General features: G+C 43.9%; 58 protein-coding genes (2 of these 58 only partly in view). 34 read left to right on the forward strand and 24 right to left on the reverse strand.

Annotated features, from left to right (window positions below):
• From moeA to ATG66_RS04640, 5 genes are all read left to right on the forward strand, one after another.
• Positions 1-415, forward strand: the end of a protein-coding gene (moeA, locus tag ATG66_RS04620) for a molybdopterin molybdotransferase MoeA (protein ID WP_098414180.1). It extends 821 nt beyond the left edge of the window; only the last 415 of its 1236 coding nucleotides appear in the window; its start codon lies off the left edge, out of view; it ends in the stop codon at positions 413-415.
• Between the two features lie 9 nt (positions 416-424).
• Positions 425-1174 carry a molybdopterin-synthase adenylyltransferase MoeB gene (moeB, locus tag ATG66_RS04625; RefSeq protein WP_098414181.1) on the forward strand — a complete coding sequence of 250 codons (750 nt, stop codon included), beginning with the start codon at positions 425-427 and terminating at the stop codon, positions 1172-1174.
• 292 nt (positions 1175-1466) lie between these two features.
• Positions 1467-2081, forward strand: a complete 615-nt coding sequence (locus ATG66_RS04630) for a glutaredoxin (protein ID WP_098414182.1) — start codon at positions 1467-1469, stop codon at positions 2079-2081.
• Between the two features lie 88 nt (positions 2082-2169).
• Positions 2170-2676, forward strand: coding sequence for a helix-turn-helix domain-containing protein (locus tag ATG66_RS04635; protein ID WP_098414183.1), 507 nt, complete (start codon positions 2170-2172; stop codon positions 2674-2676).
• Positions 2673-3515, forward strand: coding sequence for an IS3 family transposase (locus ATG66_RS04640; RefSeq protein ID WP_143699671.1), 843 nt, complete (start codon positions 2673-2675; stop codon positions 3513-3515). Before ATG66_RS04635 ends, ATG66_RS04640 begins: the two co-directional genes overlap by 4 nt.
• A gap of 47 nt (positions 3516-3562) precedes the next feature.
• Here ATG66_RS04640 and ATG66_RS04645 read toward each other — a convergent pair whose 3' ends face one another.
• Together ATG66_RS04645 and ATG66_RS04650 are read right to left on the reverse strand one after the other, a co-directional pair.
• A complete protein-coding gene (locus ATG66_RS04645) occupies positions 3563-3703 on the reverse strand; it encodes a hypothetical protein (protein ID WP_098414185.1) in 141 nt (46 codons plus the stop codon).
• 123 nt (positions 3704-3826) lie between these two features.
• Positions 3827-4174 (reverse strand): hypothetical protein, encoded by a 348-nt coding sequence (locus ATG66_RS04650; protein WP_098414186.1) that lies wholly within the window; start codon positions 4172-4174, stop codon positions 3827-3829.
• Between the two features lie 166 nt (positions 4175-4340).
• Between ATG66_RS04650 and ATG66_RS04655 the strand changes: the two genes are divergently transcribed.
• Positions 4341-4568, forward strand: coding sequence for a hypothetical protein (locus ATG66_RS04655; RefSeq protein ID WP_098414187.1), 228 nt, complete (start codon positions 4341-4343; stop codon positions 4566-4568).
• Positions 4569-4589: 21 nt separating this feature from the next.
• Here the strand turns inward: ATG66_RS04655 and ATG66_RS04660 are convergent, their stop codons facing one another.
• Together ATG66_RS04660 and ATG66_RS04665 are read right to left on the reverse strand one after the other, a co-directional pair.
• Positions 4590-5873 (reverse strand): peptidoglycan DD-metalloendopeptidase family protein, encoded by a 1284-nt coding sequence (locus ATG66_RS04660; RefSeq protein ID WP_098414188.1) that lies wholly within the window; start codon positions 5871-5873, stop codon positions 4590-4592.
• Positions 5874-5997: 124 nt separating this feature from the next.
• Complete coding sequence (locus tag ATG66_RS04665; RefSeq protein ID WP_098414189.1) at positions 5998-6627, reverse strand: hypothetical protein; 630 nt, start codon at positions 6625-6627, stop codon at positions 5998-6000.
• Between the two features lie 292 nt (positions 6628-6919).
• Between ATG66_RS04665 and ATG66_RS04670 the strand changes: the two genes are divergently transcribed.
• The 4 genes from ATG66_RS04670 (at position 6920) to ATG66_RS04685 (ending at position 10665) form a co-directional block, all read left to right on the forward strand.
• A complete protein-coding gene (locus ATG66_RS04670; RefSeq protein WP_098414190.1) occupies positions 6920-7321 on the forward strand; it encodes a GFA family protein in 402 nt (133 codons plus the stop codon).
• A gap of 157 nt (positions 7322-7478) precedes the next feature.
• Positions 7479-8150, forward strand: coding sequence for a YoaK family protein (locus tag ATG66_RS04675; protein ID WP_098414191.1), 672 nt, complete (start codon positions 7479-7481; stop codon positions 8148-8150).
• A 455-nt stretch (positions 8151-8605) separates the two neighbouring features.
• Positions 8606-9970, forward strand: coding sequence for a YjiH family protein (locus tag ATG66_RS04680; protein WP_098414192.1), 1365 nt, complete (start codon positions 8606-8608; stop codon positions 9968-9970).
• Positions 9971-10365: 395 nt separating this feature from the next.
• Positions 10366-10665: a hypothetical protein gene (locus ATG66_RS04685; protein WP_098414193.1), complete on the forward strand. Its 300-nt coding sequence runs from the start codon at positions 10366-10368 to the stop codon at positions 10663-10665.
• A gap of 306 nt (positions 10666-10971) precedes the next feature.
• On the opposite strand, the gene ATG66_RS04690 is transcribed toward ATG66_RS04685, so the two are convergent.
• Together ATG66_RS04690 and ATG66_RS04695 are read right to left on the reverse strand one after the other, a co-directional pair.
• Positions 10972-12264, reverse strand: coding sequence for a glycoside hydrolase family 18 protein (locus tag ATG66_RS04690; protein WP_098414194.1), 1293 nt, complete (start codon positions 12262-12264; stop codon positions 10972-10974).
• Between the two features lie 123 nt (positions 12265-12387).
• Positions 12388-13398 (reverse strand): sugar-binding transcriptional regulator, encoded by a 1011-nt coding sequence (locus ATG66_RS04695; protein ID WP_098414195.1) that lies wholly within the window; start codon positions 13396-13398, stop codon positions 12388-12390.
• A gap of 466 nt (positions 13399-13864) precedes the next feature.
• Here ATG66_RS04695 and tal point away from each other — a divergent pair, with 466 nt between their 5' ends.
• From tal to ATG66_RS04735, 6 genes are all read left to right on the forward strand, one after another.
• Positions 13865-14815, forward strand: a complete 951-nt coding sequence (gene tal, locus ATG66_RS04710) for a transaldolase (protein ID WP_098414196.1) — start codon at positions 13865-13867, stop codon at positions 14813-14815.
• Between the two features lie 80 nt (positions 14816-14895).
• Entirely contained in the window at positions 14896-16887 is a 1992-nt protein-coding gene (gene tkt / locus ATG66_RS04715) for a transketolase (RefSeq protein ID WP_098414197.1), read from the forward strand.
• 378 nt (positions 16888-17265) lie between these two features.
• On the forward strand, positions 17266-17475 hold the full coding sequence (locus tag ATG66_RS04720; RefSeq protein ID WP_005375625.1) for a cold-shock protein: 210 nt from the start codon (positions 17266-17268) through the stop codon (positions 17473-17475).
• Between the two features lie 79 nt (positions 17476-17554).
• A complete protein-coding gene (locus ATG66_RS04725) occupies positions 17555-18100 on the forward strand; it encodes a YaeQ family protein (RefSeq protein ID WP_098414198.1) in 546 nt (181 codons plus the stop codon).
• Entirely contained in the window at positions 18087-18629 is a 543-nt protein-coding gene (locus tag ATG66_RS04730) for a hypothetical protein (protein ID WP_098414199.1), read from the forward strand. The genes ATG66_RS04725 and ATG66_RS04730 overlap by 14 nt, the downstream gene beginning before the upstream one ends.
• Positions 18630-18739: 110 nt before the next feature.
• Complete coding sequence (locus ATG66_RS04735) at positions 18740-19099, forward strand: glutaredoxin family protein (RefSeq protein ID WP_098414200.1); 360 nt, start codon at positions 18740-18742, stop codon at positions 19097-19099.
• A gap of 75 nt (positions 19100-19174) precedes the next feature.
• Here ATG66_RS04735 and ATG66_RS04740 read toward each other — a convergent pair whose 3' ends face one another.
• Complete coding sequence (locus ATG66_RS04740) at positions 19175-19801, reverse strand: OmpA family protein (protein ID WP_098414521.1); 627 nt, start codon at positions 19799-19801, stop codon at positions 19175-19177.
• Between the two features lie 277 nt (positions 19802-20078).
• Here ATG66_RS04740 and ATG66_RS04745 point away from each other — a divergent pair, with 277 nt between their 5' ends.
• Both ATG66_RS04745 and ATG66_RS04750 read left to right on the forward strand, forming a co-directional pair.
• Positions 20079-20711 (forward strand): thiol:disulfide interchange protein DsbA/DsbL, encoded by a 633-nt coding sequence (locus ATG66_RS04745; protein WP_098414201.1) that lies wholly within the window; start codon positions 20079-20081, stop codon positions 20709-20711.
• A gap of 13 nt (positions 20712-20724) precedes the next feature.
• Positions 20725-21198, forward strand: coding sequence for an FKBP-type peptidyl-prolyl cis-trans isomerase (locus ATG66_RS04750; RefSeq protein WP_098414202.1), 474 nt, complete (start codon positions 20725-20727; stop codon positions 21196-21198).
• 311 nt (positions 21199-21509) lie between these two features.
• On the opposite strand, the gene ATG66_RS04755 is transcribed toward ATG66_RS04750, so the two are convergent.
• Positions 21510-22085: a class I SAM-dependent DNA methyltransferase gene (locus ATG66_RS04755; protein WP_179885591.1), complete on the reverse strand. Its 576-nt coding sequence runs from the start codon at positions 22083-22085 to the stop codon at positions 21510-21512.
• A 171-nt stretch (positions 22086-22256) separates the two neighbouring features.
• Between ATG66_RS04755 and ATG66_RS04760 the strand changes: the two genes are divergently transcribed.
• Both ATG66_RS04760 and ATG66_RS04765 read left to right on the forward strand, forming a co-directional pair.
• The gene (locus ATG66_RS04760) at positions 22257-23135 is read left to right on the forward strand and encodes a LysR family transcriptional regulator (protein ID WP_098414204.1); all 879 of its coding nucleotides are present in this window, start codon (positions 22257-22259) and stop codon (positions 23133-23135) included.
• 176 nt (positions 23136-23311) lie between these two features.
• Positions 23312-24208 (forward strand): cation diffusion facilitator family transporter, encoded by an 897-nt coding sequence (locus ATG66_RS04765; RefSeq protein WP_098414205.1) that lies wholly within the window; start codon positions 23312-23314, stop codon positions 24206-24208.
• 77 nt (positions 24209-24285) lie between these two features.
• Here ATG66_RS04765 and yddG read toward each other — a convergent pair whose 3' ends face one another.
• On the reverse strand, positions 24286-25188 hold the full coding sequence (gene yddG, locus ATG66_RS04770) for an aromatic amino acid DMT transporter YddG (protein ID WP_098414206.1): 903 nt from the start codon (positions 25186-25188) through the stop codon (positions 24286-24288).
• Between the two features lie 281 nt (positions 25189-25469).
• Here yddG and elbB point away from each other — a divergent pair, with 281 nt between their 5' ends.
• From elbB to ATG66_RS04785, 3 genes are all read left to right on the forward strand, one after another.
• A complete protein-coding gene (gene elbB / locus ATG66_RS04775; RefSeq protein ID WP_098414207.1) occupies positions 25470-26120 on the forward strand; it encodes an isoprenoid biosynthesis glyoxalase ElbB in 651 nt (216 codons plus the stop codon).
• A gap of 153 nt (positions 26121-26273) precedes the next feature.
• Entirely contained in the window at positions 26274-27350 is a 1077-nt protein-coding gene (locus ATG66_RS04780) for a PQQ-dependent sugar dehydrogenase (protein ID WP_098414208.1), read from the forward strand.
• 147 nt (positions 27351-27497) lie between these two features.
• Positions 27498-28118, forward strand: coding sequence for an HAD family hydrolase (locus ATG66_RS04785; protein WP_098414209.1), 621 nt, complete (start codon positions 27498-27500; stop codon positions 28116-28118).
• Positions 28119-28198: 80 nt separating this feature from the next.
• On the opposite strand, the gene ATG66_RS04790 is transcribed toward ATG66_RS04785, so the two are convergent.
• The 8 genes from ATG66_RS04790 to aroG form a co-directional block, all read right to left on the reverse strand.
• Positions 28199-28678 carry a Dps family protein gene (locus ATG66_RS04790; protein ID WP_098414210.1) on the reverse strand — a complete coding sequence of 160 codons (480 nt, stop codon included), beginning with the start codon at positions 28676-28678 and terminating at the stop codon, positions 28199-28201.
• 312 nt (positions 28679-28990) lie between these two features.
• The gene (locus ATG66_RS04795) at positions 28991-30199 is read right to left on the reverse strand and encodes a hypothetical protein (RefSeq protein ID WP_098414211.1); all 1209 of its coding nucleotides are present in this window, start codon (positions 30197-30199) and stop codon (positions 28991-28993) included.
• Entirely contained in the window at positions 30189-30905 is a 717-nt protein-coding gene (locus ATG66_RS04800) for an ABC transporter ATP-binding protein (protein ID WP_098414212.1), read from the reverse strand. Before ATG66_RS04800 ends, ATG66_RS04795 begins: the two co-directional genes overlap by 11 nt.
• On the reverse strand, positions 30905-32140 hold the full coding sequence (locus ATG66_RS04805; RefSeq protein ID WP_098414213.1) for an ABC transporter permease: 1236 nt from the start codon (positions 32138-32140) through the stop codon (positions 30905-30907). The genes ATG66_RS04800 and ATG66_RS04805 overlap by 1 nt, the downstream gene beginning before the upstream one ends.
• Positions 32130-33359: an ABC transporter permease gene (locus ATG66_RS04810; RefSeq protein ID WP_098414214.1), complete on the reverse strand. Its 1230-nt coding sequence runs from the start codon at positions 33357-33359 to the stop codon at positions 32130-32132. The genes ATG66_RS04805 and ATG66_RS04810 overlap by 11 nt, the downstream gene beginning before the upstream one ends.
• Positions 33360-33393: 34 nt before the next feature.
• Positions 33394-34140 (reverse strand): outer membrane lipoprotein-sorting protein, encoded by a 747-nt coding sequence (locus tag ATG66_RS04815; protein ID WP_098414215.1) that lies wholly within the window; start codon positions 34138-34140, stop codon positions 33394-33396.
• 381 nt (positions 34141-34521) lie between these two features.
• Positions 34522-36090, reverse strand: a complete 1569-nt coding sequence (locus ATG66_RS04820) for a methyl-accepting chemotaxis protein (protein WP_098414216.1) — start codon at positions 36088-36090, stop codon at positions 34522-34524.
• Between the two features lie 224 nt (positions 36091-36314).
• On the reverse strand, positions 36315-37367 hold the full coding sequence (gene aroG / locus ATG66_RS04825; protein ID WP_098414217.1) for a 3-deoxy-7-phosphoheptulonate synthase AroG: 1053 nt from the start codon (positions 37365-37367) through the stop codon (positions 36315-36317).
• A 467-nt stretch (positions 37368-37834) separates the two neighbouring features.
• Here aroG and ATG66_RS04835 point away from each other — a divergent pair, with 467 nt between their 5' ends.
• A complete protein-coding gene (locus ATG66_RS04835) occupies positions 37835-38824 on the forward strand; it encodes an OmpA family protein (RefSeq protein WP_098414218.1) in 990 nt (329 codons plus the stop codon).
• Positions 38825-39018: 194 nt separating this feature from the next.
• On the opposite strand, the gene ATG66_RS04840 is transcribed toward ATG66_RS04835, so the two are convergent.
• Positions 39019-39621, reverse strand: coding sequence for a beta-phosphoglucomutase family hydrolase (locus ATG66_RS04840; protein ID WP_098414219.1), 603 nt, complete (start codon positions 39619-39621; stop codon positions 39019-39021).
• A 76-nt stretch (positions 39622-39697) separates the two neighbouring features.
• Here ATG66_RS04840 and arfB point away from each other — a divergent pair, with 76 nt between their 5' ends.
• Both arfB and ATG66_RS04850 read left to right on the forward strand, forming a co-directional pair.
• Positions 39698-40111 carry an alternative ribosome rescue aminoacyl-tRNA hydrolase ArfB gene (arfB, locus tag ATG66_RS04845; RefSeq protein ID WP_098414220.1) on the forward strand — a complete coding sequence of 138 codons (414 nt, stop codon included), beginning with the start codon at positions 39698-39700 and terminating at the stop codon, positions 40109-40111.
• Between the two features lie 103 nt (positions 40112-40214).
• Entirely contained in the window at positions 40215-41984 is a 1770-nt protein-coding gene (locus ATG66_RS04850) for a methyl-accepting chemotaxis protein (protein ID WP_098414221.1), read from the forward strand.
• Positions 41985-42087: 103 nt separating this feature from the next.
• Here the strand turns inward: ATG66_RS04850 and vmeZ are convergent, their stop codons facing one another.
• The gene (gene vmeZ, locus ATG66_RS04855; RefSeq protein WP_098414222.1) at positions 42088-45240 is read right to left on the reverse strand and encodes a multidrug efflux RND transporter permease subunit VmeZ; all 3153 of its coding nucleotides are present in this window, start codon (positions 45238-45240) and stop codon (positions 42088-42090) included.
• Positions 45241-45248: 8 nt separating this feature from the next.
• The gene (gene vmeY, locus ATG66_RS04860; RefSeq protein ID WP_098414223.1) at positions 45249-46376 is read right to left on the reverse strand and encodes a multidrug efflux RND transporter periplasmic adaptor subunit VmeY; all 1128 of its coding nucleotides are present in this window, start codon (positions 46374-46376) and stop codon (positions 45249-45251) included.
• 378 nt (positions 46377-46754) lie between these two features.
• Between vmeY and ATG66_RS04865 the strand changes: the two genes are divergently transcribed.
• The gene (locus ATG66_RS04865) at positions 46755-47219 is read left to right on the forward strand and encodes a dCMP deaminase family protein (protein WP_098414224.1); all 465 of its coding nucleotides are present in this window, start codon (positions 46755-46757) and stop codon (positions 47217-47219) included.
• Positions 47220-47603: 384 nt separating this feature from the next.
• On the opposite strand, the gene ATG66_RS04870 is transcribed toward ATG66_RS04865, so the two are convergent.
• Positions 47604-48464: a DUF6279 family lipoprotein gene (locus tag ATG66_RS04870; RefSeq protein ID WP_373560823.1), complete on the reverse strand. Its 861-nt coding sequence runs from the start codon at positions 48462-48464 to the stop codon at positions 47604-47606.
• A gap of 261 nt (positions 48465-48725) precedes the next feature.
• On the opposite strand from ATG66_RS04870, the gene ATG66_RS04875 reads away from it, so the two are divergent.
• Positions 48726-48899, forward strand: coding sequence for an RNA helicase (locus ATG66_RS04875; protein ID WP_098414226.1), 174 nt, complete (start codon positions 48726-48728; stop codon positions 48897-48899).
• Positions 48900-48987: 88 nt separating this feature from the next.
• Here ATG66_RS04875 and ATG66_RS04880 read toward each other — a convergent pair whose 3' ends face one another.
• Together ATG66_RS04880 and narQ are read right to left on the reverse strand one after the other, a co-directional pair.
• The gene (locus ATG66_RS04880) at positions 48988-49620 is read right to left on the reverse strand and encodes a response regulator (protein ID WP_257145716.1); all 633 of its coding nucleotides are present in this window, start codon (positions 49618-49620) and stop codon (positions 48988-48990) included.
• Positions 49607-51343 (reverse strand): nitrate/nitrite two-component system sensor histidine kinase NarQ, encoded by a 1737-nt coding sequence (narQ, locus tag ATG66_RS04885; RefSeq protein ID WP_098414227.1) that lies wholly within the window; start codon positions 51341-51343, stop codon positions 49607-49609. The genes ATG66_RS04880 and narQ overlap by 14 nt, the downstream gene beginning before the upstream one ends.
• A gap of 245 nt (positions 51344-51588) precedes the next feature.
• Here narQ and napF point away from each other — a divergent pair, with 245 nt between their 5' ends.
• The 6 genes from napF (at position 51589) to ATG66_RS04915 (ending at position 56202) form a co-directional block, all read left to right on the forward strand.
• The gene (napF, locus tag ATG66_RS04890; protein WP_098414228.1) at positions 51589-52074 is read left to right on the forward strand and encodes a ferredoxin-type protein NapF; all 486 of its coding nucleotides are present in this window, start codon (positions 51589-51591) and stop codon (positions 52072-52074) included.
• Between the two features lie 41 nt (positions 52075-52115).
• Positions 52116-52424: a chaperone NapD gene (locus ATG66_RS04895; protein WP_098414229.1), complete on the forward strand. Its 309-nt coding sequence runs from the start codon at positions 52116-52118 to the stop codon at positions 52422-52424.
• Positions 52421-54910, forward strand: coding sequence for a periplasmic nitrate reductase subunit alpha (gene napA / locus ATG66_RS04900; RefSeq protein WP_098414230.1), 2490 nt, complete (start codon positions 52421-52423; stop codon positions 54908-54910). Before ATG66_RS04895 ends, napA begins: the two co-directional genes overlap by 4 nt.
• 80 nt (positions 54911-54990) lie before the next feature.
• Positions 54991-55446 (forward strand): nitrate reductase cytochrome c-type subunit, encoded by a 456-nt coding sequence (locus tag ATG66_RS04905; protein ID WP_098414523.1) that lies wholly within the window; start codon positions 54991-54993, stop codon positions 55444-55446.
• A 28-nt stretch (positions 55447-55474) separates the two neighbouring features.
• On the forward strand, positions 55475-56053 hold the full coding sequence (locus ATG66_RS04910; protein WP_098414231.1) for a NapC/NirT family cytochrome c: 579 nt from the start codon (positions 55475-55477) through the stop codon (positions 56051-56053).
• Positions 56054-56067: 14 nt separating this feature from the next.
• Positions 56068-56202 (forward strand): TIGR02808 family protein, encoded by a 135-nt coding sequence (locus tag ATG66_RS04915; RefSeq protein WP_098414232.1) that lies wholly within the window; start codon positions 56068-56070, stop codon positions 56200-56202.
• A 245-nt stretch (positions 56203-56447) separates the two neighbouring features.
• Here the strand turns inward: ATG66_RS04915 and phaC are convergent, their stop codons facing one another.
• Positions 56448-57671 carry the 3' portion of a class I poly(R)-hydroxyalkanoic acid synthase gene (phaC, locus tag ATG66_RS04920; RefSeq protein WP_098414233.1) on the reverse strand. The gene runs 552 nt beyond the window's last position, so 1224 of the gene's 1776 nt are visible here — the last part of the coding sequence; its start codon lies beyond the right edge, outside the window; its stop codon occupies positions 56448-56450.

Genomic DNA, 57671 nt, shown 5'->3' on the forward strand with positions numbered 1-57671 from the left:
TGGCTTTTGGAAGCTGGCGATTAAACCAGGCAAACCCTTTGCGTTTGGTAAGTTGAGTACAGCGTGGTTCTGTGGTCTACCAGGCAATCCGGTTTCTGCCGTATTGACCATGTATGTGCTTGTGCAGCCGATGCTGGCGAAACTGGCAGGACATACTGGCTGGAAAGCACCAGAATCTATCCCTGCAATCACTAAAACCGCATTTAAGAAAGCGCCTGGTCGTACGGATTACCAGCGCGGTATCTACACCTTTAAAGACGGTAAGTTTGTCGTTGAAACCACTGGCAACCAAAGCTCTGGCGCGTTCCGCTCAATGAGCTTGGCCAACTGTTTTGTTGTGTTGGAACGTGAACGTGGCCGTGTAGAAGTTGGCGAAACGGTTCAAATCCAGCTGTTTAACTCAACATTATACTAGGAACGCACCGTGGATATTCTTTCCGATCAAGAGATGCTGCGCTACAACCGCCAGATCATTCTTCGCCAATTCGATTTTGAAGGGCAAGAAGCCCTCAAACAAGCCTCTGTACTTATTTTGGGGGCAGGTGGTTTAGGCTGTGCTTCTAGCCAATATCTTGCAACCGCAGGTGTCGGTACTATCACGCTGATTGATGATGACATCGTAGAGCTGTCTAATTTACAGCGCCAAGTGTTGCACCACGATGCGGATATTGGCCGTAAAAAAGTGGACTCAGCCGCCGAAGCTTTGCGGGAACTAAATCCTCATATCGAGGTAAACACCATTGCTAAACGCCTCGACGATGCTCAGCTTCAAGCCTTAATCGAGCAACATACTGTGGTGGTCGATGCTTCTGATAATGTCGATGCGCGCAACCAGTTGAATCGACTTTGTTTCGCGACAAAAACGCCACTCGTGTCTGGCGCAGCCATTCGCATGGAAGGCCAAGTCAGTGTGTTTACCTACGATGATCCAGCCCAGCCTTGTTACCAATGTTTGAGCGCCCTATTTGGCAGTGGTACATTAAGCTGTGTTGAAGCTGGCGTGATGGCCCCAGTGATAGGCATTATCGGCGCGATGCAAGCGATGGAAACCATCAAAGTGATCGCGCATTATGGTGAGCCTAAGAAAGGCAAAATTCTCATGCTCGACGCGCTTAATATGTCTTGGCGAGAAATGAATTTGATGAAAATGCCTGCCTGCCCTGTGTGTAGTTGAACTGCATTTTCATTTAATAAGTAAATGATTTACAACAAGCTCAACGTAACGTTGGGCTTTTCTTAACTCATCCTCGCCGCTCACCATTGACCTAGCATGTGCTATAATCGAAACCCTCACCCAAATTGCCAACATCAACTTTGGCGTGTCTTCTTCCACCACATTATTTATGTTTATACCAACAAGCACTCGCGTTTATCACGCATTGGGAAGCAAAAAAGGCGAAGTTAGTTGAAAGAAAAGTCTAACTTCTGAGTTCTATATTTTCAGAAGAGATAATAAGGAACACCGTATGACACAACCGATCAAAATTACGCTTTACCGCTGGGCTGGTAGCTGGGGTCCATTTAAAGTAAGTATCCCATGTGGTGAATGTACATTAACCAAAGATATTTTGACTGATACTTTTAAAAACGAACTCGCTGATGTACCAGTAGAGCTTGAAGTTAAAGATTGGTTGTCATGTTGGTGGGAGCCACTAAAAGCAGGCGCATGGCATGCTCCGATTCTTCTTGTAGAAGGAAAGGTGATCAGTCAAGGGGAAGCGCTGAATCGAGGCGTGCTAGTACAGTCTGTCATCACAGAGTGGGTGAAACGTGACAAAGTAAAAGGTAGTGTGGTTTATGGTAAAGCCACCTGTCCGTACTGTGTAAAAGCCAAACAATTACTTGATGATGCTGGAGTTCAGTACGAATATCATGATGTTGTCAAAAACAGTGCAGCTTTATACCGAATGATCCCAGAAGTAAAAGCCATCATCGGTGAGAAGACACCAGTGACGGTTCCGCAAGTGTGGTTGGATGGACAATACATTGGCGGTGCTGAAAGCTTGGAAAAGTGGCTAACAGCAAAGGGGTTAGATAAAGTACCGAATAATGTGGTAGAGATACCGAACCAATCGGCGTAGCGATATATGCTCAACAAACAGTAAAAAGCCCTGATTTGTAATTGAACTGACCCCCAATAGTTGGACACCAATTATTGGGGGTCTTTTTATGTCCAAATATAGCCGCGAGCTAAAATGTATCATTGCTAAACAATGCTTAGATGGTGCGTCATCTCGCTATTTAGCAAAACAATATTCAATGTCTTCAAGACAGATACGGTATTGGGTTCAAGTCTTTGTCATCCATGGTGCTGATTCATTTTTACCAACTAAGCATGCTACTGCTCAGGAAAAACGAAAAGCATTGAATTTAATGTGGACGAATGATTGGTCTCTCACGCACACTAGCGCAGTATTAAACCTCTCATCCCCGGGGATACTCTCTGTCTGGCTCAAAAGATTTAATGAGCTCGGTATCAAAGGGCTCAAAATGCGCCAGAAAGGAAGACCCTCAATGAAACAGCAACCTCAACGTACCACTAAACCTGATAATGAAATGACACTTGAGGAGCTAAAAGAGGAGTTGGTCTACTTACGAACTGAGAATGCCGTTCTAAAAAAGTTGGAAGAGTTGGAGCAGGAAAAAAACCGTCGAACAAAGAAAAAGCGGTCATAGCTCTAACTCTTAAAGGCAAGTACCCGTTGAAGCACTTACTGCACACTCTACAGTTGGCAAAAAGTGTCTTCTATTATCAGGCCCAAACGAGTAAGCGCCCAAATAGCTACGAACGTGAGCTGCGTTTGATAAAGTCAATTTATCATGAACATAAGGGTCGATACGGCTACCGCCGTATTCACTTGGAACTAAAAAATCAGGGGGTTATGCTTAATCACAAAACGGTTCAAAGACTTATGGCTCAGCTCAACCTTAAATCGACGGTCAGGGTTAAAAAGTATCGTTCATACCGAGGAGAATCTGGAACAGCAGCTCCCAACATGCTTGAAAGAGATTTTAGTGCGACTCAACCCGATGAAAAATGGGTAACAGATGTCACGGAGTTCAAAATCAAAGAGCAGAAAGTATACTTGTCTCCCGTTGTCGACTTGTTTACTCAGGAAGTGGTTGCTTATAGAGTGGCCAAAAATGCCTGCTTGCCGCTTGTCACGGATATGCTGACGGAAGCTATATCAACGCTTAAACCCAACTCAAAACCAATTATACATAGCGATCAAGGTTGGCAATATCGCCATCGACAGTATCAGAAAAAGGTAGCGGAGAATGGGTTAACGCAAAGCATGTCGAGAAAAGGTAACTGCTTGGATAATGCTGTTGCTGAAAACTTTTTTGCTTTACTCAAAACAGAGATGTATCACAACCAAAGTTTTGAAGATGCAGATGCTCTGATAGAACAAATTAAAGAATACATCGAGTACTACAATACCAAGCGTATAAAAGTGAAACTAAAAGGCCTGACTCCGATAGAATATCGAACTCAGGCCTTGAAAGCCGCTTAACAGAAATGTCCAACTTTACGGGGTCACTTCAAATCAGGGCTTTTACATTAATTCGCCAGTTTTTTCATCATACGAGCAAAAAATGAGGCTTTTTTCTTCTTCGTTTTACCTTTACCGTAAAGCGCTTTGTGCATCGCGTCTCGTGCAATCATCTGGCCAATATAAGCACCACCAAGTTCATTACCCATGACCTTCTCCTGAATGTATTGACTTAACTATGTTGTAATATTACACCACAAACAAGCAAAAACAAGACTCAAATCACATTTTATGTGTAATTAACTTTCAAAATACGGTGCTAGCGCTATGTATTACCGCTTTGGTTGCTGATAGGTTTTGCCCGCCGCTGAGTAAGTGTCTTTCTGCTTGATTTCGAAGAACGTTTCGAAGAACCATGCAGTAAACTTAATCAAGTGATCGCCTTCATTCATGACATGCTCAACATACTCTTGGTCCTCTCCAGACTCATCCTCTTGGTGCGTTATGTGATAAATACGTTTTTCACCTGCAACGTCGGCAAGACCAAACTGTCCGGTTAGAGATTCCGCCGCTTGTGCAACTTCTTCTTCCTCACACGCTTTCAATAATTCAAGCGCCTTAGCGAGGCTTTCTTGCTGGATAATTTCTTTTACCAGTGTTTCAAATTCGTTCTGTTGCATTTTTTCACCTAACGGTTAACGGACAGTCTGTCTGCATATATTATGTTGTTGTGCATTTTAGGAAGGCCCACCTTTCCTTGCAAGCATATTCAACTGGAAGTTTCAGCTTGAATTGATCCAGAAGCTCTACGCACTTAGTTTCTGGTAAGTGCCAATATAAAACGCTATGCAAACCGCCACTAAAAAGATTACACATCAAAGGTATCAGCTAAAACGACAGGCAGTAGTGCAACAATGGCAAAGGTCTTTAACAAAAGTTGAAAAATCCGTTTTAGTAGCCGATGGAGCATTGCAAAAACTGATGGAAATGGGGTGCGATTACATTCAAGGCTATTTCTATTCACGCCGCACAATCAAAGAGGCCAAGCAATGCTTGACCTCTTGGCGCGACTAAATTCGAGTAAGACCGCGTTATTTATAACACTGTTTTTTCTTCATCGTGTAATAGCTTTTCCAGTTCATCTCTATTCGCAACAAATGTCGCCATCTCTTTTTTAGCAACAGAGCTCGCCATTGGGATATTGGCACGCATTGCGTCAACCGGACGACCATACTCAATCAATTCGTAGTGAAGGTGCGGACCAGTCACTCGACCCGTTTTCCCAGATAGACCGATCCGTTGACCACGAGAGACTTTTTGACCTTTCTTCACCAAAATCTTACTTAGGTGTAGGTAACGAGTTTTGTACTTGCTGCCATGCTCTACAACCACATAGTTACCCGCATAAGGGTGTTTACGCGTCATGACCACTGTCCCATCACCTGTTGAGACAACTGGCGTCCCTGTCGGTACTGCGAAATCGGTACCATTGTGCGGCGCGACTCGTCCTGTGACAGGATGTAAACGGTTAGGATTAAAACTGGAACTCATACGCCAACTGCGGCTGACAGGATAACGTTGAAATGCACGTTGTAAGCTCTCGCCTTTCGCATTGTAGAATTGCCCATCGGTGTGAAGGTAAGCCGTGATTTCACGACCACGATTATAAATTTTAATCGCTTCAATTTCATTCTTACCTGTTGGTACACCGTTAATATTCTGCACACGTCGAACGACTTCAAATCGGTCACCAGCACGAAGGTCGCGACCGAAGTTTAACTGTTCTTTCAGCAAGCCGACGACTTGGCTAATTTCCGCAGAAGTGAGTCCTAAACGGCTAGCAGAAGAAGAGAAACTTCCTTGGATAACACCAACTAAAGGTTCTTGGCTCCAAACACCCGGGATTGAGATATCGGTAAAGTCATAGCTACCATCACTATTAAGTTGGTAAACCACTTTATCTGCAATAGAGAATTGCAGCTCCATTTTCTTTAAGTCACCGGTTACGTCATCACGCCAAAAGCGCAGCGTGTTGCCTGGTTTTAGCGTATCAAGCGCAAGGTAGTTTAAATCCGTTTCCATCACTTTCATTAATGAACTGTAACCAAAACCGAGCTGACTGAAAATGCTGCTCAGGTTATCACCTGATTGGATCTGATATTCAAAGTTCGGAGGGATGGCAACGTCAGCAGTCGTCGCATCAAGAATGTTTTCAACGACTTGAGATTCAGGCAAGTTCAACGCGATGGTTTTGGTTAAAGATGACTCTTTGAGAGAGTGAGAAATACCAATAGCGACTAGAACAGGCAAGGAGTATACCAGAAGTGCTCTACGACTTTTTAGATTCGTCAACCGTCTTGTAATTTCATTTGTAGACACGGGAATTACTATCTCCTTTCAAACAAGAGGCATAGCTTATGCATTCCCGCATAAGAAATCACTATCAAATTTCGAGATCTGGCACAGAAAACACTGAATTTTTACAGAAGTCAAAAAACAACCATCACTGTTGCATATTCAGATTGTTCTCTGCTCGCTTTAATATGGCCGATTTTAATTGATTTGGCACCTCTGCCATTGCTTGTTCTTCACCGTGAGCTAAGTAAGAAAAAGTGATTGTCACGTCATCGCGCCACGCTAACTGGTTAAGTTTAATACGATCGCCAACAAAAATACTATCGACTAAAACAACTCGGCTGGGTACTGGGTCAAATTTGAATAATCCCACATAGTAAAATGCACCACTCCCTTGAGTACTGACAATCATCGGAGCCGTTATCCAATGTATATCGCTGATTTCACGTTGAGCAATAAACGCTGTCGGAACGATAACCTGCCCTTGAGTTGCACCTGCGTCATACTGACCAATCAGATAACCGTTGTCTTTGTCCCACTCTTCAAGAAACGTCACGGCTCCTTGTTCAGGCACTTGGAGTGTCCAAGGGTTTCGTGACGAAATCCCTAACACCTCTTGTACAATCGCGTTAGTGTGAATCTCCACTTGCGGAAACTTAGCCATAATCTCTTCATCGGACAAATTAAAACGATAAACGCCTGCGACCACAACTACGACTAATAGTACGATAGGAATGAGAAGAATAAGTGGAACTGGCAGGATTCTTTTACGAGTCATGAAGACTTCCTTGTTTCTACGGTAGAAATAACAGATAAGTATATCACTACAAATAAACAGATCACTTTAAGATGTAAGCTCCAGAGCACTAAACCAAGCATCAAGTAGTGATTTAGGTATGACTGACGAAAACCAAAAATGTCACCCTCTTATTCCCGTCAAGGGTTTCAAAATTAAACTAAGCTGACTATAACCAAACGACTTGTAGACGCCTCATTCAGAACTGGTGACTGACACTTCTTCAAGCGTCTCGCGATGATTGGGTATATTGGAGAAACGATAGGTAATAACGATGACAACAACTATCCATACTTGTGAATGTGCCTGTGGCTTAGTCGAGATACGCTGTAAAGGAGAACCTATCCATACATCGGTCTGCTATTGTTTTGAATGCCAAAAGCGCACCGGTAGTGTGTTTGGTGTTCAAGCACGGTTTGAAAAAGAACGCGTGTCGCTAAATGGTGACGTGACTCGCTACATCAGAGTTGGAGACGATGGTAGCGAGGCTCAGTACGAGTTCTGCCCATCCTGTGGAACAACCATGCGCGTGTTACTGTCTGCACTACCAAATATTAGTGTCATTCCTATTGGGCTCTTTACCGATAAGGAGTTTCATGAACCAATAATCTCTATCTATGAGCAACGAACTCATGGCTGGGTAAGCTTCGAATGTACGATGGAGCACATCGAATAAGTTTTCTACACCCACAACCTCAGACACAGGGGCAGAGCCTAAATGGTTTATTAAAATTGAGTTTTTTGAGGGGGATCAACCAAGTTACACTGTAAGGGGGTTTCGTAACTCTGTGTGAGCGCTATAATCGGCGCCTAACATTTGGTGGGGTTTTATTGTGATTTCCAGACTTCCTCGTTGGGTGGAATATGGCGCCTTTCTACTCGCCCTTCTCGCGGGCTGCGTCAATGCCGTTGGTCTCCTCGGCTTTCAACACCAAGCGATAACACATCTTTCGGGAACCGTAACTCAGCTAGGGAACAACTTACTGACCGGTGCAGATAGCTCCATTCACCTGCTCTTCATCGTGTTCAGTTTCCTGATCGGTGCGGCATTCAGCGGCTTTTTTATTGAAAGTAGTGCTCTAAAACTAGGACGCCGATATGGTGTCGCACTTTGCATCGAAGGTAGCTTACTTCTGCTCAGTTTAGGTTTCCTGATTGAAGGAAATATGTATGGTCAATACTTAGCTTCTGCCGCATGTGGTTTGCAAAACGCAATGATTACGACGTTCAGTGGTGCTGTTGTCAGAACCACACACATGACCGGAATCATCACCGATTTGGGCATCATGATCGGAGAAAGTTTGAGAGGTCGCCAATTTGACCGGCGTAAGGCCAAGCTATTCTTGTTCATTTTCTTCGGTTTCTTATTCGGTGGTGTCGCTGGTGCCGCATTGTTTGTTGTGTACGGATTGTATACTTTGATATTTCCTGCGTTTTTAGCGTTTACAACCGCATTCATTTACTGGACTTATCTGTACATATTGAATCGCCAACAAAAAGCATAGAATCGCAGACCGATTAAAGCACTTTGTTCAATCGGTTTCTTACCTTTTTACAATACCGACATCGTGGCAATACGATTTTTGGCGTACTGAACCATTGAAATAATTATATATAAAACATAAGGCTAACAAGATAAATCACGGCAAGGTTAGTAAGACCAACATCACATTTTATCGCCGTTTTATTATTCTAATCACACGGCTTCGCAGCACTCTCTGCACAGTCGGCCTCTCGCGCTACAATTTTCTAACACTAACAACATCATCATATACATAATGATATTATTTGACCAATTACCCGACAAATCGGCTGAATAACTAGATGTACTTAATGAATAGTATTGCAAGAGAGACTTTTTGCGGGTAACCTCCGCATCACTGTGATTAAATACGGATGTTTAGTGAATATTTATGTCATGGAAATGGCGAGTATTGATTAGTAGTAACACGAGAAAACTATGAATAACACCACTAATACTACTGAGGCACCTAAGGGCAACTTTTGGATATTTTTTATCCCATCCCTAATTGGTCTTCTGCTCTTCATGGCGCCGATCTCTTACGATGGCGGCCTAACGATTCCTGTTGCTATCATGGCAAAAGTCATTCCGGCATTTCTAGGCGATACGTTAATCGCTATCGTTACCACCATTATCGCTTTCATGGCGGTCGCGTCTGTTCTTTGCAAAATTTTCAAGCCGGCAGCGATCCTACGTAACGGTTTTTTAAATGGCCTTTTTAACCCATCTCCATTGTGGCTTGTTGTTCGTCTAATCGGCGGTGTAGCCGTGTTGATGACCTTCTTCCAAGTTGGTCCACATGCGATTTGGGAAGAGAACACTGGAGGCCTTGTTCTGACAGGTCTTTTGCCTACTTTATTTGCTGTATTCATTTTCGCAGGTCTATTGCTACCGCTTCTTCTAAACTTCGGTCTACTAGAACTGCTTGGCGCAATACTAAGTAAAGTAATGCGTCCTATTTTCAATCTACCAGGCCGCAGTGCGATTGACTGTATGGCTTCTTGGCTGGGTGATGGCAGTGTTGGTATCCTTTTAACTAGCAAACAATACGAGAATAAGTTTTACACTCAACGTGAAGCGGCCGTTGTAGGCACTACGTTTTCAGCAGTATCGATTACGTTCAGCTTAGTCGTTATCGCCCAAGTACAGCTAGAGCACTTGTTCTTACCTTTCTATGGTGCAATCTGTTTAGCAGGCATCGTCGCAGCAGTCATCATTCCTCGTTTACCACCATTGAGTCTTAAAAAAGATCACTATATTGATGGCAGTAATCCAGACAAAGACGTGGATGCAATACCAGAAGGTCATACGACGTTTTCTTGGGGGTTAGATTTAGCATTAAAACGTGCAGGACAGGTGGTCTCTGTTCGGTCTGTTTTCAAAGAAGGCGTGCACAACGCTGTCGACATGGTATTTGGTGTACTTCCTGTAGTCATGGGCCTTGGTACCGTTGCGTTAGTCGTAGCTGAATACACCTCAGTCTTCGAGATCCTTGGCCAACCATTCATTCCATACCTAGAGCTACTGCAAGTACCAGAGGCGGTCGCAGCATCACAGACTATCGTGGTGGGCTTTGCAGATATGTTTATCCCCGCCATTCTTGCAGCGTCAATTGATAACGAAATGACTCGTTTTGTGATCGCTGCAATGTCAGTGACTCAACTTATCTACATGTCTGAAGTTGGAGCATTACTATTAGGCAGCAAGATTCCAGTAAACATCGTAGAGTTGTTTGTTATCTTTATTCTACGTACGCTCATTACCTTGCCTGTGATTGCTGGTGTTGCCCATCTCATCTTTTAATTAAAACAAGATGAAACCATAAATTTGATCAAATTGAGGAAACAGCGAGCTTAGGTTCGCTGTTTTTGTTTGTGGTTTAAGATAAATATTAAATATAAGGTCCGTTCAAACGTGGGTAATCGTGACTATTCACCGTTAGTTACCCGTCAGGATGTCAGCTGTTACGAGGCCGTCGCTCGTGAGAGTAATGACGCTTTAGGACGATAACATCTCGGTATCAACGACCTCTCTTATCGATATAACCACCAGCATGGAAGGAAAACAACCCTAGTGGGCAGAACCTCGATTGGCGTACACCACCGATTTTAATACAAAACCGCATTGTTCTTTGAACATGCAGATTTTTTATTGTAAAACAATAGAATTACTCGAAACAAAACCTTTGGAACTCGACTTTGGATAACCCCAAAACTTACATTTTGGTCTTCGGCGGTTTAAGTGCTTTACTCCTTCTGCTTTTAATATGGGGTAAACCCACTAATGAAGAAACAGTCTCAGCGACCGTCCTCAGTAACACTTTAACCGACTCTTTAGATGGTCAACGCCGTTATCTCACTATTAACGCCTCTGAGATAAAGCAGCAACGAGTGATCGTCCCTATCTCTGCTTCTTGTCCGGTTGGCTCTACCGCCACATTTCACCAAACAACAAGTTCCAGTTTTTATCAATCTCTTTCATTCGTTAGCTGTAACTAAAGAAAGCATTGAAATCACTTTTAAGGTGAATTATGACCTTGATGCCCTGACTGTTACCCACTTCTCGACTCGGTGAGATAAACACACCACAAATTTGCAGGCTTTCAATACGTTGCCGAGTTCTTATGCGAGATTGGGAAGGTCCGCTTGTGTTTGATTGGGTTCTAGTATGAAGGATGAGAGTTACCTCTAGTTTCTTTGATTACGGATGTAGCATCTTTAATCAGGGTAACTCTCTTCTTTCAAATTGAAGTGTCGGCTCTAGTCTCAACTAATGTATTTGAGATAAACGAGTTGATAATCCAATTATTTCTTCATCTCCTGATACATAACTTCAACCAAATCACCTTTCGGATCGCCAGACAATTCCCAGGTAAAAATGCCACCGAGGTTAGCCTGTTTCGCCCAATTAGCTTTGGCTTTGATCGAACGTTGATTTTCATAAGAGATAAACACTTTCTTTTCAGGGTGCCACAAGTAAGGCGCTTGTGATTGCTCATCATACTTGTACTCATACCCCTGCTTGTCACTGTAATTCTTCATCAGATCCCAGAACATGAAGTAACCATTTTCGCCAGTACCGAATTGGGCTCCTTGCTCAGAAACAAGATCTTGCGTGGGGAGGCCACCCGAAAAATCTTTCGTACCTTGCCAACCACGGCCGTAAAATGCCGCACCAATCACCAACTTCTCACTTGGGATCCCAAGTTCAATCATCTGATTAATAAAGACGTCTGCGCCCATTCCCCACCAACTGCGCTCAGTCGCGTGCAAATTGGTGGTATGCCCGGTTTGTTGTCCCCAACCACCTAAAAAATCATAAGTCATCGCAAACATGTTGGTCAGGTACGGCTCCGCCGCTTTCCAATCGATACCTGCCGCTTTTGGACCAACGCCCACCGCCGTAGAAAGCTCGTATTCACGCTTGGTTTGATTTGTAAGCTCATCCAACTCACCACGCATGGTTTTAACTAAATAGGTAAACGCATCACGCTCAGACGCTTTTTGTTCATCAGAAAGCTTGGTATCTGGGTTCCAAGGCGACGTTGTTAAACCACCACCACCTGGGTATTCCCAATCCAGATCAATACCATCAAAGAAATCATATTGAGCAATCAACTCAACCGCACTTTTCGAGAATTGATCCATCGCTTGTTTGTTCTTCGCCATCGCATGGAAAGGCTCCGACATTGTCCAGCCACCAAAAGAAGGGAGAATTTTGAGATCTGGATGTTGTTTCTTCATTTCGGCAAGCTGAGCGAAGTGGCCTTTGTATGGCGCGTTAACTGAGACATCGCCAAAGTCCTTTTCTAATGCCGCTTCGGTATCGACAATGATCGCCGTATAAGGATCTTTTCCTTCACATTGTTTGGCAATCAGTTTTTGCACCGTTTCAGAAGCACCAGTATGAGGACCGCACATACTGAGAAACGCGTAAATCACGTGCGTCAGCTTATCGGCGGGAATATCTTTCACCGTGTATGGGTTTTCTGCGTTTGCGTACTGCCAATCCGCAAAGTAACCCGCTACGACTTTTTGCTCGGCGTGAGCCGCACCAGTAAGCCCGACAAGCAGGGCTGCAAGAAGTGTCTTTTTCATTGTATTCTCCAGAGTAGATGTACAAATTTAAAGCTACTCCTAGAGAATATTTTTAACTTGAAAACGACATCAGGCTGCGAGTCATTTATAACTCCTCGCAGCCTGATTGCATAAGATTACATATTATCTGTGCGCCCCCTCAGGTACCGCATTGCCGTGCATTTGCTCATCTAAGTTAAGAACTGTCAATGCGTTGCTAACGCTCGTCGCAATCACATCTACTGCGCCTGTTCTTAATGCGCCGAGAAGCGCTAATGGCTTGCTGTTTTCGGCGGCAATAGCGATCACTTCCGCTATTGGACGAAACTCTTCAATGCCTAAACCAATGACTCGATCACTCATCACGGTATTGGCTACATTCCCGTGAATATCAAAAAAGTCATAGCCAGCGAAATCCCCTACCACGCCTTGCTGCAACCTTGATTGAACCACTTCATCTGGCGTAAACCAGCCTAAGTCCACCATATAACTGTTTTCGCTCATATCACCAATACCGACCAAAGCGACATCAGCTTTGCGCGCCAAATCGAGCGTTTGCTTTACCGTCGCATTCTGCATGAAGGCCAATTTCTGCTCTCTATTTTCTGCATAGGCAGGAGCATAAAGGGTTTCGGAAGTTCCACCATATTTTTTCGCTAACTGACGACAAATGTGATCGGCGTTATACATGCCACCGCGCGGATGAATCCCTCCAATGCCACAGACAAATTTACAGTCACGCGGCGTAATGACCCCAATGTGATGAGCCACGGAAGAGACGTTACGCCCCTGCCCTACCGTCACTACCATTCCGTTTTTAAGCGTGCTGGTTAGGTAATTTGAGACCAGACCAGAGACTTGAAGGCGCTGCGCTTCTTCGTTCGGTTGATCAAGCGCCACCAGAGCACGCTTTACACCAAATCTCTCAATCAGACGTTGTTCAATTTTGGCACTGAATACTGGGTGGTACTTTACTGTTATCTCAACGATACCTTCATCACGAGCTTGCTTGAGCATTCGCCCTACTTTTGCTCGTGAAATGGCAAACTTTCTGGATATCTCTTCCTGAGTCGCACCGTCTTGATAATAAGCGACGGAAATTTCGGTCAACAAATCTGTGTTTTCAATGGAAATATCTTGGTTATAACTGCTCATGGTTTCTCTAACCCTTTAAGAGGATCGATATTGTATGCAATAAGTGAAGATCTGCTCATTGACTTAGCCTACGTTCCCCACCAATTTAAACGCTACATTTGCTCATCGCAATAACATTTTCTCACCATCATTTTTTACCCTTTCGTTCAACGCTCAAGCATTGAACAATAAGGGCAAACGTTTATCTGGGCTAAGAGCTCAACACACAGTACAAAAACGTTGATGAAGTTCACTATAAGTCGATTCCACCGATTGACTTTCAGCATAGATAGGATAAAGATGGAGACATCATTTACTCAGCTATCGAACATATGTTCATACCCTTTGTTCGGTAACAGAATTTCCGTAGTTGGCTGAGCAGATGTCTCATTAAATGCAATGAGACGATTAGCTAACTCGCTTGCAAGTGCACAAGCGGTGGCCTCTAAACCACGCTTAAGCCCATTGAAAAATAGGATGATCGATTATGAGCAACAAGTTAGAGCAACTTCGTAAACTAACGACGGTAGTAGCAGACACTGGTGAAATTGATGCAATCAAAAAATACCAGCCAGAAGACGCAACAACTAACCCTTCTCTTATCCTTAAAGCCGCTCAAATCGCAGAGTACGCACCTCTAATCGATGCTTCAATCGAATACGCTAAAGCACAGAGCAACGACAAAGCTCAACAAGTTCAAGACACTTGTGACATGCTTGCAGTAAGCATCGGTAAAGAAATCCTAAAAACGATTCCAGGTCGTATCTCTACAGAAGTTGACGCCCGCCTATCTTACGATATGGAAGGCAGCGTAGCGAAAGCACGTCAACTAGTGAAAATGTACAACGATGCCGGCATCACTAACGACCGCATCCTTATCAAACTAGCGTCTACTTGGGAAGGTATCCGCGCAGCAGAAATCCTAGAGAAAGAAGGCATCAACTGTAACCTGACGCTTCTATTCTCATTCGCTCAGGCTCGTGCTTGTGCTGAAGCTGGCGTATTCCTAATTTCACCATTCGTTGGCCGCATCATGGACTGGTACAAAGCAAAAGAAGGTCGTGACTTCGAAGCTTCAGAAGATCCAGGCGTACTGTCTGTTACTCAAATCTACAACTACTACAAAGAATACGGCTACCACACCGTAGTCATGGGCGCTAGCTTCCGTAACATCGGTGAAATCCTAGAGCTGGCTGGCTGTGACCGCCTAACAATCGCTCCAGCTCTACTTGCTGAGCTAGAAGCCGCAGAAGGCGAAGTGGTTGAGAAGTTGGTTGATTCTAAAGGCACAAAAGAACGCCCAGCACCAATGACTCACTCTGAGTTCCTATGGGAACACAACCAAGACCCAATGGCAGTAGAGAAGCTTGCTGAAGGTATCCGCAACTTCGCGATTGACCAAGGCAAACTTGAAGACATGATCGCAGCAAAGCTGTAATCCACAAAATCAAATCAGGGGAACGTTTGCGTTCCCCTCTTAATTTCTAAATTCGATATTATTTTAAACTGGTAGTTATTATGGATCGTAAATATCTCGCAAACGCTATTCGTGCATTAAGTATGGACGGCGTTCAACAAGCTAATTCTGGTCACCCAGGTGCTCCTATGGGTATGGCAGACATCGCTGAAGTTCTTTGGCGCTCTCACCTAAACCACAACCCATCAAACCCAGAGTGGGCGGATCGAGACCGTTTTGTGCTTTCAAACGGTCACGGTTCAATGCTGCTTTATTCTCTACTACACTTGAGCGGTTACGAGCTATCTATTGATGACCTAAAAAACTTTCGTCAATTGCACTCTAAAACGCCAGGTCACCCAGAGTACGGCTACGCACCAGGTATCGAGACAACCACGGGCCCTCTAGGTCAAGGGGTTACAAACGCTGTGGGTATGGCGATTGCTGAAAAAGCACTAGCTGCTCAATTCAACAAAGAAGGCCACGACATCGTTGACCACTTCACTTATACATTCATGGGTGACGGCTGTCTGATGGAAGGTATCTCGCACGAGGCATGTTCTCTTGCAGGCACACTTGGCCTAGGCAAACTGATCGCATTTTGGGATGACAACGGCATTTCTATCGATGGTCACGTTGATGGTTGGTTCTCTGATGACACACCTAAGCGTTTTGAAGCTTACGGTTGGCATGTCATTCCTGCCGTAGATGGTCATGACAGTGAAGCGATCAACGCTGCCATTGAAGCAGCGAAAGCAGACCCACGTCCTACGCTGATCTGTACTAAGACAATCATCGGTTTTGGTTCACCAAACAAATCTGGTTCACACGACTGTCACGGTGCGCCATTAGGTGCTGAAGAAATCGCAGCAACACGCAAAGAACTAGGTTGGGAGCACGGTCCTTTTGAAATTCCGCAAGAAGTCTACGCAGAATGGTCAGCGAAAGAAACAGGCGCAGCTAAGGAAGCAGCGTGGAACGAGAAATTTGCAGCTTATGAAGCAGCATACCCTGAGCTGGCGGCTGAATTCAAACGCCGCGTAAACGGTGAGCTTCCTGCACAGTGGGAAGAGAAAGCAAGCCAAATCATTGCCGACCTTCAAGCAAACCCAGCCAATATCGCTTCACGTAAAGCGTCTCAAAATGCACTAGAAGCGTTTGGCCAAATGCTTCCAGAATTCATGGGTGGCTCTGCTGACCTAGCGCCTTCTAACCTGACAATTTGGTCTGGTTCTAAGTCTCTAGAAGCGGATGATTTTTCGGGTAACTACATCCACTACGGTGTACGTGAATTCGGTATGACCGCGGTCATTAATGGTATTGCGCTACACGGTGGTTTCGTTCCTTACGGCGCGACATTCCTAATATTCATGGAGTACGCACGTAACGCCATGCGTATGGCTGCGTTGATGAAGATTCAGAACATCCAAGTTTACACGCATGACTCTATCGGTCTTGGCGAAGATGGCCCAACTCACCAACCCGTTGAGCAAATGGCATCGCTACGTCTAACGCCAAACATGAGCACATGGCGTCCATGTGACCAAGTTGAATCAGCAGTCGCTTGGAAACTAGCGATTGAACGTAAAAATGCACCAACTGCACTTATCTTCTCGCGTCAGAACCTAGCGCAACAAGAGCGTACAGCAGAACAAGTAGCGAACATCGCGAAAGGTGCTTACATCCTAAAAGATTGTGAAGGCAAGCCAGAGCTTATCCTTATCGCAACAGGCTCTGAAGTTGAACTAGCAGTAGAAGCAGCAGCACAGCTCACTGCTGAAGGTAAGAAAACACGCGTGGTTTCAATGCCATCAACAGATGCATTCGACAAGCAAGACGCTGCTTACCGTGAAGCCGTACTGCCATCAGACGTAACAGCTCGTATCGCTATCGAAGCGGGCATCGCAGACTTCTGGTACAAGTACGTTGGTTTCGACGGCCGCATCATCGGCATGACGACATTCGGTGAATCTGCACCTGCTGGTCAGCTATTCGAGATGTTTGGCTTCACGACTGAAAACGTAGTGAACACAGCAAAAGAATTGCTAGCGTAACTGCAGTAAAAAGATAATCAGTTTTCTCTATTACGAATCTGAAAACTGAAAAGCCCCGACATTTATGGCGGGGCTTTTTTAGGTCTACACATACTTAAAACTTCACTCCTAAGTCATTTATTTGAAATATAACCAAAAGCATGCTGTTCAAATAGTGACTAGATACAAATAATTGCCTATAAATCGCTAATATTTGTTGACTCTTTTTGTATTTAACTTAGACTCGAACGCAGCTAGAAAGAAAGTTCTTTGTTTTCACATTTCGTTGGATTACTTGTAACCCGCCGTCCTGTGGTACGCAATAGCAATTTATTTTTTCACGCTATAAGCGCCGTTGAGGCGAAAGATTACACAAATTTAGATATTTAGGAAATAAACATGTCTAACACAGCTACTGGCACAGTTAAGTGGTTCAACGAAACTAAAGGCTTCGGTTTCATTCAACAAGAAAACGGTCCTGACGTATTTGCTCACTTCTCTGCAATCACTGGCGACGGCTTCCGTACTCTAGTTGAAGGTCAGAAAGTAGAATTTGTTATCTCTCAAGGCCAGAAAGGTCCTCAAGCAGAGCAAATCAAAGTACTTTAATTCTTAAAGAATTTGATACGATAGCCAGCTTTTAGCTGGCTATTTTTTTTGCCTAAACTTACCACATCGATAAAAATCCATGGCTCTAAAACCCACTATCTATAAACTTCGTATCGCGATTTCCGATATGAATAATGACCATTACGCCTCAAAAAACCTGACAATTGCCCTTCACCCTTCTGAAAAGCCACAGCGAATGCTGGCACGAATTTTAGCCTACTGTCTAAATGCACAAAGTGACTTAGCGTTTACTAAAGGGCTTTCTACCACTGAAGAGCCTGATTTGTGGCATGTCAGTGATGATCAGAGCATCACTCACTGGATTGAGATTGGTGAACCAGACTCCGATAGAGTCAAGAAGGCGTCCCGTTTAGCAAAACAAGTCAAAGTCTATACTTTTAACACAAAATCTTCAGTATGGTGGGAGAAGATGGCGGGTAAGTTTTCAATGCTTCCTGTCTGTGTAGAGAGCTTTGACTACGAAGCTATCGACTCAATTTGTCAGCATCTTGACCGCAGTACTCGCCTTTCTGTTATGATTATTGGCAGCTCTATATTTGTTGATATTAATGATCAACACGTCGAAGTAACGGTGAAGGAACTACAAACCCATGACGTCTCTTAATGAACTAGTTCAAGACATGGGATTCAAAGCAATTCCCTTCGTTAAAGAACATAAAGCGTCAAAACGACGTTGGTTAAAAGAACAGTCTCCACTTTTCACTAAAGTTTGTAAAAACAAGCCGACTACAGCTCCCGCTCTTCATCTGTTGGGCCTTTTAACTAAATCGCATATTGAAGCGAGTGCATTGTATGAGCAACACGCTCATTCGGCCCAGAAAATGCAGCAAGTTCTAACAGACTCTTTGGGTGATGAGCATGCAGGTAAGTTTACCAACCAGTCTGCAGAAGACCTGATATTGATTACTCATCTTTGGCTATATACTCAAGGTTACTTGAACATGGACTTTAGCTTAGCGCATGATCATGCAGAGCAAACTCAAAACACATTGCAATATGAACTTGTGATAAAATATATTGATGTCGACCTATTCAGAACGGAGCTCATGCAAAGTTTTTATTTAGGGAGAGAAGCTAACCCAACATCAAATAGCGGATTCTTAGGGTGGTTAAAACGCCTATTAACCTTATAAATTTCATGGTTTAATCTACACTAAACAACTGATAGACTCCGACTTTCCTGCAAAAAACAGCATGATTGTATCCGTAAAGGCACTTATCCATTGAACATCAAGAGATCATTATGAAATTTATCCGTTGGATTTTAGGCAAGGTTATATTGTTACTGAATGCCATATTTTCACCTCGTGGTGTTACACGTAATGCAGAAGAACAACGCAGTGTTGACGAGAAAGCAAAACAGTACGCACTTTATCAATTTGAAGCTTGTCCTTTTTGCGTAAAAGTCCGTCGTGCAATGAAACGACAATCTGTAAATATTGAATTACGTGACGCGAAGAATAGCCCTCTTCATCGTGCTGAGCTTGAACAAGGTGGTGGCCGAGTCAAAGTCCCTTGTCTTCGTATCGAAAAAGATGGTGAACCGAAGTGGCTATATGAGTCATCTGACATCATCGCTTATATTGAAAAAGAATTTGCCTAAGCTCCCCCTATGAGCATTGCCGTGATGTAAAAGAGGCACCAAAACGATGCCTCTTTTACTATTTCTATCGACGGACTATTCTTCAACAATCAATGTCAGCTCTACACGTCTATTGCAGGCTTTCCCTTTAGATGTCGTATTACTGCATCGAGGAACAGACTCACCAAACCCACGAGAAAAAATGCGTTGACGCGGTATCCCCGTCATCAATAGTTGCTTCTCTACTTCACGGGCTCGTTTTTCCGATAACGCATCGTTAAAGGTAGCAGCCCCCGTGTTATCAGCATGTCCATTGATGACCACATCCACATCTATTACCCCCGAAAGGTAGTCACCGATATTTCGAATCCAACTTTGAGATAGTGACGATAACTGCGCTGATCCGGTTTGAAAGTAAACTTGATCTTTCAAACGTATCATCACATGATTCCCCCTGAGCGTTTCATGAGGGATGTTATGCTTAGTCAAGAACCTTTCCAAAGAGGTCACATTTTGCGATTTTTTTGCCGAATCTCTCTTCGAATTATAAACGTGAGAAGAAGCAGCCACTCGGGATGAACTTGCATAACCCCATTCAGGATGTCTTAGCTCGGTGTTTGTTCTTGGAGCCGTATCCAATATGTTCCCACCGGGAATCATATCTTGATTGATGCTGCTACATCCTGTCAGAATGCCGCAAACAATTAAAAACCACTGCTTCATACCGTTACCAACGTAGTAAACTCTGCCCATTATATCGACAAGGCGTGCCTGTTCTTTAGCGTTTTTTGCTCGCTCATTGTGGTTCAATCCACACCTTTCATGCGCTGGGTTAAATATGGGCCGCTCCAAAAGACAAACACCTACGATTGTACATGTGGTTACTTCAAGGCTCAGGAACCAATCTGTTACTGGTTGTCTCACTTTATTGTTATTTAATGGTTTTAGTCACTATCGTTAACCGATAAAATAACGCAAATTTCTTATTTAGAGCGTTATTATGTTCAAAACCATATCGAAAAGCTTTGCTTTAGTTGCCGTCGTCGCCATTCTGTCGGCATGTGGTAACGGCAATACTCAGCCCCAGCAAGGCAAACAATATGAAGTTCTGCCTGTATCATTGCAAGAATACGATTTAGCTCCTCTTACCGAAGCATTCTCTTTAACATGTGGCCACTGTCGCTCAATGGAAGAATTCGTCCCTCAGATCGAATCCTTAACAGAACAGAACGTTGAGAAGATGCATGTTACGTTCAATGAAAGTGCGCGAGTGAGCGCGATCATCTTCTACACTGCAGCTATGCAGCTAGAAGCAACACCTGACAAAGCGTTTATGGCTGACCTTTTTTCCGCGGTGCAAATGGGCGCTGAAGCGACTGCTGACGAGCGCCAAATCGCGGTAGAGAAAACGTTTGAATCTCGCAACCTCATCAGCCCTTATCATCTGGATGAAGCACAACAAAAACAACTTTTCGAATACATCAAAAAAGCGGAAGCTATCACTACACGTGGTCAGATTAACTCCGTACCGGCTTTTATCGTAAACGGAAAATACCAAGTAATTACAGGTGGTCATGAAAGCATCGAGGCCATTGCAGAGACCATTAACTATTTACTAAAACAACCTAAATAGACAGGAGTTCAACGTGTCTAAATTTTTATTCCCTCTTATTATTTTTATTTTGGCGGGCTTTTTTATTTACCGTACATGGACGAACCATAAAGTTGCAGATGAAAACTTCGCCAAAGGCCAAGCGTTTTTGTTAGAAAACGGTAAAAAAGAAGGTGTCATCACAACAGAAAGCGGCCTTCAATACATGATTCTTGAAAAAGGGGCAGGTGATGCTCACCCAACCGCAGCCAGTAAAGTAAAAGTGCATTACCATGGCACGCTGATCGATGGCACTGTATTCGACAGTTCAGTGAACCGTGGTGAACCGATTTCTTTTGGTCTTAACCAAGTAATCAAAGGTTGGCAAGAAGGTCTTCAATACATGGTAGAAGGTGAAAAGATACGCCTATACGTACCAAGCACATTAGGTTACGGTAAAAGCGGCTCTGGGCCAATTCCACCCGCCAGTGTGTTGATCTTCGATATTGAGCTTTTAGAAATTCAATAGGCTCATACCAGACAACCTAAATTCAGGTTATAAATAACCCCACTTTACGAGTGGGGTTAACTTTTATTGAGTGAGCATTCAGGCTCGAATGTGATTTCCTGTCTTTCCTCGTTTTAAGCTTAGATAAACCGTCAATTCAATTGCCTTCTTTTTTAATGAATGCTCTCCCGTGCTTCTCAAATAGAACCGTCAAAGCTAGTTCATTGATATTTTTAAGCCACGATTGTTGACTATCATTATATTTGGACTTTCCTTAAGCCTAAAGTCGAACGAGCAAGCTTGCTTGTATCATTTTATTTCTTCGTTTAGCTTTAGCGGCGACCAACGCCCATTAATACTGACATCGTCTTCCCTTCCGAAGTAATCTCAAAAACTTTTCTCGATTCCACTTGAACGAAACCTGCTTGATGCAATGCATTTTCAGATTTTGCAATCGTAAAACCATCTTTTTCCGATTCAGAAATCCAATCAAAATGAACAAAATAACCGCTTGGGTTAAGTAAAGAATGTGAGATCTTTAACGAGGCGTCGAGATCTTCTACAAACGTCAAAACTGACGATGCAATAACAAGGTCAAATTGTCCACGAAATGCAGGATGCTGAGCCACCAAACCACGTGACAATGCATCGACTACGGGTTCTACGTTGGCAAGTTCTTTCTTATCAAGTTCTTCAATCATGGCTTCCGATGCGTCTAATGCCACAATATCTTTCACTGTTGGTGATAATAACTGACTTAACTGCCCTGTTCCGCATCCAAAATCTAATACTTTAATGCCATCAAGCTGAGTTAGTTGTTGTAACTGCTCAAACACCGACTGCGCAAATTGCTCTGTTGCTGGATTTGATTCCCAGTTTTTTGCTAAGCCGTCCCACTCTTGTGCCATCGTGGCCTCCATGTTCACTTTTTGTAACCCACATAGATTACCGTAAAACCATTAAAAGACCATAGACTTATCTGGCGGATTCGTGCTTTTTTCGATAATCTTTCACCGCTTTGGGAGCATATCTGCAATATACCCATATTATTCAAATTCATTTATTGGTTGTGTCAAATCATGAATTTATCTCAAGTAGAAGCGTTCTGTACCATTGCGGAGTGTGGTTCAGTTTCTGAAGCCGCTAGGCAGTTGGACTGTAACCGAACCAAACTCAGTATGGCGATAAAAGCGCTGGAAAAAGATCTCGATGTTGAGTTGTTTACTCGCACGGGTAACCAGCTGACGATGTCTGAAGCGGGTAAAGCCATTTATAAAGATTGTGAACATCTACTCATCACCGCTCAACGTATCCGGAAAACCTGTGCCCAAATTTCAGAAGGATTTAACGCCGAAGTCTGGGTGGCTAGGGATGACTCCTTACCTGACGATTTATGGCAGGAACTCTCTCATACCCTCAACAACCTTTTTCCTTCAACCATGTTCAACTTGATTCTTGCCTCAAGCGGTGACTTAGCGAACTTAGTCAGCACACACCAAGTAGACTTTGCTTTTGGCGTCGATTACGAACGCGTTGACGACCCGCGAATCGTGTACAACCCGCTGGGTAAAATACGGATGATGTCGGTATGCAGTGCTGACCATCGATTAAGTAAGATGCGCCGAGTCTCTGACGAGGACTTGCGCAGCCAAATGCAAGCACTGATGGTTTACTTAAACGAGAAAGACAATCCCGAACTAGAACCATTTTCGACACGATATATTGGTTTTTCTAGTTTTGACTACATGCTCAACACCATCTTGGAAGAAGATGCTTGGGGTGTATTGCCAGAGCCATTGATTCGTCATTATCTTCGTCAGCAAAAATTAGCCGTGATCAAACACACTTACGGATTAACTCAAGAAGACTACTGTATGTTTTCGCCTAACGGTCAAACAGAACACCCAGCGATGACATGGTTAGCGGATAAATTAAGCGAGTATTTATTTGACTTCTAAACATTCTTTCAGTGAGTGTCAATTTTAATGACACCAAGGTTAATCTTCAAGTCATTGTTTTTAAAGTAAATGATATAAAAAACAATTCCCACGACCAAATCCTGTTCAGTTTGCAGTTGCCTAAATCACCTTATAAGAGAAGAATAGCGAAGTATTAAAATTTAAAGGCATCAATTATGTGCGACAGGACAAGCAAAAACGAAAACCATATTTTAATCGTTTCAGCCCTTTTGGCATCTGGGTTTGCAGCTGTTGGTATGGTACTTGGCTTGCTTGTGGGATCGATTGTCATCGTTTTTGACGGTGTTTACTCTTTGGTCAGCTTACTGTTAACTTTATTGTCACTGGCCGCTTCTTATTATATTAGCAAGCCCTCAAAATCCATATTTCCATTTGGTAAAGCCGTCCTAGAGCCCATTGTTATCACGATAAAGGCGGCGGTTATCTTAGTGGTGGTGATATTGTCTCTTTATTCTGCTATCTCAGCGTTGATGTCTGGAGGTCGTGAGGTCGATACTTCTATTGCGACCCTCTTTGGTGTCGTGAACGTTATCGGTTGTGGCTACGCTTGGTGGTTTATGACAAAACGTAGCCGTCGCTTCTCATCAGGTTTAATTGAAGCGGAGAAAAAACAGTGGCAGATGGACACATTATTAAGTGTGGCTGTAACAATCGGCTTTGTAACAGCTTGGTTGATATCACTGACCCCATTTGCTCACTACGCGGTCTACGCAGACCCAATGATGATGGTTCTGATGGGGTTTTACTTCTTGAAAGTACCTTTTGATATGTTGGTTGGTGCACTACGTGAACTATTGATGATGACGCCAAGTAAAGAACTTTGCCAAGTCGTCGGTAATGACGTCCTTGAAATCGAAAAGGTATCTGACCAGCGACTCAAATTGACAGGCATCACTAAAGTCGGCCAAGAACTGCGCGTAAATATCGATTTTCACGTTGACGACGACACCATCGCACTGGATAAACTAGAACAAACTCGAACTCAATTAACCACTCGTTTGTCGAAGCACAGATTCAAACTTCAACTCCATTTAAACGTTGCAAATTGTTAGAACACGAAAGAAAAGCTCCCATCGAGGAGCTTTTTTTTACATTTGCTATAAGCTAGGCATCCTACAGTAACGCTTATCTAACCTGCTGCTTCGCGCTTCTCTTTGGTGACGACCCAGCAAAGCAGCGAGCCCACTGTGACCATTATAACTCCCTGCCAAAAGCTTTGACTTAATGTAACCCCAAGGATAATGGACGAGAACAAGGCAGAAAAAATTGGCGTAAAGTAAGAAAGCGTCGCCAGAAAAACCATGTTTCCTCCAACAATAGCAATATTCCACAAACCATAACCGCACGCCATCAACGCCGCAGAAGCAAATAAATAACCCATCGCTGCCCAAGAAAAGGTCATGGTAGGTTCATCAGTAAATGCGAACTTCACCCAAAGCGAAACAGCGGTTGCAATGAAAAACAACGTAATCGCATTATGTTTAGACTGTTGTCGCTGAGTCAAATTGCAATAAACAGCCCAAATCACCGCGCCCGTAAACGCCATAAAGTACACCAACGGATTACCACTCACATTAGATATAATTTGTGTCACCGATAGGCCGTTATCACCACTTACCGTCCAAGCTACCCCGACAAACGCCAGCGTGATCGCAGGATAAAGTAACCAGTTCGGTTTTTTATTGCTGCCTAACACAGCAAATAACACGGTCAGAGCAGGCCAAAGATAGTTAACAATAGAGACTTCGATAGCTTGCGCGCGCGAATTCGAGTACCCCAACGCCAAAGCGAGGAATATCTCATAACAGACGAACATCGCTCCACCAATGACGAGATACTTTGGAGAGAAGTAAGACAGCTTCGGAATACCAACAACGATAAGAAGAAATACAGAGCTAAGAGAATACAACATAGCCGCCCCACCTACAGGCCCTAGACTTTCAGTGACCAACCTCGCGATGCCTAACAAGCAGCTCCAAGAGAGGATGGCAATACAACCATAAAGAGTGAAACGAAATTGCACTGATTTCATGTGACCTACTACCATAAATGCCAAAGGAAACGTCAGCTTAACTCAAAAATGTTAAGCTTCAACATCGTGTTGTATAAAAATCGGTATAAAAATCACTCCATAAAACGTTCGAATCGACATGAAACATTTTCTGCCTCAAGTGTTATGCTGACACCCTTTGTTGTGCGCTACTATGATGAGAAGAAGACGACGATGGTGGAATCATCGAAACTAATACCAGTTCTCAATTTCTAAATGCAACAGAGCAACAAACGGAAACCTCAGACTAAAGGAGTCCTCAAATGAAAAAAGTCGCAGTGATCTTCAGTGGTTCAGGTGTTTACGATGGCACAGAGCTACATGAAGCCGTATTAGCACTTCATGCTATTGAAAAAGCAGGCGCATCTTGGCAGTGCTTTGCTCCTAACATCGAACAGTTACACGTGATAAACCACCTAACGGGTAAAGAGATGGATGAAACACGAAATGTGTTAGTGGAATCTGCCCGCCTTGCTCGTGGAAATATTGACGATGTCGCTAGGCTTAATCCTGAAGAGTTTGATGCACTATTGTTACCTGGTGGCTTCGGCGCAGCCAAAAACCTCACCGATTTTGCAGTATCGGGCGCTGAATGCTCGATCAATACTCATGTTGCTCAAGCTTGCCGCGCATTCGCCCGTGTCAAAAAACCTGCGGGTTACCTATGTATCTCTCCCATCATTATCCCAATGATTTATGAGCAAGGCGTAAAAGGAACAATCGGAAATGATGAGGCAGTCTCAGTGACATTTAATCAGATGGGGGGTGAACACATCGCCTGCTCCGTCGAAGAAGTCGTGTTTGATGAAAAACACAACGTTCTTTCAACGCCAGCTTATATGCTAGCCGAGAATGTTTCTCAAGCCGCTTCAGGTATCGAAAAGTTAGTGTCTAAGCTCATCGAAATAGCGTAATTACAGGTAGTTAACTTATAAACTATCTTCTCATCCCCATTGATAATTAAATTATTAGTGGGGATTTTTACATTCATACACAACTCACCCCTGCCAAGTACATCGTTTCGTGTTAGATTTTAAACATAAACACATTTCAAATTGGAAGGAACCATGAGAATTGTTGCTACCACCCTACTCGTTTGTCTATCCCTTTCTGTCCACGCTGCCAAATACCGTGCCAATGAAATCGCCAATGGGTTTAAGATCCCTTGGGGGATTGAGTTCATAGATGAACAACGGGTCATCGTGAATGAAAAAAACGGCACGGTGTTACTACTCACTATCACCTCTGGAAAACGCCAAACTCTTTTTAAAGCACCGGACGTGAACACCAGAGGCCAAGCAGGATTACTCGATGTTGCGGTTGCTCCGAACACCAATAAGCAGAACCCACAACTGTTCTTCACTTACAGTAAACGCACCAACAAAGGAAACACGGTCGCTTTAGCCACCGCCAAGCTCAAAAATGGTGACTTGGTCAGTTGGAAAGATCTATTTGTGGCGGATGCGATTTCGGACACTGGTAGACACTTTGGCAGTCGTATTGCGTTTGCTAATGGTAAAGTTTACTTCTCCATTGGTGACCGTGGTGAGCGCGATAACGGACAAAATACTCACACTCATGCAGGCAGCATTCTACGCTTAAATCTCGATGGCTCTGTGCCGCAAGATAACCCTTTTAAATCCTCTACGGCAAAGCCGGAGATCTGGAGCTACGGCCATAGAAACCCACAAGGTTTGTTTTACGACGAAAAAACTAAACGGCTATGGTCAACTGAGCACGGCCCACGAGGTGGTGACGAGATCAACCTCATCAAGAAGGGAGAAAATTACGGCTGGGCAAAAGTCTCTCAAGGTAAAGAATACTGGGGGCCATTGGATGTGGGTGATGCCAAATCACTGCCAGGAATGGAAGATCCTAAGCTGGTTTACATTCCATCCATCGCGCCAAGTAATATGATTTTGTATCGCGGTAACAAGTACCCAGAATTGAACGGAAAAATATTGGTCGGTGCACTGAAATTAACCCATATTAATGTCGTGTCGTTTGATAACGGTAAACTGATAGAATCGGATCGTTTGATGGAGAGTCTTGGTGAGCGAGTAAGAGATATCACCACCAGCCCAGAGGGCGACATCTACTTTTCTACCGATAGTGGCAAGATTTTCCGCCTCGAACAAAGGTAACCAATAACCAAACCAACAAATTATTAAATCTATCCAACTTGTGACGCACCTGTGATTTATTTCGTGCAAGTAAATCAGCAGAACCTAAGATTAGTAATAACCTTTGTTTTTAATAAGATAGTTTGGCTTAAGTTGTATGAGGTCACCATGGTTCCTTTTCCATTAAAACTTGAAAGAGTCAAAGCCGTTATTTTCGACTTAGACAATACCTTAGTCAGTTCGGAGATGAACTTTAGAGATCTTCGCCGGCAACTTGGCTGTCCGCAAACGGAGGACTTATTGGATTTTGTGGAGAGAATTGACCACCCACACCATAAAGAACATGCGCACAACGTGATTTCCAACCATGAAATATCCGATGCAGAGCAGTCTTCGCCAATGATTGGTTGTCACGAATTACTGGCTTACCTGAACGAACATCAGGTTAGGACGGCCATTGTGACACGCAATTGCCTCATTGCGACCCAACAAAAGTTAAAACACAACCAAATTAACATTGAGCGAGTGTTGACCCGCGAATGCTACCCTCCAAAACCTGACCCATTATCACTACAAATGCTAGCCAAAGAGTGGCGATTGATGTCAGATGAGATGTTATATGTAGGTGATTATCTCTACGATTTACAAGCAGCCTATAACGCTCATATGCCCTCCTGCCTTGTTCATCATGATACCACCAAGCAGTTTCACCACTCAGCCTCTCTCGCCGTAAAAGAATTGAGCGATTTATTAGTCCATTTTCAATCTATGCAACACACTTCCAACTGAATCGGTAAAGAACATCAACAAAAAAGGAGCACCTGAGTGCTCCTTTGGCTTATTTCCCGAAGGTTTATCCGTGCTCGTCATTAACCTTGAAGGTAAGCGTTAAGCATCCACATTAGTTTCTCTTGTTCACGGATGTAATCACCCATCAATGCTGACGTACCTTCATCACCTGCATCACCTGCGTTTTGTAAAATTTCTCGTTGTTTAAGCAGCAAAACGCTAAAGCCGTCGACTAGGCCTCTGACACATTCCCCACCGGAAGTTGCGTTTTGATGCTCTTTAATTTCGCTTGATTCCAAGTAGTGACTGAACGCGTGCGATGGGGTGTAGCCCAAAGTGAGAATACGCTCAGCAAGCTCATCAATTTTGGTTTGTAGGTCTGTATAAATTTCTTCAAATTTGACATGTAATTCGAAGAATTGATGACCTTTGATGTTCCAATGATAACCGCGAGTATTCATATACAATACTTGGTAATGCGCTAGTAGCTGATTCAGTTGTTGAGCGAGTTGTTCGGATTGTTGACGATCAAGACCGATTAGGCTGACTTGTTTACTCATAATCTGGCTCCTAGTTAAATAACATTTAAAAATCATTTTGCAGTATCTGCTGCTGATGAGATCATAATAGATCTGAGCACGAAGAAAGGAAATTCGGTTTTAACTATAACGTTGATAACTAAACTCTATGAGCAATTAGATTAGACGGGAAGTATAATAAGTAAGCCCTCACGCATTTAAATGACCCTTTCACATAACGACGCTTGTGCATATTAACTCCATGAATTATATGGATAAAGAAGCAACGTCAAACGAAATATTGTTGGTTATTAATAACACACCTTAAAAATAACCGCTCAATGAGTCGCGCATTTAAAAGCTATACCGAACATTGGCAAACACCAAGATTGCCGGCGTTTCACCAAACAAGCTGTTACTACCACCGTTAAAGCTTTGAGCTACCGTTAACAGCTGCCAGTTATTAGCAAGCGAATAATTACTGGATAACCCCGCAAAGTAAGATCCATCATCGTAATAGCTTGTTGATAGTGTGATGCGGTTAAGCGCGGTTAAATCGAAACTGACATCGGCATACACAGTATGCTCGGTAAAGCTCAACGTTTTTGCAGTAAGGGGTAAGCTCAGATAAGAAAGTGCATTGTTTGCTTGCTGGGGCTCCGAAATAAACAACCAAGCACCTCTTGTCATCCAACTGCGTGCGCCACCAAAGCTATAATCGAGCTCTAAGCTGGCGACGGTGGCTTGCTTAGTTGGTTGACCTTGATATAACGCCTCAATAGGATCAAACCAGCTCAGCTCACCACGAAAGCCCGCTTGATAGACATCTGTGGCGAATCCAACGCCCAGCACATAATCTTGCCGAGCGCGCCCCGCAATGACTTGATAGTCCCAACCAGAGGTATTAGCGAAATAACGCAGCGCCACAGTGTTTTGTCGATCTCGCTTTGAGGGAGAGAAGGTCAAATCTAACCCCTCGGCGAATCCAAGCTTTTTGCTGAGCATTACCGCGTCTGTGCCCGCTCGCTCTTCATAGTCAAAATCATAAATAGAGTAGGCGTTGTAAATGTCGTTAGGATTCCAAATCGTATTCATCGACCAATTAATCCGAAACCGTCCTAGCTTTACACTTCTATCTTGGTTACCCCAAGAAACATACAATCTATCTAATTGAGAGTTCAGGATTACATTACCCTCTCGCCAATTTTTACTTAGGTCAAAATACCCATTATCCAGCGCCACCAAATCAGCGTATCGTGGGATGTTAAGCGCGTCGCCCCATAATGCTCTGTTTCTCATGCCGAGGTTGATACGCCAATCTGGCGAAAAACGATATTCAACATTAATACGATTGTGGACTAAGTGATCAAGTGTATTCACCTGCTCTTCCGGAAGACTGTACGTGGCCATATACTTCACATACCCATCGATATCCCAAGCCCTTTTAGGCTCTAACCCAGGAACGTTAGCACGAGATTGAAAACTCCATGCGGCAAGAGATAACGCTGACATAAACAGCCAAAGCTTAAATGACGTGACGATGCTCTCTCCCCTACCACGCATGGCTCTTCTCTGCTCTGTTATCGATATTGGTAAAATCTCTGGCAAGGCGCCCGTCTTCAAACACAATGATCCGATGTGCACGCTTTATCACTCTGGGATCATGAGTAGAGAAGATAAATGTCGTGCCCTCCTGCTCACTGAGTTGCTCCATGATATCGAGAAGCTCTGCGGTGCTTTTAGCATCTAAGTTTGCCGTTGGCTCATCCGCCATCACAAAACGAGGTTTGGGAGCCAGCGCTCTCGCGACCGCTACTCGTTGTTGTTGACCACCTGACATTTTACTTGGACGTTTATGCATCTGCGCCGATAACCCAACCTGTTGCAGTAAAGCGGTAGCTCGTTCACGACACTCTCTTTCCGTTTTACCTTGTAACTGCATTACAAATTCGACATTTTCGATCGCGGTCAGTACTGGTAGCAGACTGTAATCTTGAAAGATAAAGCCGATATTATCTCGCCGATAAGCTATCAACTCCTTTTCCGACATACTTGAAATTAAACAACCATCGATTTCAACTCGACCTGATGTTGGTGCATCAATACCACCCAGCATGTTTAACAGCGTCGTTTTTCCTGACCCAGATGGCCCCATAATTGCCACAAACTCGCCTTGTTTGATCTCCAAGTCTACGTTTTGAACCGCGTGCACTGGGAAGTCACTGTTTGGGTTATAAGTCTTGGTTAAGCGCTCCAATTTGATCGTCATTACGTTTTCTCCGCCATGGCATCCACCGGTCGGTGCTTTAGAATTTGTCTTGCTGGGTACAACGCTGCGAATAAGCTTGCAACAAAAATGGCCACAATAATCATTTGATACTCATAAAACGAAACCCTCGGATAAAGTAATGTATCAACGCCATACGCTCCCAAGCCATCCGCTAATCCACTAAGCGATAAACCAGTTATACTCAATATTTTCAACATGGCGGCGCTTCCTACCAGCCCCAACGTACAGCCACTCAAACCAAGAAACAGAGTCTCTAAAATAATTAGTATGCGGATTTTGTGCTGCTGCATCCCAACGGCCATTAACACACCAAACTCTCTGGTTCTTTCAAATACCGACATCAACATAATATTGATAATCCCCAGCGTCATGGCCAACACAAAGACAACGAGCATGACTTGATTGGAGATATCCATTGAACTCATCATAGTGGCAAGTAGAGGCTGTATTTCTAACCATTTTCTCACCGCCAATCGTGCCTGATTATTTTCTGTCAATATTGATAACGTAAACGCTTCAGTAAGCTCTAGCACTGCGCTGTCATTGGAATCCAATAAAATTGCAATCTCATGCGCCCCCATTAAACCCGCGACTTTTTCAAGATCCATCTTGCGAACATAGACATTGCCATCATCAAAGGTCGTGGATGGCGTTTTGAAGACACCTCGAATACGGAAAGCCGCACCCGCGACATCACCATTGATATCAGATAACGTCAGAATGACTTTCGAACCAACGCGTAGTTTCAATCGGTTTGCGGTTTTTTGGGAAACAAGAATGGGATTTTTACCCTCTTTATCCAACCATTGCCCTACTACAATATGGTCTTTCAGTGGCGTGATTTTTTGTTCTTGCTCAATACTGATACCGTTGATCCGGATCCCCCGCGTACTACGAGCAGAAGCAATCATCCCCTCGACAAGAAAACGTGCCGACACCGCTTTTACACCTTGCTGAGCAGTCAAAGCCGCTACTATGGCTTGATACCCAGTTATCGTATCGTTGAGATCAGGGTTGATAAGATAGGATTTCTGATGAATTTGTAAGTGGCTGGTTTGCCAAGCAATGGCATTTTTGGTCATGCTGTCTACCAAACCGTTCATAAAACCAATCATGGCAACAACTCCCATTAAGCCAAATACCATTGCGCCTAACATGATGGATGTCCTGAGTTTATTTCGCCACAGATTACGCCAAGCCAATTTAATCAACATGTGCGCCCCCTTTCAGCCCACTTGCAATAGGCAAACGAAGAAGGCGAACCACTGGATATACAAGGCACAACGACAAAATAATCAGCACGACTATAATTTGATCTATCAACAGATACGGCTCAACTGAAACAGGGACGACCGGCTCAAAACCACTCTCCAACATCACCTGAGCAGCTTCTCCAGTAATCTCAATAGGGTTGAAGTAGAAATACGCAAGCACTGGCGCACTGATCAAGACACCAAGTATCAGGCCAATCACAGATATAAACAGCGACTCAATCGTTACCAACCCTATCAATTTACTGCGCAACATCCCGGTGGCGAGCATCACGGCAAATTCCCGCTGCCGCTCCAGTGTTGTCATCACAATCGTTGCAAACAAGCCAAACCCGACAATACCGTACAAGATATAGATTAAAAAAATTCCACCGGCCTTATCTAAGGCGATTTGTTGTGAAAGCTCTGGCGACAACTCTTGCCAACTCTTGACCGCGACATCACTGCTATATTCGCGCTTCAACTCTTCGACAACCTCAGGTAATTCACGCAAACTGCGAGAATGAAGCACCCAAGCAGTGACTTGCTTCTCAAGAGAATAAAGAGTTTGTGCCGAATCGAGAGGCATGTAGACGAGTTGAGAATCTAACTGTTGCAACGGAAAGTGCAGAATACCTGAAATCTGGTACAGTCCGGCGGCCGTTTGACCACGATAACCAGAACCATACAACACCAGTTCATCGCCAACCTTCAAATGAAGATAGTTTGCCAGCCCCTCACCAACAAGCACTGAATTTTGCCCTGATGAAATAAACTGCCCTTGCACAATTTTGTCGCTGATACTGGAATAATCATCCTCAGCTGCAGGCTCAACCCCTAAAACCATAACGCCTTTAGAGCGCTCATCCTTGGCAGCAAGTGCAAAGGACTCAATTCGTGGCAGTACAAGGTTAATGTTCGGATTTTGTATTGCGGCTGAAATAAATGTTTTCGTGTACGGCAAGACATCATCAATGCTCGAAGAATCACTAAATTCTGGATGTTGCAACTGGATCAACCCAGTGTAGAACTTCGCGGCATTTTTAATATTTGAGGAGTAGCTTCCTTCCTGGAAAGCACGAGTAAGTAAAGAAAGAAACAGCACAAGCGCTAGCGCAGAAGCGGTAAGTAGCGTCCGCCGTTTTTGCCGCCATAAATTTCGCCATGCAAGTTTGATGAGCATTCGATTCTCACCTCTTATTTAAACTGAAATAACCCTAATCTCGCAACGACTTCATTTGTTGCTGAGAGAAAAAGTCAGCGTCGATATCAAAGTCAAATTGCGCCTGATGTGTGGTCAAAACCGTTTTATTACCCGGCTCATCCAGCGGCTGCATTTCCATTCGAGTCGCCACTTTTCTACCGCCCAACTCTTTAACCTCGTAAGTGGTCAAAACATTCACTAACTCGTCAAATTCATCGTAAAATTCCACTTTACGTTGCAAATAGTTCGACTGAGAGATCCACAACCTGACTTTACTCCAAACCACAGGAGCCTCAGGCTTAGCAAACGCATCAATTATCCAGACCTTATCGTTATCGAAGGTATCGCTATCAATTAGCTGATGTTGATAATCGACAACAATAGAGGACTGATTAATCAGATCATCATTGGTAAAGTCAGAGCCCATCCACGATTGGCTGAGCATGGATGGGGCAATTTTAATCACTCGCTCGATGCTCGGCACCCAGTTCCACATTTCTCTATGACGCTTCAAAGAGGCACTGCCTTTGTCTTTTGCTGGCGCGGTAACGAGTACCAATGATAACTCCGTGCCTTTGGTCCAACTCTTCATTGTCATGGAGCGCGTCCAATCAGGACGAACAATATCCATCGTAGCTTCACTATAGCTGGAGTCTCCGCGCATCGCTTGATCAGATTTTTGCACAATTTCGAACGCATTCTCGGCGTAAGAGAGTGAGGAACAAAGCAAACAAAGTAGAACAACTGACCTTTTATACATAACTTCCCTCAGGCTCATGCCAAGAATGATGTGAGTTAGAATGACTTGAAATTCAAATAAGTATAGCAAGAGAGAAGTTTAGAATAGCGATTAAGGACGAAAAACGTTAGGCATGCATGAGAGTAGAGTTGGTCTGCAGTTTAGGATAACTGACATACCTCGTGATTTTTCTCTGTTGATTCCCCCTTTACATGAGTGGCACCGTATACACACTTAAAAAAGTAAGTAACAAGATCAATCTAATGAAAAAGATGGGTATGGTGAGGCGGTTTTTTTTGAAGATAAAGCGGTTTTCTCCCCGAAAAACCGCCCTGAAACTTTTTAGTGTCTTTATATGAATGTGAGTAAATTCAACCAACACTCAGAAAATCAACGTTGCTATTACGATTGCTTATCTTCAAATCGAATCGCCAGTTGATAGAAGTCCTGTACCTGCTCTTTCAACTGGCGGCTGGTTTGCTCAACAGAGTGAGTCGCTGCTAAGTTTTGCTCCGCTGTAGAAGCAATCGAATGAATGTGCTGGTTCACGTCACTCGATAGCGTAAGCTGATTATTCGCCGCTTCTGCAACATCGCCCATCAAACCACTCATGGTTTGCATCATCTGTTCGACTTCAGACAAACGCAGTGCACTTCGCTCTGCAACTTGAGAACATGAGTCGGTCTGCTCCTTGTTAGCTAGAATGTCTTTTTGCCAACCTGCGATCGTCGATAACATGGCAGAAATAGACGCTTGAATTTGTTCCGTCGCATTCGAGGTACGCCCAGAAAGTGCTCTTACTTCATCAGCAACAACGGCAAAACCACGTCCTTGCTCACCTGCCCGTGCAGCTTCAATTGCTGCATTAAGTGCCAATAAGTTTGTTTGTTCAGCAATCCCACCAATCTCTTCCATCAGTTGATTTACTCTTTGAGCCTGATCGCTAAGTTGATGCGTCGTTTCCGTCGCTTTTTCTGCTTGAAGGCTGAGTTGCGACAGATTGGCATGCGTTTGATCAATACTCTCTTTCGCCATTAAGCATGACTGCAAAGTGTCATCAATCAACAAATTCGCGTCATTGGTACTGGAAGAAACCGAATTTGCTGAGAGTTCTACTGCTTGAGTCGCGTCACGCACATGATGAATATCAGTATTTTGTTGATTCAGTGCCGCCGAGACTTCTTTCGTGGTTTGATTCAATTCTTCTGCGCAATGTTGTAGCGGCAACGCAGAATCAGTCATGCGCCCTAATACGGTTCGAATTCTTGCCGACAGCATTTTGACATGAAAATCGGCAATCGAAAAAGCGGTATTCCCTGAATAGATCAAACGGCTCACACTATCATATTGCTTTTGCAGTTTTTTAAGTTGTTGAGGTGTATCAATAAGCTCTTGGCGGAAAAGCAATGCTAGCACACCAGCAGGCAGGGCACTTGCAAGCCAAGCAAGGGGTCCTTCAACAGACAACACGTACGCAACCGCAGGTGCGGTTAATGCGCCAAGAAGAATCGCGTAACGAACTGTTTCGTTAATTTTCAGCGACCAAGTACGACCTGATTTCTCTGCCACTTGCATGCTCTTGTACGCATTGGTTGCGATATCAACCCATTCGCGCTTAGGCTTCACACGCACAGATTGATAGCCAACGACCTGCTTATTTTCATAAATTGGCGTTACATAGGCATCCACCCAATAATAACCACCTGACTTAGTGGCATTTTTTACTATCCCACGCCACGGTTTACCTTCTTTGAGGCGAGCCCACATATCACCAAAGGCGGCTTTAGGCATGTCGCTATGGCGAACAATGTTGTGATTCTGACCAACGAGTTCTTGGTGTGTATACTCCGCAATACGACAAAACGCGTCATTACAGTATGTGATCACACCTTTTAAGTTGGTGGTTGAAACAAGTTCTTCGGTATCTCCTACGAGAGTTTCTTGAGCTGTATGAGAAAGATTGGCAGACATAAACAAAACTTCTATATTCTTATTAATTTTGGCAAGATGTATACATTATTATCGGAGTTATTACAAAATGTTAGATAAAAAATCTTATTCAGTCGACATTTTTAAATTTGAAAACAGACAATCAGAAATGAGTAAAAGAAGTACAAAACTCATCATTATTGAGCTAATAAAAAAGAGCCAGAGACGTACGCCTCTGGCTCTTTAAATCTCAGCCTTCAGAAAGCTTATTTATGTCGGCGTGCTTTTACCGCTGCAGAAAGTTGACGTAATACCGTTTCAGTCTCTTCCCAACCGAGACAAGCATCAGTAATAGATTGACCATAAGTAGCGGCCTTGCCATCAACAAGATCTTGACGACCTTCCACAAGATGAGACTCAATCATGACACCGAAAATGGCGTCTTCCCCACCAGAGATCTGCTCAGAAACATCGTCAGACACCAACATCTGACGCTTAAATTGCTTTGAACTGTTCGCGTGGCTAAAGTCGATCATCACTTTCTTCGGTAAACCAGCTGCATCCAACTCATCTTTGATTTGAGCAACATGCGCTGCACTGTAGTTTGGTTCTGTACCACCACGAAGGATGATATGGCAGTCAGGATTTCCCGCCGTTTCTACAATAGCAGAGTGTCCGTATTTGGTGACTGATAAAAAGTGGTGAGAAGCACTGGCAGAACGAATCGCATCACTCGCGATCTTAATATTACCGTCGGTGCCATTTTTAAACCCAACAGGACAAGATAAACCGGAGGCTAATTCACGGTGAACCTGTGATTCTGTGGTGCGTGCTCCAATCGCTCCCCAACTGATGAGATCCGCCACATACTGAGGCGTGATCATATCAAGGAACTCACTGGCGGTAGGCAGGCCCATGTCTGTTAAATCAAGCAGGAGCTTGCGCCCGATGCGTAGACCATCGTTGAGCTTGTAAGTATCGTCTAAATACGGATCGTTAATCAGACCTTTCCATCCAATCGTCGTGCGTGGTTTCTCGAAATAAACTCGCATCACAACTTCTAGCTGCTCACCGAGTTCATCGCGTAATACTTTTAATTTTTGACCATACTTAACCGCCGCTTCAGGATCATGTATTGAGCAAGGACCCACAATAACAAGCAGTCGGTCATCCTTCCCTTGTAAAATGTTGTGAATAGCGTTACGGCAATCAAAAGTCGTTGAAGAAGCAGTTTCTGTCGCTGGAAACTTCTCTAAGACTGCAACGGGTGGCAATAACTCTTTTACTCTATTTATTCTTACATCATCAGTTTGAAACATTACTTCTACTTCCTAATTGTTATTTCGGACCCAGTTTTACCGACTATACTCATACAACATTGTTCATAAAGAGACCAGCAACAAGGGATCCAGTCATTTCTTGTTTGCCGTTTCAGTAACTTATCGGCTCGACCATGGAGTTGCAATCAGTTTTTTTAAAAAAATGCAAACCAAAGCCACCCGTTAACTTACGCACACATCGTAAAAAAAAAATTACACTCACCACTCAAAATAATCATCAACAATAATCATCAACTTTCTTATAACCTTAAAAACATTTACTACAATGTAATAAATATCAGAAGTTTGTGGGGGTGTTTAGTTAAAAAAATGTATCGAATTATCATTTTTTGTTGCTTGATGTCAAACGAAACTGATATTAAACTAGTTTCTTATAAACGCTAGGTTGTCTCGTTTGTGGATAAAACCAAATAGAAGTTAATATGCAATCAATACAAGGAAATATTATGAACAAAGTAGCAATTGCAGTAGCAGCAGTGGTGGCCAGTAGTAGCGCTCTTTTGAACTCTGCTCAAGCCGAAATGTATATCGGGGGCAAAGTAGGCATGACGACACTTGACGATGCTTGTTATCTGAATAGCCCTTGTGATGATGAAGCTTTTGGTGCAGGACTGCACATCGGTTATGATTTCACCGACATCATCGGACTAGAGTACGGTGTTGATTTCTTAGGCGATTACAAAGCTAACTTTAAGTCAGGAGCTAATACTGTTAATACAATCGACGGCAATTTAACGGCTTTAACTCTTGCACCTAAATTCAACTGGCACTTAAACGATTCTTGGAACTTATTCGCTAAGATCGGTGGTGCTTACATGATGTCTGATAACGAAAAAGATTTCGTTCCAACTGGCTCACTAGGTGCTGAATACACTCTCGACAGAAACTGGAGTGTTCGCGCAGAATACCAACGTTACCAAGACATGTCAGATGACGTCTGGGACGATATGGACGCAAACTTCTTTGGTGTCGGTTTTAACTACAAGTTCGCTGCTGCACCAGTAGTTGCCGCAGTGGTTACAGAAGAAGTTATAGAGCCAGAACCAGAACCAATGATGATGAGCAAAGTACATAAAGAAGAGTACGGTACAGGTACGTTTGAATTCGATAGCGCGAAATTGACTGACGCTGTTTCCGAACGCCTAGATAACTTTGTTTCATTCCTTAATGAATACCCTCAAGCTCAAGTAGAGATCACCGGTTACACTGATAGCACTGGGCCTGCGGCTTATAACCAAAAACTGTCTGAACGTCGTGCTCAATCTGTTGCGGATTACCTAACTAATGCAGGCATTGATGCTGATCGTTTGACTGTGAAAGGGATGGGTGAAGAAAATCCTGTGGCAGACAACAGCACTCGTGAAGGTCGCGAAAAGAACCGTCGCGTAGAGGTTGTGGTTCCTTCATTCGAATACGAAGAATTGGTTCAACCTTAATCTTTAATGTGCTTGCGTAAATTCAATCAAAGTAAAGGGGTGCATTGGTACCCCTTTGTTTTAGATTTAGTATTCAAACACCACTTCGTGAATCTGTAAACTACAGAAATGGCTCTCCTAAAACTCAACGAATGAAGTGAGAATTTACGCTCAGAGCCAACGTGACAAGTACGTTTTGATGTTCAGGTTGAGAGTTATGGCTTTGGACAGAAAACAAGCTCGTTATCTTGTACCATGACGCAATCCATGCCTGCTGCATGCGCCGCTCGTTTGCCGAGCTCTGTATCTTCAAAAACAAGACAATCAGATGCATCCAAGCCTAACAGTTCAGCTGCCATTAAAAACGTATCAGGGAAAGGTTTGTGGTTTTGTACATCACTAGCGGTCACAACCGCATCCAGTTTGTCTAACAGCTCTGAGTGACTCAGTAGACGCATCGCGCTCTCTCTTTGACTGCCAGTACCCACTGCTATTTTTTTATGACCTAAATACTCGTTTAACACGATGTTTGTACAAGGAATGACATCACCATGTAATTCCATCGCAGCAAACGTCTCCATTTTAAACTCTGCGACTGTTTTAGGATCCAGAGACAGTTCATGTAAGCAATTCAACTTTTCAACAATTTTAAAGCTCGGCATGCCTCCTAAACTGTGGAACCACTCCTGAGAAAACGGAAAGTCGAATCGATCAGCAGTCGCCTGCCAGGCTGCTAAGTGAGCAGGCATGGTATCAATCAAGGTGCCATCCATATCGAATATGAATCCCTCATACGGCCTAAAATCAATCGTGCTCATGTCTTTTCTTCTATTTGTACATCTGTAATGGTAATTTATCAGCTCTTTCAATCGTCCTTACTGGCATTTAGTTATCATGCTCAAAATTTCGAACTCCGTCACACTTCAAGAATGGGAAATTCAATTATTCCCTATTCGAGCTCAAGGAAATGGGGGGCAGAACGTTAACAAGGTAGCGTCTGCCATACATTTGCGCTTTGACATTCGACATTCCAGTTTACCGGACTTCTATAAAGAGCAACTTCTCGCGCTTTCTGATACTCGTATAACTAAAGATGGCGTGATTATTATCAAAGCGCAACAATTTAGAACGCAAGAAAAAAATAAAGAGGACGCGCTTAATCGCCTGCAAGTATTGATTAAAGCTGCCGCCTCACAAGAAAGAAAGCGCATTAAAACCAAACCAACGCGCGCTTCACAACGTCGCCGACTTGATAATAAAAACAAGCAGGGGACAAAAAAGCAACAACGTAAGAAAGTGCACTATTAAACTGTACCGCATTTCAAAAGAATGTTGCATTAACAAAGTTTGCTAGGCCCTTGGAAATCTCATTCGATCTCCCTTTTCAGTCACTTATTCAGGAAATAACAATATGACCATTAGGCAAAAACTCTACTTTCTCGGAGTTATCGTCATTTTAGGCATGGCGACCCTTTTGGGCACCTCGTCTCATTTCGCCAAACAAAGCAATCAACTTAATCATGCCATCAAACTCGTCGGTGATTTAGAAATACGCTTACTCAACCTACGCAGAAATGAAAAAGATTTCTTGCTCCGTAGCAACGCCAAATATTTAGATAAGTTTAATACAAATGTTGATAAGTTTTTAAACACTGAAAAAGAGCTTGCTAACATACTAAGCATCAATGACCTTCCTTCAAGCCAACCGCTCAAACAAGATTTGCTTGCTTACCAAAAAGGTTTTCAGTCTCTCGTTAGTGCTTACCAACGATATGGTCTTGATAGTCAAAGTGGCCTTCTGGCTGGTTATGAGCAAGTGCTTTTAGAAGCAAAGCAGAGTGCTGATCATCAACAAGTACTCTCGCTGGTCCGTTTTGATTCAGCGGTCAAGTCTGGGCAGTTCGACAAAAACTTACTCGTTGGGTTTGAGGATTCAAAATTACTGATTATTGCTAAGCAACTTGCCGCTCAAAAACAGTTGGTTGGTATCGCCTACAATAAAGGGTTACTCGGTGAGACTCGTGCCCTATCCCACACGGTAGAAGAACAGTTTAAAACTTTTTCGACGGCAATAAGCTCTGTAGCCGCACAACGCAACGATCAAGTATCACTGATTAAGCAAGCTATTACTGCGTTAATATTGATTATAATCTTTGCACTGATTTGGCAAATTTCACGCTCAATCAATACTCGTGTTAGTAGCCTACTGGAGACAATCAAAAACATTAGTGAGACCAACAACATGGGGCTTCGCTCCGAATTAAAAGGTCAAGACGAGCTATTTGACATCAGCCACCATCTTAATGACCTACTCGATAAGCTAGAACACTTGATTCATAGCACGCAAGAAAAGTCGACTCAACTCACATCAAGTACCGATAATATGCATCGTGAGCTGGAAGGTGTCATGGAGCAATTCCATACCCAAACTGATCATACCGCGTCAATGGCAACCGCTGTTCAGCAGATGGTTGCCACAATCGGTGAGATATCGGAAAGTACGTCAGTTGCCGTGGAAGGTGTACACCAAGCGGCGAATAACGCTGAACAAGGTCGTCATGTTGTAGAAGCGACGGTCACCAATATTAGTCAGTTAACCAGTATTTTGTCTAACAGCCAACAATCGATCGGTTCCTTAAACCAGCATGTTGAAAAAATTGGTGGCGCAGTCAATATCATTCAAGGTATTGCAGAGCAAACTAACTTACTTGCGCTTAATGCCGCAATTGAAGCCGCACGGGCTGGAGAACAAGGCCGAGGCTTCGCTGTGGTTGCGGATGAAGTGCGTGCACTTGCAAGCCGCACGCATCAATCGACCGAAGAAATCACTCGCGTCGTTACCGATATTCAGTCTCAAATGTCGACGGTAGTTTCCGACATAGACCAATGTAATGATCAAGGCCAACAAACCCTTAACGCCTCTGAGCAACTGGATACCAGCTTGCAGCAGATCATTACCGACATGCAGGCAATCCAGGGTAACTCGGAGCGCATTGCCTCTGCCATTGAAGAACAAGGTATTGTGATGAATCAAGTCAACGGCTCCATTACGGATCTGAACGTCATTTCTGAAAACAACATGCAATCCGCTCAAGAATGTTTACATGAAGTGAATTCTGTTTCCGCGCAAGCTCATGACATGGACAAAGCCGTGGCCGAGTTTAAAACTCGTTTAAAGTAACCCATAGGCTTCCTGTTCATTAAAAAGCCCGAAGCGTTCATCGCTTCGGGCTTTTCGTTTCTCTTTAGTTTAATTTCACTCGCCAATGAGGCTGTCGAAGAAGCTACTCATCATCAAGAGAGACAAGCTTGGTATTTCCTCCGTGGATTTTCTCGCGTTGCCTTTGAACCAGCGCATAGAAACCAGGGATCAAGAAAGTACCCGCTAGCAACACACAGAGCAAACCACCAATGAGTGAAATACCCAACGAGTTTTGACTGACGTGCCCCGCACCCGCCGCAAAAATAAGCGGGAAAATACCGAGAATGAATGACCAAGATGTCATGTTAACTGCACGGAAACGCAGTGTCCCCCCCTTCACCGCTGCACTGTCGATATCCACCTCTTTTTCTTCACGCTCTTGCTTGGCGAACTCCACAATCAAGATGGCGTTCTTCGCCGCTAAGGCGATAAGCAAGACAAGACCGATTTGCGCATACAAGTTCAGTGGAGTGCCGGTCAGGTTCAACGCCAGGAAAGATCCTAACGTCGCGACTGGCACCACCAAAATGATGGCCAACGGAATACTCCAACTCTCGTACTGCGCCACCATGAACAAGTAGATAAAGATCAGAGCAAGCGCAAACGCGTAGATGGCTTGGTTACCTGCAAGGACTTCTTGGTACGCCATGCCTGTCCACTCATAGGTATAACCTTGTGGTAGAACATCAGCAGCGACGCGTTCCATCGCTGCAATCGCATCACCACTAGAATAGCCCGGTGCAGGTTGGCCTTGAATGATTGCACTTCGATACATGTTGTATCGCCATGCTACATCAGGCTCAAACACTTGTTCATGACTGACGAGTGTACTTAACGGCACCATATCACCATTTGAAGAACGAACGTGGAAACGCTCGAGATCTTCCATACTACTGCGGTGCTGGCTGTCCGCTTGCATCGTTACGCGGAAGTTCTTACCAAACATGGAGAAATCATTCACGTAAAGAGAACCTAAATTACCCTGTAGCGTTTCAAAGATAGACGATAATGGAATACCCAACTGCTGAGCTTTTTCACGATTGATATCCACGTAGTAATGCGGAACGTTAGCTCGGAATGTACTAAAGGTATACGCGATTTCTGGCGCTTGGTTGGCGGCCTCAATCATCTCACCCATGACCATCGACAAGTCGGTACGACTACGGCCTAACGTGTCTTCTAGTACAAACTCAAAACCAGAAGCGGCGCCCATACCTGGAACGGCAGGAGGGCCCATCGCAAAGACAATCGCCTGTGGTAACTGTCTTGCCGCTCGGCCATTAATACGTGCGGCAATCGCGTTCGCTGAGTGCTCCCCGCTTAACGCATTACGCATCTCCCAGTCATTCAATTTAATAAACACTGACGCGCCGTTAGACGCCGCAGCACCAGTCATAAAAGAATAACCGTTCGCAACCGTTACGCCGTCAACGCCCGGCTCTTCTTGGATCATCTTCGTTAAATCACTGGTCACTTCTTCAGTACGAGATAAAGAAGCTGAATCTGGTAGCTGAACATTAACCAGCAAAATGCCTTTATCTTCTTGAGGAACAAACGCTGTTGAGGTGGTTTTCGCAAAGAAAGTGACCGCCGCGATAGCGACAATAAAGAACGTCACGAGCAGCAAAGATTTCTTCACTAAGAAACCAGCGACCTGACCATAACGCGTTGTGATGCGCTCTAAGCCTCGATTGAAAGCTTGAAACCAGTTAGCGGTGTTGCCCCCACCCTGCTTCAATACCAAAGAACAAAGCGCTGGAGACAGAGTCAATGCGTTAATGGATGAGATCACAACCGAAATACAGATGGTCAAAGCGAACTGGCGATACATGATACCGGTGATACCCGGCAACATCGCGACGGGTATGAATACCGCAAGTAGGACCAAGGTCGACGTGATGATTGGCCCTGTCACCTCTTTCATTGCGAGCAGAGTGGCTTTACGCGGTGAAATGGTTGGATCTTTTGCCATGGTGGTATCGACGTTTTCGATAACCAGAATCGCATCATCCACCACGATACCAATCGCAAGGATCAAGCCAAATAAAGTGACCGTATTAATGGTGAAGCCCGTCGCCTGCATAATGGCAAACGTACCAATCAGAGAAACGGGGATCGCGACAACAGGAATCAACGTTGCACGCGCACTACCCAAGAATAAGTAAGTCACGGCAATCACCAGAAGAATCGCTTCAATCAGTGTTTTTAACACTCCTTTGATCGATTCTGATACAAATAAGGTTGTATCGTAACTGGTCTCGTAACTCATGCCGTCTGGGAAATCTTCACTCAACCGCTCAAGGAGCTCCATCACCGCTTGACCACTTTCTAATGCATTCGCGTCAGATTGAAGTGACAGCGCAACGATAGAAGCATCTTGACCACGGAACTTACCATTACCATTGTAGAATTTTTTACCCAACTCTACGCGCGCAACATCTTTCAGGTAGAGCGTTGAGCCATCTGAATTTGCGCGGAGTACCACATTTTCAAATTCACTGACGCTTTCTAGACGACCTTTGGTCACAAGGTTGAACTGAACTTCTTGCGGATTGTTGTATGGCGCGGCACCTACTCGACCCGCCGCAACCTGAACGTTTTGTTCAGCCAAAGCTGCGTAAATGTCGGAAGTCGTCAGCTTGAGGTTGGCCATTTTTTCAGGATCTAACCAAACACGCATGGCATACTCGCCACCACCAATCACATTAACTTCACTGATGCCTTGCGCGCGAGCAAGTTGGTCTTTCACATTCAAGTTAATATAGTTAATCAAGAACTGATCATCGTATTTCCCATCAGGTGAGAAAAAGTTCAGAACCATCAGCAAGTCAGGTGAACGTTTTTTCACCGTCACGCCGACCATGCGCACTTCTTGAGGTAGCTTTGACTCGATCTGTGACACACGGTTTTGTACGTTCACTTGCGCCATGTCTGGATCGGTGCCGACATCAAACGTGACGTTTAGGCTGTAAGAGCCATCGTTCGCGCTCTTTGAAGACATGTAGATCATATCCTCAACGCCATTGACCGAGGTCTCTATGGGGTCAGCGATTGCTTGCTCGACAACTTCAGCACTCGCGCCGGTGTAGTAAGCGGAAACATTTACCGACGGTGGGCTAATCTGTGGGTATTCAGCAACAGGCAGGAGCGCAAGTGAAATGGCACCTGCCAACGTTAATATAATCGAAATAACCAATGCAAATTTTGGTCTCTGAATAAAGAAACGACTTAACATAATGGCTCCTACTGCTTATCTTCAGCAGGTGTTTGAAGGCTGACTTCTATGCCATTACGCACACGCTGTAGACCCTGTGTAATAACCGTATCGCCTTGACTTAGACCTTCTCTGATAATAATTCCTTGCGCGACTTGTGGCCCAAGTTCTACATTTCGACGCTCAGCGATATCACCCTCTACCAACACCATAATAAAATCACCTTCAAGGTCGGTTTGTACGGCACGTCGAGGAACAACAATCACATCTTTTGTTTTCTTATCCCGTAAGTTCACCTTGATATGCTGACCAGGAAGAAGTTTCTGATCAGGGTTTGGCACAAGCGCTCGCATCGCGATCGTTCCAGTCTTGGTATCAATCCGATTACCTAAAAAATCAAGTTTGCCTAAGTGCTCAAAGAACTGGCCATTTTCAAGCTCAAGCTGGACTTCGACCCGATTCGATTCAGCAGAGCCGTCACCTTTTACTCGGTCCATCCCCATTGCTAGGCGTTCACGCTCACTAACACTAAACGAAGTATGTACAGGGTCTAAGCTCACCAATGTAGTGAGCACGCCAAACGATGGCGAAACAAGATCACCAGTGCTCACTTTTGTCTCACTAATACGGCCACTAAAAGGCGCGCGGATTTGAGTGTAAGAAAGGTTAACTTCAGCAAGCTTAAGTTGAGCTTTGCCTGCTTCTAATTCCGCTTTAGCACCAAGAAGTGCCGCGGTTAAAGCGTCGAATTCTGATTGAGAAATACTGCCGCGAGGGAGTAGGTTCTTACCACGAGCATGGTCCAACTCCGCTTTTTTTAACGCTGCTTTCGCTTGTGCAAGTGCCGCTTTAGCGCTCGCGACTTGAGCTTCAAATGAAGAAGGTTCAATAGAGTAAAGGAGTTGACCTTTCTCTACCATTTGTCCCTCTTCAAAATGACGAGCTTTTAAGTAACCAGAAATCTGCGCAGTGATATTGGTATCTTCTACGGCTTCAATGCGGCCGATATAAGACTTACTCGGTTGGTAGTCGATAATCGAGACATCCTGAGTCACAACGAGAGGAGCTTCACTTTCCTTTGCTGCATTACTAGCTTCCCCGCATCCAGCAAGGATAACTGTAGCCGCCATTAATGCGACAAGTGGTTTCTTCTGCATATATTTACCGTCTTTATAGAACAGGATATTGTTGAATTCGCGTCAACCATACCCCCTGTAAGACCTGAAAACTTCACTCAAAAATGGGGAAAGTGTTTCTAAACGTAAATAGATGAAACAAATAGAAAATAAAGTAATTTATTTAACAATGTTATTTGATGGGAAAAACAAACCCCTCTTAATCATAAACTTTAGATATAGATTAAATTGACAAGCACTATAACGACTGGACAATACGGTTAGGCGCAAGTTAAGTGTGTTTTGTTCTTACACAAATAAAATATGACGCCGTCATACTCAATACCCAGATTTTGACTATTTTTTAAAAAAATGGGTTATCATTCAATAAATTCAAAGCCTTCGACCGAGAGGATGACCATGATTTCTAAATGGGCGAAACGTTTTTACCAAATGGCAGAGCTAGTAGCGTCTTGGAGTAAAGACCCGTCAACACAGGTAGGTGCGGTAATCACTAAACAGAATCGTATTGTATCTGTTGGCTTTAATGGCTATCCGCACGGTGTCTCAGACAGCGTGGACACCGATGAACGCGAACTGAAATACCTCAAAACACTGCATGCAGAAGAGAACGCGATTCTTTTCTCTAAACGCGATTTAGATGGCAGTGATATTTGGGTTACCCACTTCCCATGCCCTAACTGCGCAGCAAAGATAATCCAAACGGGTATTTCACATGTGCACTGTCCTGTGCAATCTGAGGATTTTTTATCCCGATGGGGAGATAAAATCCAAGTCAGTCAAGATATGTTTGATCAAGCAGGTGTCAAGGTAGATTGGTTACCGTTAGAAGATATAGAGATCGAAGACAAAGACGTTCGCTAATTTTATTTTGATCCGAAAAGCCCAGATTACATCTGGGCTTTTCTTTGGGGAGGGTTGCCTAAGGCTCTCTGGTTAGCCAGGATTCTTCGCGGTCGGTTCGGCGATTTTAACCATCACAAGCACGGGCTTTTCCGTCCTTTCACCTAGAATGTCGCAGCCCAGTCCATCGGTTAACTATTTTGGCCTTGTGCAATACCTAGATGATGGCGTGACACTAAACTACATGCTTCATATTTATTCCCATTGTTTTTTATCAATGGGCACGACAAACCGTAAACTAAATGATGTAGTGGCCTCACCATGTCACGCTCTTAGTTCAATACCAATTGGCTTTGAATCATTTATTACTAACCGTCCTACATTAAATGACTTATAACGACGTGTTTAATCTCGTAACTCCTCAGCCAACACCCGCCATTCTTTAACCTTTTCATGAAAATGATTCCATTGCTTTCCAGTCATAGAATCCGCGATATCTAAAGTAAGTTGATCAACAAGCGCAACATTATAATCAATGTTTTCAGAGAGCTGCTGACCATAATAACTTTCCGGCTCGAACAGCAATCGCATAAATACGCCTTGATAAATAACCGGGTTCGCCTTACTTTCGAACAGGTATTCAAGCTCTTGATATATTGAAGCTCGATAACCTCGCCACAACGATCGATTAAGAATAACTTGCTGAGAAAACTCCTGAGCATATTCATATTGCTTATTATTTAAATGCCCAATCCACTCTTCTATCCATTCTTCAGCGTTATCCAGAATAACCTCTCGCATTTCATCCTCTGATTTATCCGCGTATTTAGCATCTCTTTCTTGGTAATGCTCTTGCACATTGCTCAAAAATTCGCGCTCTTGATCTTTAGTTAGCTGTAAACTTAATGAGAAAAGGTCAGGCGCAACCTTACTTACCATTCTATTGTAATGCGCTCGTAGTCTGCCTCTGTTTTGCTGAAAATACGCTAAAGTAATATCATTCGCCTGTAAGGCTTCGAGATCTTTTAAATGATCGATATATAAAGGTAATTCTTCTTTTTTATGCCATTCAGTCAACAGCAATAACAGCTCTTCTATTAAGGTTTCCTGTTCCCCCTCTAGCGATACATAATCCTCTATGTAATCGACGATGAACCAGTCGATATTGCTATATAAGAACTTCTTCGCACAACCCGCCAACAGAAATACGAAAAAAAATATAAGGCAATACTGACGTACCTTATTAGATAAACTATGTAATTTAATCACTTATTCGTATTCCCTTTCCTATTGATTAAGTTCTATACTCAACTTGTATCACTTGATATTGCGGCAAACTTACGTCAGAGTGACATACGTTGATTGCCACCCTAATAGTATATAGAGTTTGAAATTAACTTTTTGATCACAACTATCCGCAAAAAAGTGAGTTAGAGCACATTTATTGGCCAATAGAAACACCAAACGGTGCTTCTTATAACGGCATGTAATTTGCATTTATTTTTGGATAGTTTATGGAGGCGAAGTATGGTAGCCGCAGAGCAACTTGATACCAGTATAGAATATGAAATTCGATATTTTGAACAGGGGCAAATGCACTGCATGATGGTCGTCGCTGAAAGCAAAAAAGTAGCTTATCAGTACTATTTAGAATGCGGTAAGCACAGTAGTGACTTGTACTCTATTCGCCCAGACAAATAAAAAAACCGCCTTTCTAAAGGCGGTTTTTTTATTTACACAGCTCATTTAACCTTTTGATAAAATTAATTTTTATCCTTTTACAAGTATATCACCTAATATCACCAAAACGCTCTAGATAAAGAATAGTTGCTGCTGTTCGTGACGGTACTTGGAGCTTTTTGAGTAAGCTCTTCATGTGTACTTTAACCGTCGACTCTGAAATAAATAGGCGATCAGCAATCTGCTTATTGCGGAAGCCTCTTGCCACTTCTTGTAAGATCTGTGTTTCACGATCAGTCAGCGCATCAAAAATGTCCTCGTGATCAGAACGTTCACTCAAGTACTTTCTCACTTCTTGACTGTAGGCTTTGTCGCCTTGATGAGCTTGTTTTAGCAACGCCACCAGCTCCTCTGGCTCCGTGTCTTTTAATAAATAGCCATCGGCACCGCTACGCACTATGGTTTCAATATCAGCGGGACTGTCTGAAACGGTTAAGATCACAATACGAGCTTCGCAACCATCGGCACGTAGCGCTTGTAGTGTGTCTAAGCCAGACATGCCCTTCATATTAAGATCAAGAAGTACCAAATCCAGTTCCAGTTCGTGTGCGTTAGCTATCGCATCTGCGCCATTACTGACTTCTGCGACAACTTCAAACTCTGGCTCGAAGCTTAAGAGTTGATGAATACCTCGGCGCATGAGTGGATGGTCGTCCACCAGCATTACTTTACACACTGTCACTGTTTACTTCCTTACTATGTTGGAATTCGAGTTTGACGGTACAACCTTTATTTATCGATGCTTCGATGTGAAGATCGGCGTGCAGCCTCGCCGCACGCTCTTGCATGATACTCATACCGTAATGATTAAGTTTTTCGTCTTGATGTTCAAAACCTATTCCATCGTCTGTGACGCTGACTGTTATTTTTCCATTATTATCAAGGCATTGAATATGAATATTATCCGCTTTCGCGTGTTTGATGGCATTAATTGCGGCTTCTCTTATCAACTGTAGTAAATGCACCTGTTGATGTGCGTTCAATTCGGTTGATGAGATACCATTTTTCAAAGAGATCTCTGCCGAGGTTTGTTCGTTCAGGCTTTCAACCATGTCTTGTAGTGCCTGACCAAAACCGGCCTCTTTTATTGTCAGACGAAATGTCGTCAGAAGCTCTCGCAGTTGAGTGTAAGCAGCAGACAAACCAGTATCTAACTCGGCTATGACTTGGTTGGCCTGTGTAATCGCACTTTCATCGGGTAAGTTTTTCACGCTTCTCTTAAGCAAAGCTACTTGGATTTTTAGGTAAGAAAGCGCCTGAGCTAGAGAGTCATGGAGCTCTCTTGCAATCGTCGCACGTTCTTCCATCAACAAAATCTGTTCTGCTTGTCGCTGGGCACGATTATAATATACGGCTCGTGAAAGAATCTGCACAAAGTTGTCAATGAGCGCCTCATTGGGACAAGGTAGCCCGGCTTTCCAGTATAAGTACCCGAGATGCTCGCCATCTAAAGTCATCGCTTTGGTGTGACACTGATTATCGCAGTCATGACAACATTCTTCCCCTTCCATCAATATCCAACTTGGCTCGCCCAGTTGCTCGATTTCAAGTTTGACGGCCTTAATGCCTTCTAAGCTCGCAATATGCTGTAAAATGGCCTGAAAATTATCTTGATTAATACGCGATGCCGTTAGCTCTTTAGAAGAGTCATACAACACCTCAAGCGATTGATTCGCATGTTGCAACTTCCGAGTTTTCTCATCAACAGCTTGTTCTAACCCGCGGTACAGCTTGCCAAGATCCGCCGCCATTTGGTTAAAAGTTCGGGTAAGGATTCCCATTTCATTATCACTGGATACGGCAAGTGATACATCAAAAGAACGGTTTTTGATCTGTTCACTAGCAAAGACTAACGCCCGTAAAGGCCTCACCACTTCAAGCCGAACAAAGTAAACAACAAACATACTGACGCAAAGGATGCCACCAAGCCCTAACCCACCAATCCAAGCTAAGTTCATCAGCTTCTGTTCTGAAAAATTTTGCAGTTTGAAAACAAACTCATCTATCTGTTGTACAAACCCTGCGACGAGTTGTTGATACTCCTCCGGATCATCGCCTTGTAAAACCGATTTAAGATCGTGCCATCTCATGATTAACCGGTAGTAATCTTGCGTTATGTCTTTTGGCACAGACCAATGCTGCAGTGCCTTCATTGAAGGCGAATAAATCGAATATTCGAATGTGTCAATATGTGAAGAGTAATCAACCGATTTTATCTGTATATCGTGTGCCAGGCGGTAGCTTTGCATCCGCATTGAGCCGGCCACATTAACCGCCTCGGCATCGTTCAAACTGGATGCTAAAGTAAAAATTGCAAAACCAGTGGTTGCAACCGACAACAACAAGATAACGAGCATTGCGGACGCAATCGTACGCGTCACTGACTTTTTCACATTTTTAAACAATCTGAATCCTCGCCTATTCATTGCCAACTCATGTGAGCAACGAACCCATTAGTTTGCAACTTTATCAATATGTGATCACCTACGCCGGAATTTATTGATCCAAAACAATATTGCCCCCTATTTACCCCCTAAGAGGTATTTATACAAATATGTCAAAAACTACAATTTCATTAACTTTAATGACAGTTTATTAATGAAAGCTGTGGGCTATGCTTAGCTCAGGTTCCAAGTTTCGAGGTGACTAAGTGGTAGATCTTTCCAGAAGAAGGTTCTTTGCAAGAAAAACACTCACCGATAACACCGCGCGTCTGCCTTGGTTAGCCCAACCAGAACGCTTTACGGATGATTGTACACGTTGCGGAAAGTGCATTGATGCCTGTGAAACGAAAATTATAACCAAAAGTGATGGCGGATTCCCGTCAGTCGATTTTTCTATCGATGAGTGCACATTTTGCTATCAGTGTGCCGATGCGTGTCCAGAGCCGCTTTTCTTACCTAAGACAGAGCAACCTTGGCAAGCAAAGGCCAATATTAAAGACTCTTGCTTAGCCAAACAGAATGTCGAATGTCGAAGTTGTGGGGATATGTGCGACCCAATGGCGATCCAGTTCAAGTTAGAGCTAGGAAAAGTAGCACAACCCAATTTAGACCTTGATGAGTGTAACGGCTGCGGCGCCTGTGTTTCTGTGTGCCCGACTTCATCCATCAATGTGAGCAATATAACAGCCTAAGTCGTATGTCGTCGATCAAAGGCAATAAATGAGAGAGCTATATGTCGCTAAACGAAGTGCATATTTCAAGTCTGGTCGTACACGTACTGCCAGAGCACCTAGATGACATCAAAAAACAGATTGAGGCACATGAAAATGCAGAAATCTACGGTGACAGTCCAGAAGGCAAAATCGTGGTGGTGCTTGAAACCAAGAATCAAGGATTCATCACTGACACTATCGATGCCATTAATAATTTACCGAATGTCTTAAGCACAGTATTGGTCTATCACCAAATCGAAACTGCGCTTGAAGAAACAGATGAAGAAGACACTAGAACACCACATTCCCAAATCGAGGGTGAAGTATGAAAATGACAAGACGTGCGTTTGTGAAAGCAAACGCAGCTGCATCAGCGGCTGCTGTCGCAGGTGTGACACTACCAGCATCCGCTACCAACTTGATTGCAAGCTCTGATCAAACCAAGATCACATGGGACAAAGCACCTTGTCGTTTCTGCGGTACTGGTTGCTCTGTTCTTGTTGGGACTCAAAACGGCAAAGTAGTAGCAACACAAGGTGATCCAGAAGCCCCAGTAAACAAAGGCTTAAACTGCATTAAAGGTTATTTCCTTTCTAAGATCATGTACGGTCAAGACCGTTTAACTCAACCTTTACTGCGCATGAAAAATGGCAAATACCATAAAGAAGGGGATTTTACTCCCGTCTCTTGGGATGACGCTTTTGATATCATGGCCGAAAAATGGAAAGCCTCCCTCGAGAAAAAAGGCCCGACGAGCGTTGGGATGTTTGGTTCTGGTCAATGGACCGTGATGGAAGGTTACGCCGCCTCTAAAATGATGAAAGCGGGCTTTCGCTCTAACAATATCGATCCAAACGCACGTCACTGTATGGCGTCAGCAGTAGTGGGCTTTATGCGGGCTTTTGGTATTGATGAACCAATGGGCTGTTATGATGACTTCGAGAACGCAGATACATTCGTTCTTTGGGGATCAAATATGGCAGAAATGCACCCCGTTTTGTGGACTCGTATTACTGACCGTCGATTAAGCTACCCTCACGTGAAAGTAAACGTACTTTCTACTTACTACCATCGTTCATTTGAGTTGGCAGATCACGGCTACATTTTTAACCCACAGTCTGACCTCGCGATTGCTAACTACATCGCAAACTACATCATTGAAAACGATGCTGTGAATTGGGATTTTGTGAATAAACACACGAACTTTACCCAAGCAGACATCGATATCGGTTACGGCCTGCGTGACGATGACCCGCTTCAGACAGCTGCGAAGAACCCGAACTCTGGCAAATTGACATCAACCTCTTTCGAAGAGTACAAACAATCAGTCGCGCCATACACGGTAGAGAAAGCGTCTGAGATCTCTGGTGTTGAGAAAGAAAAGCTGATCGAGCTTGCAAAACAATACGCGGATCCAAACACCAAAGTGATGTCGCTGTGGACTATGGGTATGAACCAACATACTCGCGGTGTGTGGATGAACAACTTGGTGTACAACCTTCACCTGCTAACAGGTAAGATTTCGACTCCGGGCAACAGCCCCTTCTCACTAACGGGTCAGCCTTCCGCTTGTGGTACGGCACGTGAAGTTGGTACTTTTGCGCACCGTTTACCAGCAGACATGGTGGTAGCAAACCCTAAACACCGTCAGATAGCAGAGAAGATCTGGAAACTACCTGAAGGTACTATTCCGCCAAAACCCGGCTTTCACGCCGTACTACAAGACCGTATGTTGAATGACGGCGTTCTGAACTGTTACTGGGTGCAATGTAATAACAACATGCAAGCAGGCCCGAACATCAACGCCGAACGCATACCTGGTTACCGTAACCCAGAGAACTTCATTGTGGTTTCTGACCCTTATCCGACCGCAACAGCGCAAGCGGCTGACCTTATCCTGCCAACGGCAATGTGGATTGAGAAAGAAGGCGCTTACGGTAACGCAGAGCGTCGTACCCAAGCTTGGTACCAACAAGTTGGTACGGTTGGCGAAGCCAAATCTGACTTATGGCAGGTCATGGAATTCTCTAAACGCTTCAAGATAGAAGAAGTATGGCCCGAAGATCTCTTAAACAAAGCGCCTGAACTGCGCGGTAAAACCATGTTCGACGTACTCTACCAAAATGGTAACGTTGACAAATTCCCTGTTGAAGAAGCGCGCACGTTGAATGATGAATCTCACCATTTCGGCTTCTACGTACAGAAAGGCCTGTTCGAAGAATACGCAACGTTTGGCCGCGGTCACGGTCACGACTTAGCACCTTACGATGTCTACCATACTGTACGTGGTCTGCGTTGGCCTGTTGTTGATGGTAAAGAAACTCTATGGCGCTTTAAAGAAGGGTCAGATCCATACGCAAAAGCAGGTTCAGGTTGGGATTTCTACGGTAATGCAGATGGTAGAGCGAAGATTATCTCAGCGCCATACGAAGCGCCACCAGAGGTGCCAGATGCCGAGCACGATCTATGGCTATGTACCGGACGGGTTCTTGAGCACTGGCACACAGGCACCATGACACGCCGTGTCCCTGAACTGTACAAAGCAGTACCAGATGCGGTGTGTTATATGCACCCAGAGGATGCAAACGCACGTAACGTTCGCCGCGGTGAAGAGGTGCTGATTGCCAACAAGCGTGGTGAGGTTCGCGTTCGTGTTGAAACCCGCGGTCGTAATCGTCCGCCAAAAGGTTTGGTCTTCGTACCGTTCTTTGATGCTCGTATTTTGATTAACAAGCTTATCCTTGATGCAACTGACCCACTGTCCAAACAGACAGACTTTAAGAAGTGTCCGGTCAAAATCACTAAGGTTGCTTAACCTTCAAATATCGACTGCTAAGGCCGTCATTACACGGCGGCCTGATAAAGAATTTAAGCCATAAAGGCGGAGATGAAATGATGAAAAAATTACTTGTCGCACTTTTATCTGTAGGTGCTTTAGTGACAGGCATTGCGCAAGCTGAGTTGGATAACCCTGGCGGCATTGGTGGACTAGAGTCTCTACGTGGAATGTCCCAACTTGAAGAAACACGCCCAGCAGATGAGTTCAAAGACTTCCCGAAAGATCAAATTGTTGAAGATAGCTTTGTTTATCAACCACCATTGATTCCACACAGTATTCGTCACTACGAAGTGTCTTTGAATGCGAATAAATGTCTTGCGTGTCATAGCTGGAAAAATGCCAAAGAATCAGGCGCCACAAAAATCAGCGTAACTCACTACGTTAACCGAGAAGATGCAGTATTGGCAGATATGTCGCCTCGTCGATACTTCTGTTTACAATGCCACGTTCCACAAACTAATGCTCAGCCATTAGTGGAAAACAAGTTTGAGGCAGTTGATTCGCTTCAGTAATTGAAACGCGAGTACTAAGAGGTTATTTATGAAAATACTTAAAGCGTTTTGGAAAAGACTGAAAAGCCCGAGTAAAGCCGCTGCAGGCGTGGTTTTATTCCTTGGTTTTGCCGGCGGTCTGCTGTTCTGGGGCGCATTCAACACGGGTATGGAAGCGACCAATACCGAAGAATTCTGCTCGGGGTGTCACGCACCAATCGTTGCAGAAATCAAAGAAACAATTCATTACTCTAACCGCTCAGGGGTTCGAGCCATTTGTTCAGATTGTCACGTTCCTCATGAATGGACCGATAAAATCGTGCGTAAAGTTCAGGCGTCTAAAGAGCTGTTTGCTCATTACGTTCTGCGTACTATCGATACACCAGAGAAGTTCCAAGAACGTCGTGGTTACCTTGCTGAGCGAGAGTGGGCACGGATGAAGAAGAACGATTCTCTTGAATGTCGAAACTGTCACGAGTTCGATTACATGGACTACTCCCAGCAGGGTTCTCGTGCCGCAGAACAACACTCTACGGCACTGGCTTCTGGTGAGAAAACCTGTGTGGACTGTCACAAAGGTATCGCGCACAAATTACCAGACATGAGCGGCGTTGAAGGCTGGCATTAAAAAGGAGACTAACCATGAGTACATTCGAATCTGTGATTTGGCATATCCTTGGATACAGTGCCATGCCAGTCATTATTCTTTCCGGTTTTGTGGCAGTAGCAGCAATCTCTCTCTGGCTATTGTCATTCGGTAAGGATAAAGAGGTGTAACTTAGCCGTTAATACACCTCTCCCCCGTCAACTTTGCCTATTTGTTGAAAAAAAAGCGCTGAGTATTCACTCGGCGCTTTTCTTTTTATATTTAGGGGCCACGAGAGTCGTCTGGTTCATATGTGCGACAGTGGTCATTAATCTGAAGTTGGGATAATTAAAGCGTATTGCCTCGTCTCACAACTGGTTAGCCATAAAAAAAGCGGCCATGTCGACCGCTAACGTTTACTACTATAGGGAGTTGTTTAAGACTCTTTTATTGGCAGAACCTGCTTAACATATTGTCCAGGTGCCTCATCAATTACTGGGTGGCTTTCCGACCCTGTAGAGAACGGTTCTAACTGCTCTTTGGGATTAAATTGTAGTAACCATTCGTCCCAATGAGTCCACCAAGAACCTTCTTTACGCTCAGCATTATTTAACCACTCCTCAGCAGAGTCATCGAGGGTATCATTCAGCCAGTAACCATATTTATTTTTCGCCGGAGGGTTCACAATACCCGCAATGTGGCCTGATTCACCAAGAACAAATGTCTTGTTACCGCCAGTATTAAGTGCACCACGATAAGTCCCTTGCCATAACGCAATATGGTCTTCTTTAGTGGATACAAAATAGCTAGGAATTTTTATCTTGTTGAGATCAATCCATACACCACCAATTTTCACCCCTTTATCTTGCACCAACTTATTCTCAAGGTAGAGCTCACGAAGCAAGAAGTTATGGCTGGCAGCGCTTACGTTCGTGCTATCACTGTTCCAGTACAACAAGTCAAAATCTACGGGGCTATTGCCTTTAAGGTAATTGTCCACATAGTAGTTCCAGTACAAGCTGTTTTCGCGCAGTAGGCTGAACGTCACACTTAAAGAACGACCATCCATATACCCTTTTGCGTTGTTTTGCGCCTCTATAGCACCAACAATAGTGTCATTAATGTATGCTCCAACTTCTCCTGGCTGAGAGAAATCTAATAGCGTCGTAAAGAATGTGGCCGACTTAATACGCTTTTTCATTCGTTTCGCGGCGTAGTACGCAACCGTACTCGCGAGAACGGTACCACCAATACAATAACCCGCAGCGTTGATCTGTTCTTGTCCAGTGATATCTTCAATTGCAGCAACAGCCTTCACCACTCCTTCTGTAACATAATCGCCAAACTCCACATGCGCTTGTGCCTTTCCAGGGTTGCGCCATGAGATCATGAATACGCTGTGACCTTGTTCTAGCAGCCATCGAACCATCGAGTTTTTTGCGGTTAGATCGAGAATGTAATACTTATTGATGAAAGGCGGGACGATAAGCAGTGGTGTGGCATTCACCTTTTCCGTTAAAGGACGATATTGGATCAGCTCAAAAAGCTCACTCTTAAACACTACGTCACCAGCGGTGGTAGCCACATTCTCACCCACACGGAAAGCGTTATTGTTAGTCATTCGCACTTTCAAAATATCCGCACTTGACTCAACGTCCTC

Source organism: Vibrio sp. ES.051, assembly GCF_002563795.1.
Classification (GTDB): Bacteria; Pseudomonadota; Gammaproteobacteria; order Enterobacterales; family Vibrionaceae; genus Vibrio.

What these genes read in the sequence shown, in the direction of transcription:
- ATG66_RS04630 (WP_098414182.1), top strand. Translation starts at nt 1,467, where the DNA reads ATGACACAACCGATCAAAATTACGCTTTACCGCTGGGCTGGTAGCTGG.
- ATG66_RS04635 (WP_098414183.1), top strand. Translation starts at nt 2,170, where the DNA reads ATGTCCAAATATAGCCGCGAGCTAAAATGTATCATTGCTAAACAATGC.
- ATG66_RS04645 (WP_098414185.1), bottom strand. Translation starts at nt 3,703, where the DNA reads ATGGGTAATGAACTTGGTGGTGCTTATATTGGCCAGATGATTGCACGA.
- ATG66_RS04650 (WP_098414186.1), bottom strand. Translation starts at nt 4,174, where the DNA reads ATGCAACAGAACGAATTTGAAACACTGGTAAAAGAAATTATCCAGCAA.
- ATG66_RS04655 (WP_098414187.1), top strand. Translation starts at nt 4,341, where the DNA reads ATGCAAACCGCCACTAAAAAGATTACACATCAAAGGTATCAGCTAAAA.
- ATG66_RS04665 (WP_098414189.1), bottom strand. Translation starts at nt 6,627, where the DNA reads ATGACTCGTAAAAGAATCCTGCCAGTTCCACTTATTCTTCTCATTCCT.
- ATG66_RS04670 (WP_098414190.1), top strand. Translation starts at nt 6,920, where the DNA reads ATGACAACAACTATCCATACTTGTGAATGTGCCTGTGGCTTAGTCGAG.
- ATG66_RS04680 (WP_098414192.1), top strand. Translation starts at nt 8,606, where the DNA reads ATGAATAACACCACTAATACTACTGAGGCACCTAAGGGCAACTTTTGG.
- ATG66_RS04690 (WP_098414194.1), bottom strand. Translation starts at nt 12,264, where the DNA reads ATGAAAAAGACACTTCTTGCAGCCCTGCTTGTCGGGCTTACTGGTGCG.
- ATG66_RS04695 (WP_098414195.1), bottom strand. Translation starts at nt 13,398, where the DNA reads ATGAGCAGTTATAACCAAGATATTTCCATTGAAAACACAGATTTGTTG.
- tal (WP_098414196.1), top strand. Translation starts at nt 13,865, where the DNA reads ATGAGCAACAAGTTAGAGCAACTTCGTAAACTAACGACGGTAGTAGCA.
- tkt (WP_098414197.1), top strand. Translation starts at nt 14,896, where the DNA reads ATGGATCGTAAATATCTCGCAAACGCTATTCGTGCATTAAGTATGGAC.
- ATG66_RS04720 (WP_005375625.1), top strand. Translation starts at nt 17,266, where the DNA reads ATGTCTAACACAGCTACTGGCACAGTTAAGTGGTTCAACGAAACTAAA.
- ATG66_RS04725 (WP_098414198.1), top strand. Translation starts at nt 17,555, where the DNA reads ATGGCTCTAAAACCCACTATCTATAAACTTCGTATCGCGATTTCCGAT.
- ATG66_RS04730 (WP_098414199.1), top strand. Translation starts at nt 18,087, where the DNA reads ATGACGTCTCTTAATGAACTAGTTCAAGACATGGGATTCAAAGCAATT.
- ATG66_RS04735 (WP_098414200.1), top strand. Translation starts at nt 18,740, where the DNA reads ATGAAATTTATCCGTTGGATTTTAGGCAAGGTTATATTGTTACTGAAT.
- ATG66_RS04740 (WP_098414521.1), bottom strand. Translation starts at nt 19,801, where the DNA reads ATGAAGCAGTGGTTTTTAATTGTTTGCGGCATTCTGACAGGATGTAGC.
- ATG66_RS04745 (WP_098414201.1), top strand. Translation starts at nt 20,079, where the DNA reads ATGTTCAAAACCATATCGAAAAGCTTTGCTTTAGTTGCCGTCGTCGCC.
- ATG66_RS04755 (WP_179885591.1), bottom strand. Translation starts at nt 22,085, where the DNA reads ATGGCACAAGAGTGGGACGGCTTAGCAAAAAACTGGGAATCAAATCCA.
- ATG66_RS04760 (WP_098414204.1), top strand. Translation starts at nt 22,257, where the DNA reads ATGAATTTATCTCAAGTAGAAGCGTTCTGTACCATTGCGGAGTGTGGT.
- ATG66_RS04765 (WP_098414205.1), top strand. Translation starts at nt 23,312, where the DNA reads ATGTGCGACAGGACAAGCAAAAACGAAAACCATATTTTAATCGTTTCA.
- yddG (WP_098414206.1), bottom strand. Translation starts at nt 25,188, where the DNA reads ATGAAATCAGTGCAATTTCGTTTCACTCTTTATGGTTGTATTGCCATC.
- elbB (WP_098414207.1), top strand. Translation starts at nt 25,470, where the DNA reads ATGAAAAAAGTCGCAGTGATCTTCAGTGGTTCAGGTGTTTACGATGGC.
- ATG66_RS04780 (WP_098414208.1), top strand. Translation starts at nt 26,274, where the DNA reads ATGAGAATTGTTGCTACCACCCTACTCGTTTGTCTATCCCTTTCTGTC.
- ATG66_RS04785 (WP_098414209.1), top strand. Translation starts at nt 27,498, where the DNA reads ATGGTTCCTTTTCCATTAAAACTTGAAAGAGTCAAAGCCGTTATTTTC.
- ATG66_RS04790 (WP_098414210.1), bottom strand. Translation starts at nt 28,678, where the DNA reads ATGAGTAAACAAGTCAGCCTAATCGGTCTTGATCGTCAACAATCCGAA.
- ATG66_RS04795 (WP_098414211.1), bottom strand. Translation starts at nt 30,199, where the DNA reads ATGCGTGGTAGGGGAGAGAGCATCGTCACGTCATTTAAGCTTTGGCTG.
- ATG66_RS04800 (WP_098414212.1), bottom strand. Translation starts at nt 30,905, where the DNA reads ATGACGATCAAATTGGAGCGCTTAACCAAGACTTATAACCCAAACAGT.
- ATG66_RS04805 (WP_098414213.1), bottom strand. Translation starts at nt 32,140, where the DNA reads ATGTTGATTAAATTGGCTTGGCGTAATCTGTGGCGAAATAAACTCAGG.
- ATG66_RS04810 (WP_098414214.1), bottom strand. Translation starts at nt 33,359, where the DNA reads ATGCTCATCAAACTTGCATGGCGAAATTTATGGCGGCAAAAACGGCGG.
- ATG66_RS04815 (WP_098414215.1), bottom strand. Translation starts at nt 34,140, where the DNA reads ATGTATAAAAGGTCAGTTGTTCTACTTTGTTTGCTTTGTTCCTCACTC.
- ATG66_RS04820 (WP_098414216.1), bottom strand. Translation starts at nt 36,090, where the DNA reads ATGTCTGCCAATCTTTCTCATACAGCTCAAGAAACTCTCGTAGGAGAT.
- aroG (WP_098414217.1), bottom strand. Translation starts at nt 37,367, where the DNA reads ATGTTTCAAACTGATGATGTAAGAATAAATAGAGTAAAAGAGTTATTG.
- ATG66_RS04835 (WP_098414218.1), top strand. Translation starts at nt 37,835, where the DNA reads ATGAACAAAGTAGCAATTGCAGTAGCAGCAGTGGTGGCCAGTAGTAGC.
- ATG66_RS04840 (WP_098414219.1), bottom strand. Translation starts at nt 39,621, where the DNA reads ATGAGCACGATTGATTTTAGGCCGTATGAGGGATTCATATTCGATATG.
- arfB (WP_098414220.1), top strand. Translation starts at nt 39,698, where the DNA reads ATGCTCAAAATTTCGAACTCCGTCACACTTCAAGAATGGGAAATTCAA.
- ATG66_RS04850 (WP_098414221.1), top strand. Translation starts at nt 40,215, where the DNA reads ATGACCATTAGGCAAAAACTCTACTTTCTCGGAGTTATCGTCATTTTA.
- vmeZ (WP_098414222.1), bottom strand. Translation starts at nt 45,240, where the DNA reads ATGTTAAGTCGTTTCTTTATTCAGAGACCAAAATTTGCATTGGTTATT.
- vmeY (WP_098414223.1), bottom strand. Translation starts at nt 46,376, where the DNA reads ATGCAGAAGAAACCACTTGTCGCATTAATGGCGGCTACAGTTATCCTT.
- ATG66_RS04865 (WP_098414224.1), top strand. Translation starts at nt 46,755, where the DNA reads ATGATTTCTAAATGGGCGAAACGTTTTTACCAAATGGCAGAGCTAGTA.
- ATG66_RS04875 (WP_098414226.1), top strand. Translation starts at nt 48,726, where the DNA reads ATGGTAGCCGCAGAGCAACTTGATACCAGTATAGAATATGAAATTCGA.
- ATG66_RS04895 (WP_098414229.1), top strand. Translation starts at nt 52,116, where the DNA reads ATGTCGCTAAACGAAGTGCATATTTCAAGTCTGGTCGTACACGTACTG.
- napA (WP_098414230.1), top strand. Translation starts at nt 52,421, where the DNA reads ATGAAAATGACAAGACGTGCGTTTGTGAAAGCAAACGCAGCTGCATCA.
- ATG66_RS04905 (WP_098414523.1), top strand. Translation starts at nt 54,991, where the DNA reads ATGAAAAAATTACTTGTCGCACTTTTATCTGTAGGTGCTTTAGTGACA.
- ATG66_RS04910 (WP_098414231.1), top strand. Translation starts at nt 55,475, where the DNA reads ATGAAAATACTTAAAGCGTTTTGGAAAAGACTGAAAAGCCCGAGTAAA.
- ATG66_RS04915 (WP_098414232.1), top strand. Translation starts at nt 56,068, where the DNA reads ATGAGTACATTCGAATCTGTGATTTGGCATATCCTTGGATACAGTGCC.